We start from the raw sequence: 57,671 nt of genomic DNA, 5'->3' as shown, positions 1-57,671 counted from the left end.
ACCCGGTGGTCGGGGTGCCGGAGACGACGCGCGGGGACGAGGGGTCGGCGGTGAAGGGCGCTGTGCCGGTCACGACGCGCGGTGCGGCCGCTGTGCCGAACGCCGGCGTTTCGGCAGAGGACGGGGCGAGGGTGCTGGTGCCGGCCGCCGTCTCGGTCCCCTGCGCGGCCTGGTCTTGCGGCGGCTGCCCTTGCGGCGTCTGGCCGTCTGCGCCTCGGCCGACGGTGCCCTGTCCGACCGTGCCCTGCGCCTCTGCGCGCCGGGCTTGCGGGGCCTGACCGGCCGGAGGCGCGCCGACGTCTGAACCAGCTTGGCGGCCGGACGCGGTGGTCTGCGCCGCAGCGGTATCGACGGCGCGCGGTGCGGCCCCGTCGCCGGAGGTGCCGGCCGCAGGACGCGGAGCGTTGCCGCCGCCAGGGACGCGCTGTCCCTGTGCTGTCTGTCCCTGCGCCGCCTGGCTCTGTGCGGCCTGACCTGACCCGGCCTGACCGGGCGCGCGCTCGGCGGAGGCGGTCTGGCCCGGTTCGGATTGATCCGGTGCCGTCCCCCCAGGGGCGGCCGCGGCGGTCTGAGCAGTGCGGGTGAGCGGGTCGCTAGCGGACGGGGTGGGCGCATCGGCCACGCGTTCGGGCGCTGCGCGCGGGACGGGCGGCACTTCGCCGGGGGCGAAGAGGCCGGTATTGGTCTCCGTGTCAGCACCGGGAAGGCCGGCGGCGAACGATCCGTTGCCGCCGTTCAGCCGTTCGCGCATCCTCTCGGCGAAGGAGCCCGGCGCGTCGGGAGTGGCGGCGCCGGGGCGACGCAGGTCCAGCGGTGCGGCCGGGGTGGCCTGTGAGACCACCGTTTCCGGCTGGACGATGACCCAGGCCCGCCCGTCGGCCAGACGGCAGCGGTAACCGTCGACGGCGGCGCGGCCGGCGATGGCGTCCACGTCGATCCGGTAGCCGCGGCACAGCCGTCCGTCCGGCCCGCGCACGATGCGGTAGGGCCGGATGGCCGCCTGTCCGCCGCCGGGCAGATCCATGCGCGCCATTTCGTTCTCGCGCGCATAGTCGAGAATGGTGGAGAGACGCGCCTCCAAAGCGCGCCGCTCGTCCGTGTTCAACGGCAGCGCCGAGGGGTAGGTTTGGGCCAGCGCGGCGCCGGACGCGGCAACGCCGGCGGCGGCCGCCAGGACGGTGAGGGCGAGACAGGCATGGCGCATCGCAGAGGCTCCCCGGAGCGCTCGCCGGCCGTGAGCCGCCGGCGCCCCTTCATTCATTTCGAGCGGATCGCCGCAGCGTCCTAACGCGTTGGGCGCCGGGCGCAACCCCGCCGCACGCAATGAGGCCACAACCCTGAGCGGAGCCTGAACAGCATAGAACGCCGGAAACGCCCTGACGAGCCGCCCGGGCGACATCGAACGCTGGGCACCGCGCTGCCGCAAGCGCGCCGTGGCCGCGCAGTCCGCGAGGCACGGCCATGACGCGCCGTGCATCGGGCGCGCATCCCGCGGTGCATGGCCATGACGGGCAGCGCGCCGGGGCTGCGCAGCCCGCGGTGTATGCCCTGAGGCGCCGCGCTGGGACTGTGCAGCCCGCGATGCACTCCCACGGCGCGCAGCGCCTGGGGCCGCATACACCGCAGGGCAATCCGCGCCGGGGAGATGGGGCGGGCCGTGGCCGCGCAGACGTGTGGCCCGCCGATACGCCTGCGGCGGCGACGCGCCCCGCGCCGCCAGCCTCAGGCCGCGGGGCGCACCTTCATGGAGAGGCCGCGCGGCAGGTAGCCGCCGTCGCCCTTCGCGCCGACGAGCTCGCGGTCGCGGATCATCACCTTGCCGCGCAGGATCACCGTCATCGGCAGACCCTTCACGGCGAGGCCCTCGTAAGGCGAATAGTCCGACCCGTCGTGAAGGTCGGCATGGCGGATCACCGTCTCGGCCTCCGGATCCCACAGGGTGATGTCGGCGTCCGAGCCCACGGCGATGGTGCCCTTATTCGGGTAGAGGCCGTAGGTCTTGGCGTGGTTGGTGGCGGTCAGCGCCACGAAGCGGGTGATGTCGATCCGCCCCTGGTTCACCCCCTCGGAGAACAGGATCGGCATGCGCGTCTCCACCCCCGGAATGCCGTTCGGGATGTGGCGGAAGTCCGTCCGGCCCTTGGGGTTCAGCTTGCCGCGCTCGTCGTCATAGCGGAACGGGCAGTGGTCGGACGAAAACACGTCGAACACACCGTTCTGGATGCCGCGCCAGATGTTGTCCCACTCCGCGCGGGTCCGCGGGGGCGGCGAGCACACCTGCTTGGCGCCCTCCCAGTTCATCCCCTCCAGATCCTGCTCGGTCAGGCGGATATATTGCGGGCACGTCTCGCCGGTGACGTTGAGGCCGCGGGCGCGCGCGCGCTCGATCTCTTCCATCGCCGCGCCGTTGGACACGTGGACGATGACGACCGGGACATCCACCACCTCGGCCAGCGATATGGCGCGGTGCGTCGCCTCGCGCTCCACGGCGAGAGGCCGGGTGGAGGCGTGGGAGGGCGGCCCGAGCTTGCCCTCGGCGACGTGCTTGTCGATGAGGAAGCGGATGGCGTCCTCGTTTTCGCAGTGCACCATTGCGAGCGCGCCGGTGCGCCGCGCGGTGTCCATCACCTGCAGGATCTCGGCGTCGTTCAGGCGCAGGTCCTGGTAGGTCATGAACACCTTGAACGAGGTGTAGCCGTCCGCCACCGCGGCCGGAAGCTCCTGCCCCAGCACAGATTCGGACGGGTCCGAGATGACGAGATGGAAGGAGACGTCGGTGTAGCAGTTGCCGTCCGCCTTGGCGTGGTAGGCGGTGAGCGCCTCGCGCAGGCTCTTGCCCTTCTCCTGGATGCAGAAGGGAAGCAGCGTCGTGTTGCCGCCGAAGAGGCCGGACAGGGTGCCGGACTCGAAGTCGTCCGCCATCACGATGCCCTCGCCGGAGGGCTGGGCGATGTGGACGTGGCTGTCGATGCCGCCGGGCAGGACATATTTGCCCGTGGCGTCGATCGTCTCGGCGCCCGTCAGGCCGAGGCCGAGCGCGGTGATGATGCCGTCTTTGATGCCGACGTCGGCCTTGAAGACGTCCGACGCGGTTGCGACCGTGCCGCCTTTGATGACGAGATCGAAGGACATGGGGTGCGCTCCTAGTAGCCGCGGACGGGGTCGACGAGGCCGGCCACGGGGTCACCGCGCTCGAACGCGGTCATGCGGCTGGTGATGCTGGTGACGGTGGCGGCGGGGTCGGGCACCGCGGCCACGTGAGGCGTGATGATGAGGTTCGGCGCATCCCAGAGCGGGCTGTCGGCGGGAAGCGGCTCGGTCTCGAACACGTCCAGGCTGGCGCCTTTCAAGGCACCGGATTGCAATGCCGCGAGGATCTCGTCCGACTTCTGCAGTCCCCCGCGCCCGGCATTGATCAGCACCGGGCCGACCGGGCTCGCCGTGGAGAGCTGTGCGATGAGGTCGGCGTTCAGGATGCCGCGCGTGTCCTCGGTCATCGGCAGCAGGCACACGAGGATGTCCGTGCGGGCGAGGAATTCCGGCAGTCCGTCGCGCCCATGGTACAAGGTGATGTCCGACGGCTTCTTCGACCGGGACCAGCCGATGACGTTGAAGCCGAGCGCCAGAAGAATGGGCGCACAGTGCTGGGCGAGGACGCCATAGCCCATGAGGCCGACGCGGGCGGAGGGTGCGCTCGGCTGGTCGTGGGGCGTCCACTCGCGCCGGGCCTGCTGCGCGGCGTAGGCGGGCGCCTGGCGGAAGTGGGACAGCACCTGCAGCACCACGTATTCGCTCATGCGCACGGCCAGGTCGTTGTCGACCAGGCGCACGATGGGCACGGGCGGACGGTCGGGGTCGGCCACCACGGCGTCGACCCCGGCGCCCATGTTGAAGATCGCCTTCAGATTGGGCAGCGTCTGCATCACCCCGGAAGGTGGACGCCAGGTCAGCGCATAGTCGATGCGCGCCGGGTCGTAATCGTCTTGGCCGTGGACGAGGATGGGGCGGTCCGGCGCCGTTTCGCGCCAGGCGGCGATCCAGTCGTCGAGGTTGCGGTCGGCAGATAGGAACAGTGTGGTCATGGATCTCGGGTCTCTTCGGACTTGAGCCTAGGCAAGTGACGGGCCGTTTGACAATTCACCCCGCTGTTGAGAATTGACCCGGACGTTGCGGCGGCATATTTGCCCGCCATGGCGAAACGTCCGATCCTGATTCTGCCCGACCCGGTGCTGCGCCGGGTGGCCGAGCCCATCAACGCGGTTGACGCGCGCATCCGTACTCTGGCCGAGGATATGCTGGAGACGATGTATGACGCGCCCGGCATCGGCCTCGCCGCACCGCAGATCGGCGTTCTGGAACGTCTCATCGTGCTCGACGTCGCGACCGACGAGGAGAAGACGCCCGCGCCCATGGTCTTCGTCAATCCCGAAATCATCGCCCGCTCGGACGAGATGTCGGTCTACGAAGAGGGCTGCCTGTCGATCCCTGAGTTCACGTCCGACGTGGAGCGTCCGGCGCGGGTGACGGTGCGCTCGCTGGACAAGGACGGGGCGGAACAGATCGTCGAGGCGGAAGGGCTTCTCGCCACCTGCCTGCAGCACGAGATCGACCACCTGAACGGCGTTCTCTTCATCGACCATCTGTCGCGGCTGAAGCGGGAACGTGTGGTCAAGAAATTCACCAAACAGGCCAAGCTCGGCGCCGCGTGAGTGAGCGGCACGAGGGAAGAGGACAGGCGATGAACGGCACCCCCCGGCCAAACCGAACGCGGGGGCTGCCGCGATGATGCGCGTCGTCTTCATGGGCACGCCCGCCTTTTCGGTGCCCACCTTGATGGAGATCGTCGGCCAGGGGCACGAGGTGGTGGCGGTCTATACCCAGCCGCCGCGTCCCGCGGGCCGGGGGATGGCCGAGCGCAAGTCCGCCGTGCAGGAGGCGGCCGAGGCGTTCGGGATCGAGGTGCGGCACCCGGTGTCGCTGAGGGATCCGGCGGAGGCTGCGGCGATCGCGGCGCTTGAGGCGGACGTTCTGGTGGTGGTCGCCTACGGGCTGATCCTGCCGGTGCCGGTGCTGGAGGCGGCGCCGCTGGGCGCCTACAACGTCCACGCCTCGCTGCTGCCACGCTGGCGGGGGGCGGCGCCGGTCGCGCGCGCCATCATGGCAGGCGACGCGGTGACGGGCGTTGCCGTCATGCGCATGGAGAAGGGGCTGGACACCGGCCCCGTGGCGATGGTCGAGCACACGCCGATCGGCCCGGACGACACGGCCGCGGACCTGACGGACCGTCTGGCCCGGCTCGGCGCGGACCTGATGGTGCGGGCGATGGCGGGGCTGGAGCGTGATGCGCTGACCCTGACGCCGCAGCCGGACCAGGGCGTGACCTACGCGCACAAGATCGACAAGGCCGAAGCGCCGATCGACTTCACCCAGCCGGCCGAGGCGGTGCGCAACCACATCCACGGCCTGAACCCGATGCCGGGGGCGCATGCGACATTCACCATCGCCGGCAAGGCTGAGCGGCTGAAGGTGCTGCGCGCCGTGGTGGCGGACGGTGCGGGCGAGCCCGGCACTGTGCTGGACGACCGGCTGACGGTCGCCTGCGGCACCGGCGCGGTGCGTCTGACGCGGGTGCAGCGCGCCGGCAAGTCGCCCGTCGACGCTGACGCCTTCCTGCGCGGCGCGCGCATCGGCCCCGGCGACCGCTTCGAGGTGGCCGCGCCCGCGGATCTCTGACGGGTGCCGCGCTACAAGCTCACCATCGAATATGACGGTACGCCCTTCGTCGGCTGGCAGCGGCAGGACAATGGCCGCGCCGTGCAGCAGGCGCTGGAGGAGGCGGCGGAGAGGCTGTGCGGTGTGCCAACGCGCGTCAGCGGGGCCGGGCGGACCGATACCGGCGTCCACGCGACGGGGCAGGTGGCGCATTTGGATTTCGCCAAGCCCTTCCGCGCCGACACCGTGCGCGATGCGATGAACGCCCACATGCGGCCGGAGCCCGTCGCCATCGTCGCCGCGGAAGAGGTGGGGGACGACTTCGACGCCCGCCATTCGGCCCGCGCGCGGCATTATCTCTACCGCATCGTCAACCGCCGGCCGCCGTTGGCGCTGGACCGGGTGGCGTGGCGCGTGGCCCAGCCGCTCGACGAGGCGGCGATGCAGGCGGGGGCGGACCGGCTCATCGGCCGGCACGACTTCACCACCTTTCGCGCCGCGCAGTGTCAGGCGAAGAGCCCGGTGCGCACGTTGGACCGGCTCGACGTGACGCGGACGGGCGAGCTGGTCGAGATCAGGGCGAGCGCGCGCTCTTTCCTTCACAATCAGGTTCGGTCCATGGTCGGCACCTTGGCGGAGGTGGGGCTGGGGCGCTGGCGGCCGGACGACGTGACGGCGGCGCTCGATGCGCGGTCGCGTCCGGCGTGCGGCCCGGTGGCGCCCGCCTGCGGCCTCATCCTGGCGCAAGTGGACTATGTGACGGACGACGAGGACACCTGATGGACGTGACGCTCGGCATCATCGGCGGCTCGGGGCTTTATGATCTCCCCGGCCTCGAGGGCACCTGGGAGACGATCGAAAGCCCCTGGGGCGAACCCTCCGACCAGGTGCTGCGCGGCACGCTGGCGGGCACCAAGGTCGTGTTCCTGCCGCGGCACGGGCGCGGCCACCGCATCGGCCCTTCGCAGATCGACTACCGCGCCAACATCGATGTGATGAAGCGCGCCGGGGTGACCGACCTCGTGTCGCTGTCGGCCTGCGGATCGCTGCGGGAGGACCTGCCGCCGGGCACCTTCGTCATCGTCGACCAGTTCATCGACCGCACCTTTGCGCGGGAGAAGTCGTTCTTCGGCACCGGCTGCGTGGCGCACGTGTCGATGGCGCATCCCGTCAGCCGTGACCTCGGCGACAGGATCGAGGCGGCGGCGAAGGCGGTGGGCGTCAGCCACCACCGCGGCGGTACGTATCTTGCGATGGAGGGGCCGCAATTCTCCTCGCTCGCCGAATCGCACCTCTACCGCCAATGGGGGGCGGACGTGATCGGCATGACCAACATGCCGGAGGCCAAACTCGCCCGCGAGGCGGAGATGTCCTATGCCACGGTGGGCATGGTGACGGACTTCGATTCCTGGCACCCGGACCACGGCGAGGTGGATATTCAGCAGATCATCGCCACGATGGCCGCCAACGGCGACGCGGCGCGGGCGCTGGTGGCGGCGCTGGCCGAGGCGATGCCGGACACGCGCGCGCCCTGCTCGGCGGGGTCCGATACGGCGCTGGAATTTGCAATCATCACCGCGCCGGCCGCCCGCGATCCGGCATTGATCGCCAAGCTGGACGCGGTGGCGGGCCGCGTTCTCGGGAAGGGCGAATGAGCCGCATGCTGGGAGAGACGAGAATGAGCGCGCCGATGGACCTGCGCGATATGGTGCGCGCGATCCCCGACTATCCCAAAGCGGGCATCATCTTCCGCGACGTGACCACGCTGTTCGGCCACCCGGAAGGCCTGTCGCGCACGGTGCAGGCGATCGCTGACCATGTGGCGGGCCTCAACGTGGACCTCGTGGCGGGGATCGACGCGCGCGGCTTCATCCTGGGCGGGGCGCTGGCGATGCGCATGGGGAAGGGGTTCGTGCCCATCCGCAAGCGCGGCAAGCTTCCGGCGGACGTGTACCGCGAGGAGTATGCGCTGGAATATGGCAGCGACGAGGTGGAGATCCACAAGGACGCGATGCCGCGCGAGGGGGCGACGGTGCTGCTGGTGGACGATCTCATCGCCACCGGCGGGACGGCGGTGGCCGCAGCGCGGCTGATCCACCGCGCGGGCGGCACGGTGCCGATCGCCGCCTTCGCCATCGACCTGCCGGAACTGGGCGGGGCGCAACGGCTGGCGGAAATCGGTGTTTCCACATTCGCGGTGATGGCGTTCGAGGGGCACTGACACCACGGCACGGCGCGAGGATGAAACGCTGCGGATCGCATGATTCGCAGCGTTTTTATTTTGCCTAACCTTACGAGAGCAGCGCTGATCGGACGGTGGGGCGCCGGTGGAGTTTGGTGAAAGGCAAACAGGTATTCCGGCACACCTCATTCTGCCGGGCGCGCCTAAAGGTTAGCCTCCACACCACGTCAATAAACTTTGGTGCAGAGCAATGTCCGTCAGCTACGAACTCCGCAACTACTGGTGCGCGAGCCGGATGGTGTGCCGCCTGTCGCCGCGCGTGGCCGCACGCTATCTGGCGCCGCGCATCGTCTGGGCCGTCAGCGACCGCGAGCGGCGCCTCATGGAGCGCCTGCGCGACAACGTGTTGAAGGCCGATCCGGCCGGGGGGACCGGCGCGGCCGTGCTCCCGCTGTCCCGCTCGATGGTGCAGGACACCGCCGGCGTGCGGCAGGACGCGACGATGATGCGGCAGGACCCGAACTCCGCCGCGTGACAGTCGGTCGGGCCCCGTTGCGCCCGGCCCGGTCATCTCCGCGTGAGATCCGAACAGCGATCTTGCCCGGCTGCCGAACACCGGACCCGGACACGGGGCGGGGCGTCCATCACCTGCCATTGGAGCCCCTTCCGAGGCCGGTGCCGGACCCTTCGGACCATGCCTGCTTCGGCTTGCGCGAGGCTGTGGCGGCCGGCCGATCAGATACCGTGCTGAAGCGCATGCGCGTGCAGCGCGATCCCCGCGGTAGTCGCCACGTTGAGGCTGTCGACGCCGGGTGCCATGGCGATGGCAAGCGGCGTTGCGGCGGCGATCAGCGCCTCCGGCAGGCCCGGCCCCTCGGTGCCGAGGAGGAAGGCCGCGCGTGGCGCGAGCGGCGCGTGGCCGAGCACCCTGTCGGTGTGCGGCGTCAGCGCGTAGGGCGTGATGCCCGCGGCCGCGAGGTCGGCGATGAGGTCCGGCCCGGCGGCATAGCTCGGCACGGTGAGAGGGGCGCCGCCGCCGACGCGGATCGCCTTGCGGTAGAAGGGATGGGCGGTGGTGGAGTCGACCGCGACGCCCGCCGCGCCGAACGCCGCCGCGTTGCGGAAGACGCCGCCCACATTGTCGTGGTTGGCGAGGTTGACGCAGACCGGCAGGCGCAGCGGCCCGGCGGGCAGCGCCGACAAGGCACGCGGCTCCGGCACGCGGCCCGCCGCCAGGATGCCGCGGTGGAGGTGGAACCCGGCGATCGTGTCCAGCACCGCCTGCGGCGCCACGTAGAGCGGCGCGGTCCCGCGCAAGGCGAGGGCGGCGATGCGGTCCACCCGCGCCTCGTCCACCAGGATGGCCAGCGTCTCGATCGGCGAACGGGTGAGGAGCACGGTCAGCACCGTCTCCCCTTCGGCGATGAAGATGCCCTGGCGGCCGATCCGGTCCCGCTCGCGGATGTCGCGGAAGAGGGCGATGGCGGGGTCGTCCGCGTCGGTGATGCGGATGGGCGGGGCGGGTGCCTGGTCCAGCGGCGCGCCCGTCACGCCTCCAGCTCTTCGCGCTTCATCTCCAGCTCCAGCCAGCGCTCCTCGGCGGCGTCCTTCTCGGCCTGCGTGGCGGAAAGGTCGGCGGTGAGCTTGTCGAACCGCTTGGGGTCCTTGGCGTAGAGGTTCGGGTCGGCGATCGCGGCGGAGAGCTTGGCGATCTCGCCCTCCAGCGCCTCCAATTTTGCGGGCAGCGTCTCGAGGTCGTGCTTCTCGCGGAAAGAGAGCTTGGCCTTCTTCGGCGCGGCGGCGGCGGGGGCGGGCTTGTCGGCCTTCGCCTTCTTCGGCGCGGGCTCCGGGCCGCCGAGGCTGCGCACGGGGGCCGACCCGCGCTGCACCAGCATGTCAGAATAGCCGCCCGGATACTCGCTCCACGTTCCGTCGCCCTCGGCCACCAGCGTGGTGGTCACGGTGCGGTCCAGGAAGTCACGGTCGTGGCTGACGAGGAGCAGCGTGCCGTCATAGTCGGAGATGACTTCGGCCAAGAGGTCGAGGGTTTCGAGGTCGAGGTCGTTGGTCGGCTCGTCCAGCACCAGGATGTTGGAGGGCATCGCGAAGGCGCGCCCCAGGAGCACACGCGCCCGCTCGCCGCCCGACAGAGCGCCGACGGGGGTGTTGAACTGCTCGGGCGTAAACAGGAAGTCCTTCAGATAGCCGGCGACGTGCTTGGTGGTGGAGCCCACCGTGATCTGGTCCGAGCCGGAGGGGCTGATCGCATGGCGCAGGCTCATCGTCGGATCCAGCGCCTCGCGCCGCTGGTCGAGCAGGTTCACCTTGAGGTCGGTGCCATAGGTGACGGTGCCTTCGTCCGGGGCGAGGCGGCCGAGCAGCATGTTGATGAGCGTCGTCTTGCCGACGCCGTTGGGGCCGACGAGGCCGAGCCGGTCGCCGCGCATGATGGTGGTCGAAAAGCCGTCCACCACGGTGCGGTCGCCGAAGCGTTTGGTCAGCCCCTCGGCGACGATCATGCGCTTGCCGGAGCGGTCGGCCGAGGCGAGCTGCATGTCGGCGAGGCCGGTGACCTTGCGCAGCTCGCGCTTCTCGGTGCGCAGGGCTTGCAGCTTCCTGAGCCGCCCCATGTTGCGCTTGCGCCGGGCGGTGACGCCGTAGCGCACCCACTCCTGCTCCTGCTCGATCTTCTTGTCGAGCCGCCGCCGCTCGTCCTCCTCGGCGGAGAGGATGCCGTCGCGCCAGTCCTCGAACTCGGCGAAGCCGCGGTCCATGCGGTGGGTGCGGCCGCGGTCGAGCCAGACGACGGCGGTGGAGAGTTCCTCCAGGAAGCGGCGGTCGTGGCTGATGAGGACAAGCGACTTGCGGCGCGCCTTCAGGTGCTCTTCCAGCCAGGCGATGGCGGCGATGTCGAGGTGGTTGGTGGGCTCGTCCAGAAGCAGGACGTCGGGATCGGGGGCGAGGGCGTGGGCCAGCGCCGCGCGGCGGATCTCGCCGCCCGACATCGGTCCCGGCGCGGCGTCCGGATCGACGGCGAGGGCCTCCAGCGTGGCCCGGGCGGCGTGCGCGTCGTCACCTTCGGCGAGGCCCGACAGGACGTAGTCGAGTACGGTCGGGTAGGCGGAAAGGTCCGGCTCCTGGGCGAGGTAGCGCACCGTGGCGCCCGGCTGGACGAAGCGCTGCCCCGAATCGGCGGCGACGAGGCCGGCGACGATCTTCAGGAGGGTGGACTTGCCCGAGCCGTTGCGGCCGACGAGCGCGATGCGCTCGCCCGGGGCGAGTTGCAGCGACGCCGCTTCGAGAAGCGGGGTGCCACCGAAGGTGAGCGCGATGTCGGCGAGGGACAAAAGGGGAGGGCGTGCCATGGGAAGGCTGATAATAGCGCCGGGGCCGCCCCACAAGGGGCCGCGCTCGGGGTGGCGCCGCGGCCACTTTTCCCCAGGCTCGAGAGGGGTGCGAAGAGGAAGGTTAATGGCCGTTAGCGGGTCATTAACCAATCGAGCTCACGTTCGGATAACCAAGAACGGAGCGTTAGGCAGATGGCTATCCATTCGGTGTTCGTGTCCCCCCGCAATCGTGACGGTGCTGGTGTCGATCTGCGCCTGCGCGTCCTGTTCAACGACGTCTACCGGGTGGGCTCCGAATTTTGGCTGATCGACTCGGCGCGCGATGCGGAGACGGTCACCCGTCTGATCCGCACGATTCTGTCTCCGGGTGACAAGACCTTCGTGGCGGTGCTGAGCCGTGACGTCTGTTCTGGCCTGTCGGCGAACGCCCATGCGTGGCTGAACGCGCCGGACCGCAATTGGGGCCGCAGCGCCGGGCGGGGCATGGGCGAGATGGCGCCGGACGAGGCGCGGATGACGGCGAGCCATCAGCACGCCTTCGCCGCGTGAGGCTGCTGTTCGGGGCCGAGCTGCCATTTCTCTGACATTACAGCTTTCTACGCGCGGATCTTAACAACAGCACCGCACGGAATGCCTTGACATCGGGGGTCCTTCCCCGGCCATGGTGGGCCAAGAAAAGTCCGCGCTGATCCCCACGGCGCGGAAGGGGAGGATCATATGAAGACTTCGTGGATCGCCGGCGCGCTCGCCGGCGCGGCGCTCGTCGGCCTGTCGCTGCCGGCCATGGCCGAAACGACGATGCGCATCACCCTGCAGCTTCCGCTGAAATCGCACCTCGGCCAGAACCTCGTTCTCTTCAAGAACGAGGTCGAGAAGATTTCGGGCGGCGAAGTGAAGGTCGAGATCTACGACTCGGCGCAGCTCTACAAGGACAACGAAGTGCCCGAGGCCGTCGGCTCGGGGCAGATCGAGGCCGGTGTCGCCTCTCTGACGCGCTTCGTGGGCGAGATCCCGGCGGTCGACGTCTTCTACATGCCGTTCCTGCTGAACACCGAAGAGAAGGTGCGCGCGGCGGTGGCACCGGGCTCGCCCGTGCGCACGGCGATCGACGATGCGATCGCCGAGACGGGCGCCAGCGTCCTGTGGTGGCAGGCCTATGGCGGCGTGGTGCTCCTCTCCAATGGCGGGCCGATCGCCAACCCCGAGGACATCAAAGGCAAGAAGGTCCGCGTGTTCGGCAAATGGCTGGGCGAGTGGATCGACACCGTGGGCGGCGCACCGACGCTGATCTCGGGCTCCGAGCAGTTCCTCGCCTACCAGCGCGGCACGGTGGACGTCGGCATGACCGGCGTGTCGGGCGTCTCCGCGCGCTCGCTGTGGGACGTGATGGACACGATCACCCGCGTCAACGTCGCCGACATCGAGTTCATGGTGATCGTCAACCAGGATTGGTGGGACGGTCTGTCGGACGACGAGCGCGGCTGGATCAGCCAAGCCGCGGCCACGGCCGAGACCTCGGTGCGTGACGACATGGCCGGCATCGAGGCGGACGCCTACGCCAAGGCCGAAGAGCACGGCATGACGATCTACGACCCGACCGAGGCGGAGATCGAGGCCTGGCGCACCGCGTCCCAGCCGGTGATCGACAAGTGGCTCGAAGAATCGGGCGACCTCGGCCAGACCGTCTACGACGCGGCCAAGAACCTCTAAAGGCGCTGATGATGCGGCGTGTGGCTCAGGCGACGTCCATTGCGGCGTCGCTCCTCCTCTTCGCGATCGGCGTGATGCTGACCTACGAGGTCGTCGCGCGCTACTTCTTCAACGCGCCGACGATCTGGGCGGAGGAATTGTCGCGCTTGGCGATGATCTGGGCCGTGTTCCTTGGGAGCGCCGCTCTGCTGCGCTCCGGCGAGCACATCCGCGTGACCGTCATCATCGACCGCCTCGGCACCAAGGGGCGGGCGGTGATGGACGTCGTGGCGCTGGTCTTCGTCGCCGTCATATCGGGCTATGTCGCCTGGTACGGGGCGCCGATCGCGTGGAACTCGTTCGAGCGCGGGCGGACGGTCGGGTCGATGCTGGATCTTCCGTCATGGGTCAGCCAGGTGTCGGTGCCGCTCGGCTTCGCGCTCGTCGCGGTGCAGGCGGTGGCGCTCATCATCGCGCGTCCCTCGCAGCCGCCCGCCGCCGCCACGCACGACCACATCGAGCTCTAGGCCGGCCGGCGCGCTTTCGTCCGGCCTCTCGAGGCGCCCCTTCGTGCGGCGCCTCGTTCTCTAACCCGTCTTCCGGCGCTATGCGCGCCGTCCTCCCATTCTCCCGGCGCCGCCGCGCCGTCACGGCACCTCGGAGAGGGTCGCAATGATCACGGTTGCAATTCTGGCGGCGCTGTTCGCGCTCCTTCTCATCGGCATCCCCGTGGCCTTCGTGCTGGGCGGTCTCGGTCTCATTCTGCTCATTCTGGGCGGCTTCTCGCCGATGATGGCGCCCGCCGGGCTGCTCTCGGCGATGGACTCCTTCGTCCTCGTCGCCGTGCCCCTGTTCCTCCTGATGGCCAACGTGATGCTGAAGGGGGGCGTCGGGCGCGATCTCTTCGCCGCGCTTCAGGCGTGGGTCGGGCATCTGCCGGGCGGGCTCGCGGTCGCCACCATCCTGTCCTGCGGCGTGTTCGCGGCGATCTCCGGCTCGTCGGTGGCGACGGCGGCGACCATCGGCACCGTGGCGATCCCGGAGATGACGCAGCGCGGCTACCCGCGGCACTTCACCTTCGGCGTGCTCGCGGCGGGGGGGACGCTCGGCATCCTCATCCCGCCCTCGCTCATCATGATCATCTACGGTGTGATCACCGAAGAATCGGTGCTGGCGCTGTTCCTGGCGGGTGTCGGGCCGGGGCTGTTGATGATCGTCCTCTTCATCATCTACTCGATCCTCTATGCCCGCACGCAGCCGGATCTCCAGCGTGTGGCCAAGGCGTCGTGGGCCGAGCGCCGCCAGTCCGGCATCCGCGCCTTCCCGACGATGCTGCTCGCCGGCCTCGTCATCACCGGCATTTACCAGGGCTGGTATACGCCGACGGAGGCGGCGGCGATCGGCTTTGCGGGTGCGCTCTTCGTCACCGGCGTGGTGCTGCGCAGCCTCACCCTCAAGGGGCTGTGGGAGGCGACGGTGATGTCGATGCGCACCACGGTGGCGATCCTCCTCATCGTCGCCGGTGCGAAGGTTTTCGGCAAAGCGATCGCGCTCTACCGCATCCCGCAGGACGTCTCGACCTTCATCATCGACAATATCGGCTCGCCCAGCCTCTTCATCGTCGCGGTGGCGGTGGTGCTCCTCATCATGGGGCTGGTGATGGAGAGCCTTTCGTTGCTGCTCATCATGGTGCCGGTGCTGATGGGCGCGCTCATCCCGCTCGGCATCGACCCGATCTGGTTCGGCGTCTTCTTCGTCATCATGGTGGAGTGTGCGCTGATCACGCCGCCGGTGGGGCTGAACCTCTACGTCATCCAGGCGGTTGGCAACGGTACTTTGACCGAGGTCTCGCGCGGGATCCTGCCGTTCCTCGGGCTGATGCTGTTGACCGTCGTCCTGGTGACGCTGGTGCCGCAGATCGCCCTGTGGCTACCGTTCAATTTATGATGCACTGTGTCACATAGTACGTTGGCGCATCACTGATTTCACGGGTGATGACGCGCTTGGCCGCACGCTTGCATCATGCATGAAGCGAAGGCGCCATTTGCGAACGTCTACAAACACGGTATATGCAGCATCCGCGCTGCCATGCCGCGTCAGCGCGCACCGAGCCTCCGACAATCAGGACGGGTGCTCGAGCCGTTCGTCCTGAGGGAGACGAGCGACCCGATCAAGAGGCGTGCCCGCTCGCGGGCTGTTAGGAGAATGACGATGACCCAGTTGCCCACCATCGCACGCTCTGACGCGCACACCACCATTCGCACCGCTCCGACCGACGGCCTCTACCGTGCCGACAAGGAGCATGATGCCTGCGGTGTCGGTTTCATCGCCGACATCAACAACGTGGCGCGCCATGAGATCGTCAAGCAGTCGCTGGAGATCCTCGTCAATCTGACCCACCGCGGCGCGTCCGGGGCGGATCCGGAGATGGGCGACGGCGCCGGCGTTCTGACCCAGATGCCCGACGCCCTGTTCCGCGCCGAGGCGGAGACGCTGGGCTTCTCGCTGCCGCCGCAGGGCGAATATGCGGTCGGCATGTTGTTCCTGCCGCCGGAACATGTGGACAAGACCGCCATCGTCGAGCAGGTGATCGCCGACGAGGGGCAGGTTCTGCTCGGCTGGCGCGATGTGCCGGTGAACTCCGATACGCTGTCGGCGTCCGTGCGCGCGTCCGAGCCGGTGGTGAAGCAGTTCTTCATCGGCCGGGGCGAGGGGATCGCCGACGAGACCGCCTTCGAGCGGCGCCTCTTCATCCTGCGCAAGGTGATCTCCAACACCGTCTATGGCGGGCGTTCGCCGGCGGAGTTCGGCTTCGTCATCTGCTCGCTGTCGTGCCGCACGATCGTCTACAAGGGCATGTTCCTGGCGCATCAGCTCGGCGGTTATTATCGCGATCTGACCGACGAGCGATTCGCCTCGGCGATGGCGATCGTCCACCAGCGCTTCTCGACCAACACCTTCCCGTCCTGGGGGCTCGCGCACCCGTTCCGCATGGTCGCCCACAACGGCGAGATCAACACGCTGCGGGGCAACAAGAACTGGATGGCCGCGCGTCAGGCGACGGCCTCGTCCTCGCTGTTCGGGGACGAGATCACCAAGCTGTGGCCGATCTCCTACGAGTACCAGTCCGACACGGCCTGCTTCGACAACGCGCTGGAATTCCTCGTCCAGGGTGGGCATTCGCTCGCCCATGCGATGGCGATGCTGGTGCCCGAGGCCTGGGCCGGCAACCCGTTGATGGACGAAGAGCGCCGCGCCTTCTACGAGTATCACGCCGCGCTGATGGAGCCGTGGGACGGCCCCGCCGCCATCGTCTTCACCGACGGCCGCCAGATCGGCGCCACGCTCGACCGCAACGGGCTTCGTCCGGCGCGCTACTGCGTGACCCATGACGGTCTGGTCGTGCTCGGCTCCGAGGCCGGTGTCCTCGCGATCCCGGAAGAGCGGATCAAGACCAAGTGGCGCCTGCAGCCGGGCAAGATGCTGCTTCTCGACCTCGAAGAGCACCGCATCATTTCCGACGAGGAAGTGAAGGCGCAGCTCGCCGCCGAGAAGCCCTATGCGCAGTGGCTGAAGAAGACGCAGATCGTCTTGGAGGACCAGCGTCAGGTTCGCTCGCGTGCGCCGCGCACCAACGAGTCGCTGCTCGACCGCCAGCAGGCCTTCGGCTACACGCAGGAAGACCTGAAGCTGCTGTTGTCGCCGATGGCGATCACCGGCCAAGAGGCGCTCGGCTCCATGGGAACCGACACCCCGCTGTCGGTGCTGTCGGACAAGTCGAAGCTCCTCTACACCTACTTCAAGCAGAACTTCGCCCAGGTGACGAACCCGCCGATCGACCCGATCCGCGAAGAGCTCGTCATGAGCCTGGTCTCGTTCATCGGCCCGCGCCCCAACCTCTTCGACCTCGACGGGTCGACGAAGCGCAAGCGGCTTGAGGTGCGCCAGCCGATCCTGACCAACGACGACCTGGAGAAGATCCGCGAGATCGGCGACATCGCCGACGATCAGTTCCACACCAAGACGCTGGACATCACCTATCCCGCCGAGCAGGGCGCGGAGGGGATGGCCGACATGGTGGAGCGGCTGTGCGACCGTGCCGAGAAGGCGGTGCGCGACGGCTACAACATCATCGTCCTGTCCGACCGTCTGGTGTCGCGCTCGCGCATCGCCATTCCGGCGCTGCTGGCGACGGCGGGTGTCCACCATCACCTGATCCGCAAGGGGCTGCGCACGTCGGTCGGCCTGGTGGTCGAATCGGGTGAACCGCGCGAGGTGCATCACTTCGCGGTCCTGGCCGGCTACGGCGCCGAGGCGATCAACCCCTACCTCGCGTTCGAGACGCTGACGGACCTCCACAAGGGCTTCCCGGACGAGGTCGACGACATGGAAGTCGTCGAACGCTACATCAAGTCGATCGACAAGGGCCTTCTGAAGGTGATGTCCAAGATGGGCATCTCCACCTACCAGTCCTATTGCGGCGCGCAGATCTTCGACGCGGTCGGCCTCAGCCAGTCCTTCGTCGACCAATTCTTCTTCGGCACCGCCACGACCATCGAGGGCGTGGGGCTGGCCGAGGTCGCCGAGGAGACCGTGCGGCGTCACCGCATCGCCTTCTCGGACGACGTTCTGATGGCCCGTCACCTCGAGGTGGGCGGCGAGTATGCCTTCCGCACGCGCGGCGAGAATCACATCTGGCTGGCCGACACGGTGGCCAACCTGCAGCACGCCGTGCGCGGCAACGCGCTCGACCGCTACCAGGACTATGCCCGCCTCGTGAACGAGGAGACGGGGCGCTTCACCGTGCGCGGCCTCTTCCGCATCAAGGACGCGGACGAGACCGGGCGCACGGCCGTGCCGCTCGACGAGGTGGAGCCCGCCGCCGACATCGTGAAGCGGTTCGTGACCGGCGCCATGTCGCTGGGTGCGATCTCCAAGGAGGCGCACGAGACGCTGGCGCTGGCGATGAACCAGATCGGCGGCCGCTCGAACACCGGCGAGGGCGGCGAGGATCCGGACCGCTTCCGCCCGCTGCCGTCCGGCGCCTCCAAGCGCTCGGCGATCAAGCAGGTGGCGTCCGGCCGGTTCGGCGTGACGACCGAATATCTCGTCAACGCCGACCAGATTCAGATCAAGATGGCGCAGGGTGCCAAGCCCGGCGAAGGCGGCCAGCTGCCCGGCCACAAGGTCGACGCGGTGATCGCCAAGCTGCGGCACTCGACGCAGGGCGTGGGCCTCATCTCCCCGCCGCCGCACCACGACATCTACTCGATCGAGGATCTGGCCCAGCTCATCTTCGACCTGAAGAACGTGAACCCTGCGGCGGACATTTCGGTGAAGCTCGTCTCCGAGGTCGGTGTCGGCACGGTGGCGGCCGGTGTCGCCAAGGCGCGGGCGGACCACATCACCATCGCGGGCTATGACGGCGGTACCGGCGCTTCGCCGCTGACGTCGATCAAGCACGCCGGCTCACCGTGGGAGATGGGCCTTGCCGAGGCGCACCAGACGCTGGTCGCCAACGGCCTGCGCTCGCGCATCCGCCTGCAGGTCGACGGCGGCCTGAAGACGGGCCGCGACGTCTTCATCGGCGCGCTGCTGGGCGCCGACGAGTTCGGCTTCTCGACCGCGCCCTTGATTGCGGCCGGCTGCATCATGATGAGGAAGTGCCACCTCAACACCTGCCCGGTCGGCGTCGCGACGCAGGATCCGGTGCTGCGCCGCCGCTTCAAGGGCACGCCGGAGCACGTGATCAACTTCATGTTCTTCGTCGCCGAGGAGACCCGGCAATACCTCGCCGCGGCCGGCTTCCGGACGATGGACGAGGCGATCGGCATGGTCGACGCGCTCGACCAGAACCGGCTGATCGACCACTACAAGGCCAAGCACCTCGATTTCCGTAAGGTCTTCGTGAAGATGCCGCAGGCGATGGAGGAGCAGCGCAACACCACCCGTCAGCTCCACCCGATCGAGACGGTGCTGGACCGCAAGCTGATCGCCGAGGCGCGGAACGCCATCGACACCGAAGAGAAGGTGGTGATCGAGACGGAGGTGAACTCCATCGACCGCACCGTTGGCGCGATGCTGTCGGGCGAAATCGCCAAGGCGCACGGCATGGAGGGCCTGCCGGACGGCACCGTGGTTGTGAAGCTGACGGGCACCGCCGGCCAGTCCTTCGGCGCGTGGCTTGCCGCGGGTGTCACGCTGGAGCTGACGGGCGACGCCAACGACTATGTCGGCAAGGGGCTGTGCGGCGGGCGCATCATCGTCAAGCCGCGGGCCGATTCGCCGATCGTGCCGACGGAGTCGATCATCGTCGGCAACACGGTGCTGTACGGCGCCATCGGCGGCTCGGCCTACTTCTCGGGCGTGGCCGGTGAGCGGTTCGCGGTGCGCAACTCCGGCGCGGTCGCGGTGGTGGAAGGCTGCGGCGACCACGGCTGCGAGTACATGACCGGCGGCGCGGTTGCGGTGCTCGGCTACACGGGGCGCAACTTCGCGGCCGGCATGTCCGGCGGTGTCGCCTACGTGCTGGACGAGGAAGGCAACTTCAAGGACCGCTGCAACCTTGCCATGGTCGACCTGGAGCCGGTGCCGGAGGAGGACGACCTCATCGAGCGTCTCCACCACCACGGCGGCGACCTCGAAACCAAGGGCCGTGTCGACGTGTCGGTGAACATGACGCACCACGACGAGGAGCGTCTGCTGACCATGATCCAGAACCACGTGAAGTATACCGGTTCGACGCGCGGTCAGGCGATCCTGGACAACTGGGAGAGTTACCGTCCGAAGTTCGTGAAGGTGATGCCGGTCGATTATCGCCGCGCGATGGAAGAAATGGAAAGTGCGCGCCTGGGTGTCGCGGCCGAATAGGCCGCGTCATCTGACGCGGGCCGGTGCTTGACCCTGGCCCGCGTTAACCATGGCGCACGAAAGACTGGCCGGCGTGCCCCTTGATCCGGGGCGCGCCGGCCTTTTGATTTGACAACATTGTGCCGCTTTTCCGTAGATTGACGCGAGGCGCGATGGATCGCGCATCCGGCGGGCGCGGCGTCTGCCGGGCCGCCCGGTTTCGCGCCGGCTGACGCGGGCGGCGATCGCGGACACGTCCGGCGCTGAAGGTGCGGCCATGGCCAATCGGATCAAAGGCACCAGCGGCAACGACGTCCTTCAAGGCACGGGCGCGCGGGACCGCGTCTTCGCCCTCGGCGGCAACGATCAGGTCTGGACCTATGGCGAGCTCGACACCGTTTATGGCGGGTCCGGCCACGACACGATCGAAGGCGGCAAACGTGCCGACTATCTGGTGGGCGGGCCGGGCTTCGACGTGATGTATGGCCAGTTCGGCCTCGACACCCTGCGCGCCGGTGACGGCGACGATCTCCTCTCCGCCGGCAAGCATGACGACGCGGCCTATGGCGGCGCGGGCGACGATACGATCCGCGGCGGCACGGGCGCCGATTCGCTCTATGGCGGCAAGGGCGAGGACACGCTGAACGGCGACGGCGGCGACGATGTGCTGTACGGCAACAAAGGCGCCGACCTGATGCGCGGTGCGGCGGGGTTCGACTCGCTGGACGGCGGGAACGGGCGCGACACCATCGTCGGCGGTTCGGGTGACGACGTGATGCGCGGCGGTCACGGGGCGGACGTGTTCGCCTTCACCGCCGGTGACGGCAACGACGTGGTGGAGGATTTCGAGCTCGGCATCGACCACATCCGCGTGCGCGACACGTTCATCCAGAGCGTTTCGGTGGACGATGCCGCGCGTGAGATCTACGTCCACTTCGCCAGCGGCGAGACGATGCGGCTCGACGATATCGACGGGCGGCACGTCACCGTGGACGACCTGATCGCCTGAGCAGCGCGGCGCCTGTCGCCAGATGGCGTGATCGTTTAAGCATGGATGACGGTCGCGCTGCGGTGCGCGGCGCTTCGGAAGGTGGCCCATGCTGGAGAATTTCGCACGCATCGTGGTGATCGGCGTCGGCGCGACGGCGCTGTTCGACGTCTACCTTGCGCTCGTCGCGCGGGCCGGGCTGCCGGGGGCCAACTGGACCATGGGCGGGCGCTGGTTCGCGCACATGCCGCGCGGCCGTTTCGTCCACGCCGCGATCGCCGAGGCGCCGTCCATCGCCGGGGAGACCGCGGTCGGCTGGGCGATGCACTATCTCATCGGCATTCTCTACGCCTTCGTCTTGGTCGCCGTGGCCGGGACCGGCTGGCTTGTCGCGCCGACCTTGCTGCCGGCGCTCGTCGTCGGCTGGGTGACGGTGCTGGCGGGCTGGCTCGTCATGGCCCCGGCGATGGGGGCGGGCTTCGCCGCACAGCGCCGGCCGAACCGCTGGACGGTGCGGGCGGTGAATCTGTCGGCCCATACCGTGTTCGGGTTCGGCCTTTGGCTGACGGCGTGGGCATTGGCATGATGTGCGCGAATCGGCGGGGAGGGCGCGGCATGAAGACGAAGACGGCGATCGCAGTGGCGCTCGGCGCATGGGGGCTTGCGGGGGCAATGGTGGCGGTGGCAGAGCCGCTGGACGACACGCCGCGCGTCGCCGTCATGTCCGCCTTCGCGCCCGAGTGGGGCGTGCTGCAGGACAAGCTTCAGGACCGCGCCGACCATGTGGAGAACGGCGTGCGCTTCGTCACCGGCACCATCGCCGGGACGCCGGTGGTGCTGCTTCTGTCCGGCGTCGGCATGGTGAACGCGGCGATGTCGGCGCAGATGGTGATCGACCGCTACGATGTCGAGGCGATCGCCTTCTCCGGCATCGCGGGCGGGATCGACCCGTCGCTCTCGCTGGGAGACGTGGTGGTGCCGGAGCAATGGGGGTCGTATCTCAACGTCGTCCTGGCGCGCGAGACGGCGGACGGCTACGAGGTGCCGCCGTTCATGCACCGCGATTTTCCGGGCTTCGGGATGATTTTCCCGCAGCCCGAGATGGTGCGGCGCGAGGGGGTGGAGGAGCCGGAGGACCGCTTTTGGTTCCAGACCGATCCGGCGTTGATGGCGCTCGCCCGCGAGGCGGCGGCCGCGGTGACGCTTCAGCACTGCACCGCGCCGGACGCCTGCCTGACCGATGCGCCGGTGGTGACCGTCGGCGGCAACGGGGTCTCGGGCTCGGCCTTCGTCGATAATGCGGCGATGCGGGACTACATCTTCGCGACCTTCGAGGCGGGGGTTGTCGACATGGAGAGCGCCTCGGTCGCCCATGTCGCGGCGACCAACGGTGTGCCCTTCATCGCCTTCCGCTCGCTGTCCGACCTGGCCGGCGGCAGCGGGGCGGCGAACGAGCTGGAAGTCTTCATGGGCCTCGCCGCGCAGAACTCGGCCGATGTGGTCGAGGCTTTTCTGGGCGCATGGGCATCGCGGCCGGCCGGGGCGCAGTAGTCCGCTGAATTATCGTCACGCCTTCCACGCCGGCAACCATGCCGACGTCTTCAAGCATGCCGTGCTGACGCGGGTGCTGACCTACCTGATGAAGAAGGACAAGCCGCTGAGGGTGGTCGACACCCACGCGGGCATCGGCCTCTACGACCTCGGTGCCGAGGAGGCGGTCCGGTCGCCCGAATGGCGGGACGGCATCGGCCGGCTCGCCGCGGCGCGCCTGTCGGACGAGGCGGAGGCGCTGCTGGCGCCCTACCGCGCGGCGGTGGCGGCGGTGAATGACGGGCCGCTCCTGCACTATCCCGGCTCACCGTTGATCGCCCAGGCGATGCTGCGCGAGGGTGACGCGCTGGAGGCGGTGGAGCTTCACCCGGTCGACCATGGCCTTCTCACCGATGCGCTGGGGCGGGACAAACGCGCCAAGGTGCTGAAGCTCGACGGGTGGATGGCGCTCGGCGGGCATCTGCCGCCGAAGGAGCGGCGCGGCGTCGTGCTGGTGGATCCGCCGTTCGAGGAGGCTGCCGACTGGGGCCGCATGGTGGAAGGGCTGAAGGCCGCACACCGGCGCTTCGCGGGCGGGGTCTATCTGTTTTGGTATCCGCTGACGGCGGCGGCGCCGGTGGCGAAATTTCACCGCGATCTGGCCGCGCTCGGCGTGCCGAAGATCCTCGCCGCCGAGCTTTCCGTGCGAGATCCCGCCGGGCCGGGGCTGACAGGCTCGGGGCTCGTCGTGGTCAATCCGCCGTTCACGCTGGAGGCCGAGCTCGCCGTGCTGCTGCCGGAGCTCGTTCGGCTCCTCGGGCAGGGCGAGGGCGCGGCGAGCCGGGTTGCTTGGCTGCGAGGCGAAGGCTAGTTTCCGGCCGAGCGAGATGGACCCGGTCGCCATGCTGTGGCGAACCGGTGTCGCTGCGCGTGCAAACCGACTGGAATGCGTCAAGACAATTGACCCAAACCGTCATCCGTTGCAGTCATCGGCGACGTTTCATGAAGGAGTGACGATGGGGAAGGTCACGGGATTTTTGGAGATCGACCGGCAGGAGCTGAAGTATCAGCCTGCGGCGGATCGGATCCGGCATTTCAAGGAGTTCACCCTTCCGCTGAGTGAACCCGAGGTGGAACGGCAGGCGGCGCGCTGCATGGATTGCGGCATTCCCTTCTGCCAATCCGATGCCGGTTGCCCGGTCGACAATCAGATTCCGGACTGGAACGACCTCGTCTACACGGGCGAGTGGGAGGAGGCCGCGCGCAATCTCCATTCGACCAACAATTTCCCCGAGTTCACCGGCCGCGTGTGCCCCGCCCCGTGCGAAGAGGCGTGCACGCTGAACATCGAGAACACGCCGGTCGCGATCAAGTGCGTGGAGCAGGCGATCGCCGACAAGGCATGGGACAACGGTTGGGTGACGCCGCAGCCGCCGTCCCGCCTGACGGGCAAGAAGGTGGCGGTGATCGGCGCCGGGTCGGCCGGCATGGCGGCGGCGCAGCAGCTTGCGCGCGTCGGCCACGAGGTGCACGTCTTCGAACGTTACGCCAAGTCCGGCGGCCTGCTGCGCTACGGCATTCCCGACTTCAAGATGGAGAAGGGCATCATCGACCGCCGCCAGGGCCAGATGGAGGCCGAGGGCGTGATCTTCCACTTCGGCGCCGACATCGACGGCGAGAAGCTGAAGGCGCTGACGGCCGAGTATGACGCGGTGCTTCTGACGACGGGCGCCGAGCGGCCGCGCGATCCGGGCCTTCCCGGCATCGAGCTGGCGGGCGTTCACTATGCCATGCCGTTCCTGACCCAGCAGAACCGCCGCGTCGGTCGCGAGCCGTTCGACGAGACGCCGATCATGGCGTCCGGCAAGCATGTCGTCGTGATCGGCGGCGGCGACACGGCGTCGGACTGCATCGGCACGTCGATTCGCCAGGGCGCGTTGCAGGTGACGCAGCTCGACATCCGGCCGATGCCGCCGGTGCGCGAGAACAAGGACGTCGTGTGGCCCTATTGGCCGACGAAGTTCCGCACCTCGTCTTCCCAGGCGGAGGGGGCGGACCGCGAGTTCGCCGTCGCCACGCTGGAGGTGGTGGGCAAGAAGGGCAAGGCGACGCATGTGCGCTGCGCCCGTGTCGACCCCAAGCGCAAGCCGATTCCGGGCACCGAGTTCGACATTCGCGCCGATCTGGTGCTGATCGCCATCGGTTTCTCGGGGCCGCGGATGGGCACCTACCTGGAAGGTGGCGACTTCGCGCTCGATCCGCGGACCAACGTTGCGGCCAATACCACGGACTATCGCACCTCTGTTTCTAAGGTGTATGCTGCAGGAGACGTGCGGCGAGGGCAGAGCCTCGTGGTCTGGGCGATCCGTGAAGGTCGTCAGGCTGCGCGCGCCATTGACCTCGACCTGATGGGGGCGACGACGCTCCCGCGCTAAGGGGGCCTCTTGCCGTCGGACCTCACACAATCGCATGGCGCGCCGCCCGCTGAGGCGGCGCAGTCATTTTCTGCGGGCTGGATCGTGCCGTCGCTGCTTGCCGTATTGATCGGCGGGGGCGGGGCGCTTCTGTTCCATTTTCTCGGCATGCCGGCCGCGTTCCTGACGGGCTCGGCCACGGCCGTAGTGATCGCGCTGGCCTTGCGCGTTCCGGTCAACCTTCCGGGGCCGGTGCGGGCGGGCGCGTTCTCGGTTCTCGGCACCGTGATGGGCGCGTCGATCAGCGCCGAGGCGCTGCGCCAGTTGGCGACGGCGCCGTTCGCTCTGATCGGCCTCGTCCTGTGCATCATCGGCACCACGACGGCGAGCGCCGTGGTGCTGGCCCTCGTCGGCCGATGGGACAGGCTGTCGGCCCTGTGCGGGTCGATACCGGGCAACCTTCCGCTGGTTCTGGCGGTCTCCATGCAGGGCGGGGCGCGGATGGACCGGGTCGTGATGGCCCAGTCGACGCGCCTCTTCATTCTCGTCGCGCTCATTCCCTTCGCGTTCGGGGGGAGCGAATCGGGGGCGCTCTCCATGGGGCCGGCGGAGTTCGGCGTGATGGACGTCCTCGTCACCGTGGCGCTGACGGTGGCGTCGGTCGGCGTCGCCTATGCCGCCCGCATTCCCGCGCCGACGTTGATGGGACCGTTGATCGCCGGGGCCACCGTATCGCTGACGGGGGTGGCCACCGTGGCGATCCCCGAGTGGCTGGCGGCCTTCTCACTGGTGATGCTGGGGACGTCGGTCGCGCTGCGGTTCCGCGGTGTGAAGCGGGCCGGGTTGATCCGCATGTTCCTCGCCTCGCTGGCCGCGTTCGTCGCGGCGGGGGCGGTCGCCTTGGCCTTGGCGGCGTTGTTCGCGCTGATCCTGGGCCGGCCGATGGCGTCGGTCTTCCTCGCCTATGCGCCCGGCGGGCTCGATACGATGATTGCGCTTTCCTTCCTCCTCAATTTCGATGTGGCCTTCGTCGCGCTGATCCACACGGCACGTATGATCATTTTGTCTCTGACGTTGCCGGCGATCGTGGCGCTTTTGGCCCGGCGGTGGCGAAACAGCGGTTCGACCTGCGACTGACGCGGGGCTGCCATGTCTGGCGCCGCCCGAGAAATGGGTTAGGTGTCGCTGCACATAAACCGAGAAAGAAGTCTCATGAGCGATCAATCACACGGGCTTGGCCGGCGCGAGCCGATCGCTGAGTTTGTGGGCATGATGGCGATGTCGATGGCCATTACCGCGTTGTCCGTCGATATCATGCTTGTCGCCTTGCCGGATATTGCTGCCACCTTCGCCTTGCACGACGCGAACACCCAGCAGTTCGTGGTGACGGTCTACATGGCGGCGTTCGCGACCGGTCACCTGGTGGTGGGGCCGTTGTCGGACCGGATCGGCCGCAAGCCGGTGCTGATCGGCGGCTTCCTCGTCTATGCGGCAGGGACGGTGGTGGCCATCGTGGCCGACAGCTTCACGATGCTGTTGTTGGCGCGCGTCATTCAAGGGCTCGGCGCTTCGGGTCCGCGCGTCGTCGCGGTGGCGGTGGTGCGCGACCGCTATGTGGGCCGGGCGATGAGCCAGATCATGAGCATCGTCATGATGGTGTTCATCGTTCTTCCGGTGATCGCGCCGTCGCTGGGAAGTCTCCTCGTGATGCTGGGCTCGTGGCGGCCCATCTTCATGTTCCTGCTGGCCTTTTCGCTCCTGGTTATGGCCTGGATCGGGCTTCGTCTTCCCGAGACCAACCCGCGGACCGGCGCCGGCGTGACGCCGGTTCCGCTGGGGCTCGCGGTGATGACGATCCTGCGCAGCCGCGAGACGATCGGCTATACCTTGAGTCTCGGCTTCATCTTCGGGTGCCTTCTCACCTATATCGCCAGCGCGCAGCAGATCTTCCAAGACATCTACGGCATCGTGACGTGGTTTCCGGCGATCTTCGCCAGTGTCGCAGGGACGATGGTGCTCGCCAGCTTGACCAATTCGCTTCTTGTGGAGCGCGTGGGGATGCGGCGTCTATCGCATGGAGCGTTGATTTCGCTGGTCGGGACGATTTTGATCATCAACGTCGTGCACGCGCTGGTGGGTGTTGTGCCGGTGGCGCTGTTCGTCGCCTTTTTGGCCGTGTGCTTCTACCTCGTCGGCATCATGCTGCCGAACTTCAACTCCATGGCGATGGAGCCTCTGGGGCGGATCGCCGGGACGGGATCCTCGTTCGTGGGATTTGCGATGACGGGGATCGGGGCCCTTCTGGGCGGAATCGTCGGCCAGCTCTACGATGGGACGGCGCACCCTCTCTTTATTGGCTACGCGGTTTACTCCGTTGTTTCATTGCTGATCGTTTGGGTGACGGAGCGCGGAAAGTTGATGCATGCGACGCCCCAGCATAATCCGACAACCGCGTAACAATTTTCGCGCTTAGGCTGTAGATATCGCGGCGTCCTGTGCTATTCTCTTTCCCAGCTAAGCACGGAGGGGCTGATGTCCACTGACGCACGCAAGGCTGCGCTCGAGCGCAGACACGCCGCGATCGAAGCTGAGCTGCATAACCTAAACCTTCATCCGAGCGCCGACCAGCTTGCCCAGTCGCAGCTGAAGCGCGAGAAACTCCGTCTCAAGGATGAGATTTCCCGCATACGAGCCTAACTGTCCTCCCGTTTGCGCGGCCGTCAGGTTATAGCATCGTCCAGCGATGCTTCCTGGAATGAAGCGCGAATGGGGAGGGGGACATGTCGAACGCCTATCAGGCCACCGTCGATTCTTGGCGCAGTGATCCGCACGCCTTCTGGTTGAGGGCGGCGGAGGCTGTGGACTGGATCGAGCCTCCGCGGACCGCCTTCGACGAGAGCGCGGGACTGTACGGGCGGTGGTTTCCTGGCAGCGTGATGAACATGTGCTGGAATGCGTTGGACCGGCATCTGCCGGACCGTGCCGATCAGCCTGCGATCATCTACGACTCCCCCGTCACGGGCACCAAATCCGTCTGGACCTATGGCGAGCTCACCGCCCGTGTGAAGGCGATGGCCGCGGTCCTGAAGGATTTCGGTCTCGGCAAGGGCGACCGGGCCATCATCTACATGCCGATGATCCCCGAATCGCTGGTGGCCATGCTGGCGTGCGCACGCCTCGGAGCCATCCATTCGGTCGTGTTCGGCGGGTTCGCCGCGAAGGAACTCGCCGCACGGCTCGACGATGCCGAGCCGACCCTCATCATTGCCGCGTCCTGCGGCATCGAGGCGACGCGTCTCGTCCCTTACGAGCCGCAGATTTCTCAAGCACGCCAACTCGCCAAGGCGGCGCCGCCGGTGCTCTATCTGCAGCGTGAGCAATGCCCGGCGGACCTCTCGGGCGAGGGCAACCACGACCTCGGCGCTTTATATGCAGCGGCGCTCGAGGCCGGACGCGACGTGCCGTGCGAACCCGTTGCGGGCACGGACCCGCTCTACATCCTCTACACGTCCGGCACCACCGGGCGTCCCAAAGGGGTGGTGCGCGATACCGCTGGCTATGCGGTCGCGCTCACCTGGTCGATGAAACATCTCTACGGCATCCAGCCGGGGGAGGTGTGGTGGACCGCCAGCGATGTCGGCTGGGTCGTCGGCCACTCCTATATCGTCTACGGCCCGCTGCTGATCGGGGCGACGACCATCGTCTATGAAGGCAAACCCGTCGGAACGCCCGACGCCGGGGCCTTCTGGCGGGTCATCTCCGAGCACAAGGCGGCGGCCCTCTTCACGGCGCCGACCGCGATCCGCGCCGTGAAGAAAGAGGACCCGGACGGCAAGCTGCCGGCCGACTACGACCTGTCCTCCTTCCGCACGCTCTTCCTCGCGGGAGAGCGCGCGGATCCGGCGTCGATCGACTGGGCCGAGAGGGCGCTGAACGTTCCTGTGATCGACCACTGGTGGCAGACCGAGACCGGCTGGGCGATCGCCGCCAATCCGGTCGGCATCGAGCTTCTGCCCGTCAAACCCGGCTCGCCGACGAAGCCGATGCCGGGCTACGACGTCGTCATCCTCGACGATGAGGGGCACGAGGTGCCGCGCGGCGAAATGGGCAACATCGCCATCCGTCTGCCGCTGCCGCCGTCCTGCCTGCCGACGCTGTGGAACGACGACGACCGCTTCCGCTCCGCCTATCTCGACGCTTTTCCCGGCTACTACAATACGTCCGACGCCGGCCTGATCGACGATGACGGCTACGTTTTCATCATGGCTCGCACCGACGACGTCATCAACGTCGCCGGCCACCGCCTGTCGACGGGGGTGATGGAGGACGTTCTCACCTCGCACCCGGCGGTGGTGGAATGCGCGGTGATCGGCGCCGAGGATCAGATCAAGGGCCAAGCGCCGATCGGCTTCGTCGTCTTGCGGCCCGACGCCTCGTTCGACGGGCTGGAGGCCGAGCTTGTGGCAAAGGTGCGTCAGGAGGTCGGTCCCGTGGCCGCATTCAAGAAGGTGATCGCCGTTCCGCGCTTGCCCAAGACGCGATCCGGCAAGACGCTCCGCGCCACCATCAAGAAGATCGCCGACGGAGAGAGCTACGTGATGCCCGCCACCATCGAAGACCCCGCCGCGCTGGACGACATCGAGAACGCGGTGCGCCATCCGGGTGCCGCCGCGTGAGCGGTGAAGTCGTCTGACGTGGCGCGTCGCATGAAAAGACGCACCGCGTGAAGGGGCTCGCCGACAAGGTGGCGATCGTTACCGGTGCGGCGCGCGGCATCGGCCGTGCGGTCGCCGAGCGGCTGGTGGAAGAGGGCATGCGTGTCATGCTGGCCGATGTCGCCGTGGGCGACGGGGAGCGCCTCGCCAAGCTGCTCGGCCCGGAGCACCGGGTTCAGTTCACCGAATGCGACGTGGCCGAGCGGCTCGACGTGCGCAACCTCATCGCCGCCACCGTCGATGCCTTCGGTCCGGTGGACGTTCTCGTCAACAATGCCGGGATCGACGGTGGCGCCGAGTTTCTGAGCCTCACCGAGGAGGATTTCGACAGGGTCCTGCGCGTCAACCTCAAGGGCGCCTTCCTTGTGTCGCAAGGTGTCGGCAAGCACATGGCGGAGCGCGTGAAAGAGGGCGGGCCGGCCGGATCCATCGTTCACATGAGCTCGATCAATGCGGTGGTGGCGCACCCGGCCCATGTGCCCTTCTCGGTGTCGAAGGGGGCGATGTCGCAGCTCACCAAGGTCAGCGCGCTGGCGTTGGCGCCGTGGGGCATCCGCGTCAACGCCGTGGGGCCGGGCACCGTCGAAACCGACGTGACGCCGCAGATGACCCGCGACGCCAAGGCGATGAAGGCGCTGATGTCGCGCACGCCGATGGGCCGCGTCGGCCGCCCGCACGAGATCGCGTCGATCGTCGCCTTCCTTGCGTCCCCCGATTCCAGCTACGTCACCGGCCAGACGATCTATGCCGACGGCGGCCGCCTTCCGCTCAGCACCACCGTGCCGACGGACTGAGCCGGGGCCGCCTCACGCCGGTCGCGATGCCCGCCTGAGAACGTCTGACGATTTTGGCTGACGAGCGGGCTTTGACCTGTCAAAGTTGCGCACCAATGGTTATGTGACATGGCAAGCGAGGGGGCGCCGCCGCAGGTGCACGCCCTCCGACAACACGCGGGACGGCGAGACCCGCGACAGGAAGGAGGATCCAATGACCGCAGCGATGGTGGGCTGGGCCCATACCCCGTTCGGCAAACTGAGCGACGAGACCGTCGAGTCCCTCGTCGCGCGCGTCGCCACCGACGCGATGGCCGACGCCGGTGTCGGCCCCGACGATATCGACGAGATCGTTCTCGGCCACTTCAACGGCGGCTTCTCCAAGCAGGATTTCACCGCCTCCTTGGTGCTGCAGGCCGACGACCGGCTGCGTTTCAAGCCCGCCACCCGCGTCGAGAATGCCTGCGCCACCGGCTCGGGCGCCATCCGCCAGGGGCTGAAGTCGATCGCCGCGAAGGAGGCCAAGATGGTCCTCGTCGTCGGCGTGGAGCAGATGACGACGACGCCCGGCCCGCAGATCGCCGAGAACCTGTTGCGTGCCGCCTATCTGAAGGAAGAGGGCGATATTCCGGCCGGCTTCGCGGGCGTGTTCGGCAAGATCGCCGGCAACTATTTCCAGCGCTACGGCGACCAATCCGACGCGCTGGCGAAGATCGCCGCGAAGAACCACAAGAACGGCGTGAAGAACCCGTTCGCGCAGATGCGCAAGGACCTCGGCTTCGACTTCTGCCGCACCGAGTCGGAGAAGAACCCGGTCGTCGCCGGGCCGCTGAAGCGGACGGACTGCTCGCTCGTCTCCGACGGTGCGGCGGCCATCGTGCTCGCCGACATCCCGACCGCGATGGCGATGAAGAAGGCGGTCGCCTTCCGCACCATGCAGCACGTGCAGGACTTCCTGCCGATGTCCAAGCGCGACATCATCCAGTTCGAGGGCTGCCGCGAGGCTTGGTCCCGTGCGTTGGGCGCCGCCAAGCTGACCTTGGACGATCTCTCCTTCGTGGAAACGCACGACTGCTTCACCATCGCCGAACTCATCGAATATGAGGCGATGGGGCTGACGAAGCCGGGCGAAGGGTACCGCGCGATCCACGAAGGGTGGACCGATGCGGACGGCAAGCTTCCGGTCAACGTTTCGGGCGGGCTGAAGGCGAAGGGTCATCCGGTCGGCGCCACGGGCGTCTCCATGCACGTCGTCTCGGCGATGCAGCTCGCCGGCGAGGCGGGCGACATGCAGTTGAAGAACGCCGATATCGGCGGTGTCTTCAACATGGGCGGCGCCGCGGTCGCCAACTACGTGTCGATCCTTCAGCCGCTGCGCTGAAGGGTTGGCGCCCGGCCCGTCCGGGCGCGGACGACGGCCCGTTCAACTCGCGTTCACGGGGCCGGTGGCACGAGGATGCCGGGGCGCGCGCACACGCCGCGCCCCGGTCCGCGTTCCGTGAGGGGCGCGATCTGGTATATGGAGTGGGCGCGCGTTGCCGCGCCGTTGCGGCAGGAGGTGACCCATGCGCTCCCCCGCGTTGACCGCCGCGACACGCTTCGGGCTGGGGCCCGAGCCGGGCGGCGGACCGAGCCGTGAGGATCTCGCGGCAGAGCTCGACCACAAGGAGGCCGCCATCGTCCGCGGCCCGGACCTTGCCACCCTGCGCGAGGCCTACGTGTCGGCCGACCGCACCTTGCGCACGGCGGCCCGCGCCTTCCGCCAGGGTGGGCGCAGCGAGGCCGCCGAAATGGCGCGCGACGACGCCCGCCAGGCACGCAACCAGATCATGCGCGAGGCGGAGGCGGACGAGATCGCCGCCCGCTATGCCCACGGCGTCACTACGCGGCATCCCTTCCTGGAACGGCTGGTCCTCTTCTGGTCCAATCACTTCGCGGTGGAGGCGCAGAAGGTGCCGGTGCGCGTCGTCGCCGGCAACTACGAGCGCGAGGCGATCCGCGCCCATGTGACCGGCCGCTTTGGCGACATGCTGGCCGCGGCGATCACCCATCCGGCGATGCTTCTCTACCTCGACAACGCGCGCTCCTTCGGCCCGAACAGTCCGATCGGCCGGCGCCGCGGCAAGAGCGCCGTCAACGAAAACCTGGCGCGTGAGCTTCTGGAGCTGCACACGCTGGGCGTCGGCGGTGGCTATGAGCAGGCCGACATCAACGAGCTTGCCCTGGTGCTGACCGGCTGGAGCGGCGGCATGGAGCCGCGCGCCCGCAGCCCCGTGTTCGACCGGCGGTGGCACGAGCCCGGCACCCGCACGATCCTCGGAACGCGCTACCCGCAGAAGGGTGAGGACCAGCTCCGCGCCGTCCTGGACGATCTGGCCGCCCATCCCTCCACCGCCGCCCACATCGCCGGCAAGTTCGCGCGCCAATTCGTCGGCGACGACGCGCCGGACGATCTCGTCGAGGCCCTGCGCCGCAGTTTCGTGGACACCGGCGGCGACCTTGCCGAGCTCGCCTTCACCCTGATCGCCCATCCGGCGGCGTGGGTTGACGAGCCCGCCAAGGTGGTGCCGCCCTACGACTTCCTCGTCGCCACCGGGCGCGCGCTGAAGGCGGCGGACGTCGACCAGCGCTTCATCCGCCGGGCCGCGGAGACGATGGGCCAACCGATGTGGAAGCCGCCGTCACCCGCCGGCTGGGCCTACAAGGACACCGACTTCCTGGGCGGCGACAGCGTGCTTGAGCGGGTGGACTTCGCCGGCATCATGGTCCGCCGCTATGGCAAGGGCGTCGACGCGCGGCGGCTCGCGCGGTCGCTGATGGGCGACGATCTGGACCCCTTCGTGGCCGAGACCGTTGACCGCGCGGAAGACCGACATCAGGCAACGGTGCTCCTTTTGATGAGCCCGCCGTTTCAACGGAGGTAGCGATGCTGCATCCCTCTCGCCGGTCCGTCCTCGTCGGCGGTGCCGCCTTCACCGCGTGGACCGCCATCCCGACGATCGTCCGCGCCGCGGGCCCGCGTGATCCGCGCTTCGTATCGATCATCCTGCGCGGCGGGCTCGATGGTCTCGCCCTCGTCGCCCCGGTCGGTGATCCGGCTTACGAGTCGGTGCGGGACGAGTTCTCGATGCCGCTGGAGGGGCCGGACGCTGCGATCGCGCTGGACGGTTTCTTCGCGCTCAACCCGCGCATGCCGCGTCTGGCGGAGCTTTATCGTAAGGGTGAGGCGCTGTTCGTCCACGCCGCCCACACCGCCTATCGCGAGCGCTCGCACTTCGATGCGCAGGACGTGCTGGAGAACGGCACCGGATCGGCAGGCCATTATCAGGACGGCTGGCTCGGCCGCATCCTGCGCACGCTTCCCGTCGACGAGAGGATGGCGACGAGCGGGGCCTTCGCCGCCGCCACCACCACGCCGCTCACCTTGCGCGGCGCCGACCACGTCGTCACCTGGCTGCCGCCCGGATTCGCCGAGGCGTCCGACGATACGCGGGCGCGGCTGATGATGATGTACGAGCACACCGACCCCGTGCTCGCCAAGGCGATGGCGGAGGGGATCGCGCTTTCAGGCGTCACCGGCAGCGAGGCGGAATCGGGTGCGGCGGTCGACGCGATGCTCCAGGGCATGGACGCGAAGGGTTTTCAGCGCGAGGTCGTCTCGGCGGCGACGGCGGCGGGCCGGGCGATGGCGGGTGACGACGGTCCGCGCGTCGGCTTCCTCGACATGTCGGGCTTCGACACCCACCTGCGCCAGAGCGTGACCGAAGGGCGGATCGGCCGGGCCTTGTCGGCGCTGGACCTCGCCATCGGCGCGCTGCGTGATTCGATGGGGCCGGTGTGGGGCAACACCGTGGTGGCCGTGATGACCGAATTCGGCCGCACTGTGCGCATGAACGGCAGCGACGGGACCGATCACGGCACCGCGACCGTCGCGATGCTTCTGGGCGGCGCGGTGAAGGGCGGTCGCGTTGTGGCCGACTGGCCGGGCCTTGCGCCGAACGCGCTCTACGAGGGCCGCGACCTTGCGCCGACGACCGATTTGCGGGCGGTGCTGAAGGGCGTTGCGCGGGACCATCTCGGCCTGTCGCCGCGCGTTCTGGGCGTCGACGTCTTCCCCGGAACCCAGACACTGGCCCCGCTGGACGGCCTCGTTCGCCGCGTCTGATCCGCCGTCGCCCGCTCCTGCGGCGTCGCTGCCACCGGCGATTGTCTCTGGCGCGGGCGGCAATCAGCGTTACGCCATCGTCTATTGTGGGCAACTTAGACCTTTGCTAAGGGCGCTGAGCCTATCAAAGCGCCGCAGCGGGCCGCCTGTTCGCGTCGGTGCATCCTCATGTTGAAGCAAGCGAGATCCACCGAATGGCGCCAACGGCACTTATCACCGGCATTACCGGACAGGACGGAGCCTACCTGGCGCAGATGCTCCTCGGCAAAGGCTACAACGTCTACGGTGTGGTGCGCCGTTCGAGCCATTTCGGGATCGCCGACCATCGCCTGCGCTGGCTGAAGATCGAAAAGGACGTCAAGTTCCTCGACGCGAACCTGACCGACCTGTCGAGCCTCATCCGCTGCGTGGAAACCGCCAAGCCGGACGAGGTCTATAACCTCGCCGCTCAGAGCTTCGTCGCCTCCTCCTGGCAGCAGCCGATTCTGACCGGCAACGTCACCGGCGTGGGTGCGGCCAACGTCATGGAGGCGGTGCGCATCGCCCAGCCGACGGCGCATTTCTACCAGGCGTCTTCGTCGGAGATGTTCGGCCTCATCCAGGAAGCGCACCAGAACGAGCGCACGCCCTTCTACCCGCGCTCGCCCTATGGCGCGGCCAAGCTCTACGCCCACTGGATGACGGTGAACTATCGCGAGAGCTTCGGCATGCACGCGTCCTCGGGCATCCTCTTCAACCACGAATCGCCGCTGCGCGGGATCGAGTTCGTGACGCGCAAGGTCACCGACGCGGTGGCGCGCATCAAGCTCGGCAAGCTGAACGAGCTGCGGCTCGGCAACATCGACGCCAAGCGCGATTGGGGCCATGCGCGCGACTATGTCGAGGCGATGTGGCTGATGCTGCAGCAGGAGAAGCCGGACGATTACGTCGTGGCGACCGGCCGCACGGTGTCGGTCCGCGACATGGTGGAGATCGCCTTCGGTCACGTCGGCCTGAAGCCGGCGGACTACCTCGTCATCGACCCGGAGCTGTTCCGCCCGGCGGAGGTGGACATTCTGCTCGGCGATCCGACCAAGGCCAAGCAGGCGCTGGGCTGGCAGCCGAAGACCACGCTCGAAGAGATGATCTGCGAGATGGTCGACGCGGACATCGTCCGCCACAGCTAAAGCGCCGCCGCGCGCAGGAGGCGAGGCCGGCAAGACTGGCCTTGCCGCAGGCGCGGCAGTCTGCGAACACGGGGGCCTGTTTCAAGGGCGGCAGAATCGCCCGCTGACGATGAGGCCCGTTTGTGAGTGAGACGTCCACCTACGCCCTGAACATCGACGTCTTTTCCGCCAACGAGGTCTCGGGCTGGGTCACCGACAAGACCGATCCGTTGCACGCCCCGTTGACGCTGCAATTCGTCGTCGACGGCATTCCGAGCGCCATCATCCGGGCCGACGTGGTGCGCAAGGATGTCGAGGCGGCGGGTCTCGCCCCGCGCCGCTGCGGATTTTATTGGCGCATGCCGGAGGGGTTCAAGGAATCCCTCGCCGAGCGTGATCTTCCGTTCGAATTCTTCGTGCGGCGCGGTGACGGCTCCTATGAGAGCCTGACGCGGCGCATGCTGCAGAACCGCAAGGGGATCACGGACGAGATCCGCCGCGCGGTGGCGCCGGCGCTGGAGAGCGCCATCGCGATGGTGGCGAAGTCGAGCCGGGACAGTCACGCCCTGCGGCTGCGCACCGAGCCGCAGCGCTATCCCCTGCAGGAGAAGCTGTTCGCCTTCCACGGCACGCAGACGAGCCAGGTTCGCCAGTCCCTCTCGCCCTACCTGAAATTTCAGCACACCCGGCTGAAGCTCGACCAAGGCATCCCGCTCGACGGGTCGGAGGCGACGCGCAACGACCTATTGCGCTGGTATCTCGACAACTACATCCACATGCGCAAGGACCGCCGCATCCCGCTGGGGGCGGACGAGATCGCCTATCTCAACGCCACCGTGCCGCTGGTCGGCAACCGCTACAAGCTGTCCCGCGCGGCGCTGTCCTATGCGCTGACGACGCACGGCGCGGCCGACGTCTTCCCGCTGACCGACCTTGCACAGTACGAGAAGTTCGTCCGCTGGTGGTGCCTGGAGCGCGCGGTCGACCTGAAGGTCGAGGACTGTCTGATCCCCGACTATTATGTCGACGTGCTGCGCCGGGTGCCGAACTACTTCCTCGGCCAGGAGTGGGCGCTATCCCGCTTCATCGAGGAGGAGCACAAGACCAATCCGGGCTACAGCGTGCTCGACCTGTCGCTGGCCGACCACCGGCGGCTTGTCCATGTGTGGGTGCTGCTGCAGGCGACGATGCGGCCGAGCACCATCCGCTTCCTGCCGACCAAGAACCTGACCGCACTGTTCGACGGCGGGCCTGGTGAAACGCTGTTCGACCAGACCTTGCAGGAGCTTCACCCGTCCGGTGAGGCGATCACCGAAGTCTTCAACGCCGAGCGCTATACCGACTTCCTGCTGAAGCGCGGCTTCGACCTGAAGCGGCTGCGCTACACGACGTTCGACGTCCACGGCAACCGCTTCGAGGCGGCGCGTTATCCTGCGGCGACGGCGCCGAAGGCCGAGCGGGTGAAGATCCAGGTGATCGGCCCGCTGGCGAAGTCGTCCGGTCTCGGTCAGGCCGCGCGGCTGTCGGTCGAGACGCTGAAGGCCGCTGGCTATGAGCCGAGCGTTCTGGATTTCGATCTCGACAATCCGGCCCCGGTCGGCATGAACACCAAGGACCTGGCGTTCGACGTGCCGCAGCCGGCCCAGGTGAACCTCATCCACCTCAACGGTGAGACGCTGCCGATGGCGCTCGCCTACATGCCGGACGTGTTCAACGGCGCCTACAATATCGGCTATTATTTCTGGGAGCTGTCCCGTCCGGCGGAGGCGCAGAACCTGTCCTTCGACATCTGCGACGAGATCTGGGTCGCCACCGAGTACGGCGTCGAGATCTACAAGCCGGTGATGAAGGGCAAGCCCGTCACCAACGTCGGCATGGCGGTGGAGGAGGTGCCGGACCCGGGCCGCGAGGCGTCGCGCGCATGGGTGGAGGCGCGGCTGCCGATCGGACCGAAGACCTTCGTCTTCATGGCCGCCTTCGACTCGTTCTCCTTCGTGGAGCGCAAGAACCCGCACGCCACAGTGGCCGCCTTCAAGGCCGCGTTCGGCGAGGATGACGACGTTCATCTCGTCCTCAAGACCCATAACCGCGACTTCGTGGACGATCCGCACCAGACGCGCCGGTGGGATCGCCTGGTGGAGATCGCCGCGGCCGACCCGCGCATCACCATCCTCAACGAAACGCTGCGTTATTCCGACCTGATGCGCCTGAAGCGCGGCTGCGACTGCTACGTGTCGCTGCACCGCTCGGAGGGCTGGGGCTTCGGGCTCATCGAGGCGATGTCGATCGGCGTTCCCATCCTGTGCACCGGCTATTCGGGCAATGTCGACTTCACGCGGCCCGAGCATTCGTGGCTGGTCGATTATGATCTCGTCGAGCCGAAGGCGGGCGAGTATATCTTCGTCGACGGTGACCAGGTGTGGGCGAACCCGAAAGAAGAGAGCGCTGTGGAGATGATGCGGGCGGTGCGGGCCAACCCGGCAGAGCGCGAGCGGCGGGCCGAGCGGGCGAAGGCCTTCGTGGCGAAGAACTACACCATCGCGGCCGAGGCGAAGAAATACGCCAAGCGGCTGGATGAGATCTTTGCCAAGCTCAAATAGGCGCGCGGCGCTGGCCCTGGTGCTGGGGGCGCTCGTCGCCGGCGCCGGAGCGGTGCAAGCGCAGGAGCGCACCGGCGACGTCATCAACGCGCTGCAGGCCGCGACGGGTCTGTCCGGTGACGATCCGAGCGCGGTCGAAGGACCCAACACCCCGTCGATCGCCGATATTTCGCGCCAGCTCGTGATGCCGCGCTTCGGCGCCTTCGCGCGGGCGGCGGCGCGGCTGCAGAACATCGTGCTGCGCCGCTGCTCCATCGACGGCCATTCCAGCGACGACCTGGAGGCGGCCTTCGTCGACACGATGTTTGCCGGTAGCGCCGCCGTGTCCCTGGCCTTCGGCAGCGAGTTCAACCGCACCGCCGCCACCAGCGTGATGAGCCCGTTCGGCGACGAGGGGCTGGGACGCACCCAATTCGCGGTGCTGATGGGCAGTGCGCCGGACGGTCCGGCGACCTTGACCGCGCTGCGCAGCCTGGAGCCGAGCTATGTGGGGCTGCCCGCGCTGGGATACGCCCTGTTCGACATGTCGGACGCAGACGGGAGCTGCGACCTCGCGATGACGCTGGCCGCCAACGTCGCCACCGTCGCACGCACGATGGAACGGCGCTGGGAGGCGGGGCTCGTCGAGGCGCAGTGGACCGATCCCACGATGCCGGCCGGATCGCGCCGCCGCCTGTTCGACATGCTGGTCGGCCTGCTGCGGACGCTGTCACGCACCGAGGACGTGTTGTCGCCGCGCCCGCGCGGTCCGCTCGGCCGTGTGAGCGGCAACGGACAGGCCAACGCCGCCTTCGTGCAGGGGCGCTTCGCGGCGATGCTGGACATCGCCTCGACCGTGAACGCCTACGCCGTGCCGGGGAGTGCCGCGGACCAGCGCACGCAGGACCTGATGCGCAATCTGCGGGATCTCAGCATCGAGGCGCGGGCGCTGACCGGCTCACCCAGCCGGGCGACCGCCGCGACGATGGCGACCCAGGTCGGCGCCATGCGGCCCTTCGTGCAGAACGACGTCGCCGCCGCCTTCGGCTTCGCGCCCGAGGCGCTGGTGCCGCTGCTGGACGGCCCGGCCCCCGCCGCGGCGCCGCGCTGAGCCGTCGCGTCAACCGGAGCGCAGCCGCTCGATCACCCGGCGCCTCTCGTAGAGGGTGAGGAGGGCGCGCAGGGGACGGCCCCGCTCGCCGGTCAGGTCGCGGTCGGTGGCGACCACCAGCCGCGCATCGTCGCTCGCCATCTGCAGAAGGTCACCGTCGCGGTCGAGGTCGGCGACGTGGAACTGCGGCGCGCCGGATTGGCGGGTGCCCAGAAGCTCGCCCTCGCCGCGCAGTTTGAGGTCGTCCTCGGCGATGCGGAAGCCGTCATTGGTGGCGCGCATGGTGTCGAGCCGCTGCCGCGCCACCGCGCCCAGCGGTGAGCGGTAGAGGAGGAGGCAGGTGGACGGCTTGGAGCCGCGCCCGACCCGCCCGCGCAACTGGTGAAGCTGCGACAGGCCGAACCGCTCGGCGTTCTCGATCACCATGATCGTCGCGTCCGGAACGTCGACGCCGACTTCCACCACCGTGGTCGCCACTAGAACCGAGACGTCGCCGTCCTTGAAGGCCGCCATCACGTCCTCGCGCTCGCCGAGCGGCGTCTTGCCGTGGACGAGGCCGACGACGGGGCCGAGCCGCTCGGTCAGCACCTTGTGGCGGCTGACGGCGGCGGTGAGCTCGCTCTCTTCGCCCGGCTCCACCAGCGGGCACACCCAGTACGCCTTCTCGCCCCGGCCGATGGCCGCGCGCAAACGCTCGATGATGTCGCCGAGGCGCGTGTCGGACACCACGCGCGTCTCGATCGGCTGGCGGCCGGCGGGCTTGTCGGTGAGGCGGGAGACGTCCATGTCGCCGTAGCTGGCGAGGACGAGGGTGCGGGGGATGGGCGTCGCGGTCATCACCAGGAGGTCGCTGGTGGGGCCTTTCTGCGTCAGCGCCATGCGCTGGGAGACGCCGAAGCGGTGCTGCTCGTCCACCACCACGAGGGCAAGGTCGGCGAACTCCACCGCGCCCTGAAACAGCGCGTGGGTGCCGACGGCGACCTTGGCGGCGCCGTCCGCGAGGTCGGCCATGGCGCGGGCGCGCTCCGCGTCGGAGATGCGGCCGGTCAAGAGCCGCACCGGGACGCCCTGCGGCTCCAGGAAACGGGCGAGCGTCTCGTAATGCTGGCGGGCGACGAGGTCGGTGGGGGCCATGATGGCCGTTTGGCCGCCGTCGCCCGCCGCCATCGCCGCCGCCACCATCGCCACCATCGTCTTGCCGGAGCCGACGTCGCCCTGAACGAGGCGTGTCATGCGGTGCTCGGCGGCGAGGTCCGCCGACACCTCGGCGATGGCGAGGCGCTGCGACGGGGTGAGCGCGAAGGGCAATGATGCCTCCAGCGCGTCGATGGCGGCAGGGTCCCAGCGCCGCGCCTTGCCGCGCCGGGTGCGTTCACGGTCGCGCACGATGGCGAGCGCGAGCTGGCTCGCCAGCAGCTCGTCATAGGCGAGGCGGCGGCGGGCGGGGGAGGTGGGCAGGATGTCGCCCACCTCTTCGGGCCGGTGAACGGTGCGGTAGGCGTCGGCGAAACCGGGCCAGGATTCGCGCGTCATCAGCGCGCCGTCCAGCCACTCGGGAATGTCGGCGAGCATCTCCAGCGCGGCGCCGATGGCCCCGGCGAGGACGCCGGGTGTCAGCCCCTGCGTCATCGGGTACGTCGGCTCGAGGCCGAAACCGGGGCCGATCGGCGCGTCGGGACCGTCGACGATGGCGGTCGCATCGGGGTGGATGACCTGTGGCCGTCCGTCGCGCCACGTGGTGTCGCCGGACACGCGCACCCATTCGCCCACCGGGAGTGCGCCGACGATCCACTTGTAACCGCCGCGGAAGAAGACGATCGCGAGCTTGCCCGTCTCGTCCTCGCCGAACGCGCGCACGGGCCCCTTCGGTGTGCGCGAGGCTTCGTGGCCGGTGATCCTGACCGTGTAGGTTGCGGTGCCGCGCTCGGGCGCGTCGGCCACCTTCACAAGGGTGCGCCGGTCGGAAATGCCGGAGGGGAGGTGGTTGAGGAGGTCGAAGATTCGCGTCTCGGCGGCGCTCTCGCGGCCGAGGAGATGGGCCAATCTGTCCGCCCGGCCGGGGCCGACACCTGCGAGACGATTGACGGGGGCGATCAGGCGCCCGATATCGACGTTGCCTGTCATACCGGCGTCCTTCCGGGGCGCCGGCCATCCTGCGTTGTAGAGCGCCGCCTTTCACCGATACTGAAAGCGTGGGCGGAAAGAAGTTTATGTCTGGAACGACCCGCAGCTCCGCCGGCCTCGACCCGCGTAAGAAGCGTCTTCTCTTTCACACCTGGCACCGTGGTACGCGCGAAATGGACCTGCTTCTGGGCCGGTTCGCCGACGCCACGATCGACCAGTGGAGCGATGCGGACGTGGCCGACATGGAAGCTCTCATGAGCGTTCCCGACCCTGAACTTTATGCCTGGATCACAGAGCAAGCGGACGTTCCCGAGAATCATCAGAGCGCGGTTTTGGAACGCGTCATCCAGTTTCACAAGGCAGGTTGATGGCCAAGAAGGCGCAGGCGCTCTCGATCGCCGAGATCAAGGAACTTTCAAAGCCCAGTCTGCGCCGGCTCGCCGAGCCGGATCTGCCGCGTGACCTGACCGTCACCCAGATCCCCGACGGCATGGAGGGCGAGGTGCTGGCCGCGCTGGCCGCCGCTTCAGGGGCGCCGGTGGTGTTTGTCGCGCGCGACGGGGCGCGGCTGAAGGCGGCCGAGCAGTCGCTCGCCTTCTTCGACCCCGCTTTGCCGGTGATCCGCCTGCCGGGCTGGGACTGCATGCCCTATGACCGCGCCTCGCCGTCTACCCTGGTTCAGGCGCGCCGGGCGGGGGCGCTGGCCCAGCTCGCAGCGCGCGGCCCCAAGGACGGGCCGGTGGCCGTGCTCACCACCGCCAACGCCATCCTGCAGCGCGTCCCGAAACCCGACGTGATCCGCAGGGCGACGATGCGCCACAAGGCGGGGTCGGACGTCGCCATGAACGACGTCCTCGCCTGGCTGGAGGACAACGCCTTCCTTCGCACCCCCACCGTGCGCGAGGCGGGGGAATATGCCGTGCGCGGCGGCATCGTCGACCTTTATGCGCCGGGCACCGAGCAGCCCGTCCGCCTCGACTTCTTCGGCGACACGCTGGAGACCATCCGCCCGTTCGACGCGGAGACCCAGCGCACCACCGGCCAATGGCCCGAGATCGAGCTCATCCCGATGAGCGAGGTCATCCTGAACGACGAGACGATCAGCCGGTTTCGCGAGGGCTATCTGCGCCGTTTCGGCGCCGCGTCGAAGGACGACATTCTCTACCACTCCGTCTCCGAGGGCGTGCGTGCGTCGGGGGTCGAGCACTGGATGCCGCTGTTCCACGACGGCCTCGCCACCGTGTTCGACTATCTGCCGGACGTGCGCTGCGTCATCGACCACCTCGCCGAGGACGCGATCGCCAAGCGCGTGGCCGAGATCGAGGACCACTACGCCGCCCGCACCGCCACCATCAGCGAGGCGCTGAAGACCGCGCCCTACAACCCGCTGCCGACCGGTGAGCTCTACCTTACCGGGATGACGATCGACGACATCTTCGCCGGAAGCCGCATCGTGCGCCTGTCGCCCTTCGACGAGCCGGACAAGGCCGGTGCGCTGACCGTCCCCGCGGGCGGCAAGGTGGGCCGCTCCTTCGCGGCCGAGCGCGCGGCGGGCAACGTCAACATCTTCGTGTCGCTGGTCGACCACGCCAACGCCATCCGCAAGGAGGGGCGGCGGCCCATCGTGGCGTCATGGTCGGACGGCTCGCGCAGCCGCATGGCGCAGGTGCTGAAGGACCACGGCATCGGCGAGATGGCCGAGGTCGCCTCCATGGACGAGGCGAAGGCGCTCCCCAAGGGCACCGCCGCGCTCACCGTGCTGGAGCTTGAAACCGGCTTCGAGACGCCCGATTACGTCATCGTCGCCGAGCAGGACGTCCTGGGCGACCGGCTCGTCTCCAGCAGCCGCAAGAGGAAGCGCGACGCCAACTTCCTCACCGAGGTCGCCTCGCTGGCGCCGGGCGACCTCGTCGTGCACGTCGACCACGGCATCGGCCGCTTCATCGGCCTCAAGACGCTGGAGGCGGCGGGGGCGCCGCACGACTGCGTCGAGATCGCCTACCTGAAGGACGACAAGCTCTACCTGCCGGTGGAGAACATCGACCTTCTGTCCCGCTACGGCGCGTCCGACACCGAGGGCGTGGTGCTGGACAAGCTGGGCGGCGCCGGCTGGCAGGCCCGCAAGGCGAAGATGAAGGAGCGCGTGCGCGAGATCGCGGACGGGCTCATCAAGACCGCCGCCCAGCGCCTCCTGAAGAAGGCCCCCGTCATCATGCCGCCCCACGGCGTCTACGACGAGTTCGTGGCGAAATTCCCCTACAACGAGACCGACGATCAGCTCGCCGCCATCGAGGCCACCGCCGAGGATCTCGCCAAGGGGATGCCGATGGACCGCCTGGTGTGCGGCGACGTCGGCTTCGGCAAAACGGAGGTGGCGATCCGCGCCGCCTTCCTCGCCGCCATGGACGGAAAGCAGGTGGCGCTGGTGGTGCCCACGACGCTGCTCGCCCGCCAGCACTTCAAGACCTTCAAGGAGCGCTTCGCCGGGCTTCCGCTGCGTGTCGAGCAAGCCTCGCGCCTCGTCTCTGCGAAGGACATGCGCGAGATGAAGGCGGGGCTGGCGTCGGGCGATGTCGACATCGTCGTCGGCACCCACGCGCTGCTCGCCAAGGGGATCGAGTTCCGCGATCTCGGCCTCTTGATCGTCGACGAGGAGCAGAAATTCGGCGTGAAGCACAAGGAGAAGCTGAAGGAGCTGAAGTCGGACGTGCACGTCCTGACCCTCTCCGCGACGCCGATCCCGCGCACCATGCAACTGGCGCTGACTGGCGTGCGCGAACTCTCCCTCATCGCGACGCCGCCCGTCGACCGGCTCACGGTGCGCACCTTCGTCACGCCCTTCGACCCGCTCACCATCCGCGAGGCGCTGCTCCGCGAGCGCTACCGCGGCGGGCAGTCCTTCTACGTCTGCCCGCGCGTGTCCGACCTTGCGGGTCAGAAGGAGTTTCTGGAGCAGCACGTGCCGGAGGTGAAGGTCGCCATCGCCCACGGCCAGATGTCGGCCACCGACCTCGACGAGGTGATGAACGCCTTCTACGACGGCCAGTATGACGTTCTTCTGGCGACCACCATCGTGGAAGCGGGACTCGACATTCCGACCGCCAACACGCTGATCGTCCACCGGGCGGACATGTTCGGCCTGGCGCAGCTCTACCAGATCCGCGGCCGCGTCGGCCGGTCCAAGACCCGCGCCTACGCGCTGCTGACGACGCCGGTGGACAAGACGCTGACCGGCCCCGCCCAGCGCCGGCTCAAGGTGCTGTCCTCGCTCGACAATCTTGGCGCCGGCTTCCAGCTCGCGTCGCACGATCTCGACATTCGCGGCGCCGGCAACCTCCTCGGCGAGGAGCAGTCCGGCCACATCAAGGAGGTCGGCTTCGAGCTCTACCAGTCGATGCTGGAGGAGGCCGTCGCCACCCTCAAGGCAGGGTCCGACGACGAGGCGCCTGACCACTGGTCGCCGCACATCTCCATCGGCATCCCGGTGCTGATCCCGGAGGACTATATCCCGGACCTGCAGCTTCGCATGTCGCTCTATCGGCGCCTGGCAGACCTTTCCTCCGCGCGCGAGATCGACGCCTTCGGGGCCGAGATGACGGACCGCTTCGGCAAGATTCCCGACGAGGTCGAGTGGCTTCTGAAGATCGTCTACATCAAGGCGCTGTGCCGCCGGGCGAACGTGGAGAAGATCGACGCCGGGCCGAAGGGCTGCGTGATCACCTTCCGCAACAACGAGTTCGACAATGCGCAGGGGCTGGTGCAGATGATCGCCGGCGAAGGCTCACTCGCCAAGATGCGGCCGGACCAGAAGATCGTCTTCATCCGCGACTGGCCGGACGCCGACAAACGCACCAAGGGCGTCGCCGTACTCCTCACCAAGCTCGCCAAGCTGGCGGACGGCGACACGAAGGTCGCGGCCTGAGGGGCCGCCCGTCGGCCCCGCGCGTCGTCAACGTCCCGAAAAATCCTGGAAGACGAACCACGCTCCGCCGGCGATCAGGGTGAAGCCGACCGCGTGGTTCCACTTGACCGGCTCGCCCAGGTAGAAGGCGGAGAAGATCATGAAGACCGAGAGGGTGATCACCTCTTGGATGGTTTTGAGCTGCGCGGCGTTGAAGTATCCGTAGCCGATCCTGTTCGCCGGCACCTGCAGCAGATACTCGAAGAACGCGATGCCCCAGCTCGCCAGGATGGCGATGAGGAGAGACGCCGTCTTGAACTTTAGGTGACCGTACCACGCGAAGGTCATGAAGACGTTGGAGGCGATCAGGAGGCCGATCGTGGCGACCGGCACGGGGATGACGGACAACGGCGTGTCTCGGGGGCGCGGGGCGGAGGGAACGGCGGGCGAGGGCTGCGGCGCGGCGGCCCATCCCGCGCGGGGCCCAACGAAAAACGGCACGGGGAGCGCCCGTGCCGAATCATCGTAATTTATAGGGCGGGCGAGGTGCCCGCCGGTCGTTCGCGCCGCCTCAGGCGAGCGTCTTGGCCAGGCGGTCGGAGACCGAATTGAGGAACCCGGTGGTCGATTCCCAGCTCTGATCGGCGCCGACGAGGAGGGCGAGGTCCTTCGTCATGTGGCCGTCCTCGATGCAGCCGACGGTGGCCTTCTCGAGCTGGTCGGCGAAGGTCTTCAGATCGTCGTTGTCGTCGAGCTTGGCCCGGTGGGCGAGGCCGCGGGACCAGGCGAAGATCGACGCGGTGGAGTTGGTCGACGTCGCCTGCCCCTTCTGGTGCTGGCGGTAGTGGCGCGTCACGGTGCCGTGGGCGGCTTCCGCTTCCACCGTCTGACCGTCCGGCGTCATCAGCACGGAGGTCATCAGGCCGAGCGAACCGAAGCCCTGGGCCACGGTGTCGGACTGGACGTCGCCGTCGTAGTTCTTGCAGGCCCAGACGTAGCCGCCGGACCACTTCATGGCGGAGGCCACCATGTCGTCGATCAGGCGGTGCTCGTAGGTGATGCCGGCGGCCTTGAACTGGTCCGCGAATTCGGCGTCGAAGATCGCCTGGAAGATGTCTTTGAAGCGCCCGTCATAGGCCTTCATGATGGTGTTCTTGGTCGACAGGTAGACCGGAACCTTGCGCATCAGGCCATAGTTCATGGAGGCGCGGGCGAAGTCTTTGATCGACTCGTCGAGGTTGTACATCGCCATCGCGACGCCGCCGCCCGGGAAGTCGAACACGTTGAATTCCTTGACCTCGCCGCCGTCCTCGGGCGTGAAGGTCAGGGTCAGCTTGCCCTTGCCGGGGACCACGAAGTCGGTCGCGCGGTACTGGTCGCCGAAGGCGTGGCGGCCGATGATGATCGGCTGCGTCCACCCCGGCACCAGGCGGGGCACGTTGCGGCAGATGATCGGCTCGCGGAAGATGACGCCGCCGAGGATGTTGCGGATGGTGCCGTTCGGGGAACGGTACATCTTCTTGAGATTAAACTCTTCCACCCGCGCCTCGTCCGGCGTAATCGTCGCGCACTTGACGCCGACACCGTGACGCTTGATGGCGTTGGCGGCGTCCACGGTGACCTGGTCGTCCGTGGCGTCGCGATGCTCCATCCCGAGATCGTAATATTCGAGGTCGATGTCCAGGTAGGGATGGATCAGCTTGTCTTTGATGTACTGCCAGATGATGCGGGTCATCTCGTCCCCGTCCAATTCAACGACGGGGTTCGCCACCTTGATCTTCGCCATACCGGGACCTTGTGTTCTTGAAGGGTCGTGCCGCGACACTCTCGCGGAGCCGTGGCGGGGCTTAGCATGATGAAGGCCATGACGGAAGTTCAGCCCGATACTATAGTCTCACCCCCTGCCATCATTCTGGTCGAGCCGCAGCTCGGCGAGAACATCGGCACCGCCGCGCGTGCCATGGCCAACTTCGGCGTGACGGACCTGCGCCTCGTCGCTCCGCGTGACGGCTGGCCGAACGAGCGCGCCCGCGCCGCATCGTCCGGCGCGTCCCATGTGATCGACAACGCCACCGTCTACGACACCTTGGACGAGGCGATCGCGGACCTCTCCTTCGTGATCGCCACCACGCGGCGCCCGCGCGACATGACGAAGCGCGTCGAGGGGCCGGAGGACGGCCTTGCCGAGCTTGTGCGCGAAAGTGCCGCCGGACGCACGGGGATCATGTTCGGGCGCGAGCGGTGGGGTCTGCAGAACGAGGAGGTGGCCGCGGCGACGATCATCGTGACGTTCCCGGTGGATCCCGAGTTCGCCTCGCTCAACATCGCCCAGTCGGTGCTGCTCATGTCCTACGAGTGGCGCCGCGTTGCGTGTTCGGCCCCCGCCGCGCCGGAGCCCGCCCAGCCGCCCGCCACGCGCGAGGAGATCGCCGGGCTGTGGCAGCATCTGACCGGTCTGTTGAAGCCGTCCGGCTATTTTCGACCGGAGGGGATGGCGGAGCGGATGGAGCGCAACCTCCTCAACATCCTGTCCGATGCCAGGTGGGACCGGCAGCAGGTGCGTACCCTGCGCGGCGTCCTCAACCACCTCGCCCCCGGCTCGAAGCGCGGCGGGGACGACGCGGCGTGAGTGCGCCGGCCCCAGCGCGCCCGCTGCGCCATGCGGCGGCCCCCGGCGCGCTGGCGGCCAACGAGGCGCACCAGTTCGCAGCCCGCTACGCGCTGATGGTGGCGCCGTCCCGCGCCGTCTACTCGTTCATCCCCAAGAACGGCTGCTCGACGCTGCGCCTGTCGCTCGCCATCGCCAACGGGGCGATCGCGGGGCCCGAGGCGCACACCTGGATCCACCTCAACAACCGCACATTCCAGGCGAGTTTCGAGTGGCTGCTCACCGCGGACTACGCCTTTGCCGTCCTGCGCTGTCCCTTCCGGCGGCTGGCGAGCTGCTATCTCGACAAGATCGTCGGCCGCTACCCGCCGCTGTGGCGCCTCTATGAAGCGATGGGGCGCACGGTCGAGCCGGAGGAGATGACCTTTCGCGCCTTCGTGGAGGCGCTCGCCGCACCGAAGATGCGCGAGGCGGACGAGCATTGGCGCCCGCAGACAGACTTTCTCGTCTATGGCGCCTATGACGACCTCTTCGACCTCGCCGATTTCGCCGCCGCCCGCGCCCGGTTGAAGGCGCGAATCGGCCTCGACGTGGTGGACGCGCGGGACCTGACGCGCCACGGCACGGCCCATCTGACGAAGAGCGACGCCTACGGGCCGGACACGCCGCCGCTGACGCTGCTGAATGCCCGCGCGGCGGGGGAGATCGCCGATCCCGCGACCCTCTACGACGCCGCCCTGTGGCGCACCGTGGCGGACCTCTACGCGGGTGACGTGGCGCTGATGGCCGAGACCTTCGGCGCGGCGAGCATCATGGCCGCGCCGAAGCCGTCGGCCAGGCGCACAGGGCGGAAGGCGGCGCCCGAAAGGAAGGCGCCCAATAGAAAAGGGGCGCCGGAGCGCCCCGCGTAGGTTGCGGGTGCGGGGCCGGTCAGGCGCCGCGTAGAGCCGGGAACTCGCACGACACCGTGCCGAAACCCTCGAAGCTGGCGACGACGCTGCCGGGGCCGGTGCGGGTCGGCTTGGTGTGGGTGCCGGTGGTGATCACCGCGCCCGCCTTCAGCGGCAGACCGCGCCGGGCGCAGAACTCCGACAGGAAGGCCACCACCTGGAAGGGGTCCGGCCGCCAGTCGGCGCCGAGCGGCTCCAGGATCGTCCCGTCGCCGAGCTTCAGTGACAGCTTGCCCGTCGCCACCTCAGGCACCTCGGCCACCGGGCGCAATTCGCCGATGACGAGCGCGTTGGACGAGTTCATGTCCGCGATCACCGCCTTGGCGCCCATGGACGGCTTGTCCGCATAGCGGCTGTCGGCCATCTCGATGGCGAGGCGGTAGCCGGCGCAGGCGGCGCGCACCTCGTCGGCCGTGGCAGGGCCGGGAAGGTCGGCGGAAAGCTCCAGCACCACTTCGGCCTCGGCCTCCGGCGACAGGAAGCGGTCCGGCCCGAACACGGTGCCGTCCGGGAAGATCATCCCGTCCATCAGCGGCGACACGGTCGGCTCGGTGAGCCCGGCGGCCTTCATCGCCGGCGGCATCGTCTGCGCCAGCTTCCAGCCGACGATCGGCTTGCCGAGCTTTTCGCGCATCGCATCCTGGATGGCGTAGGCGGCGTCGGTGTCGGCGGGCGGGTTGTCGAGCGCGGTGAGGGGGCCGCCGCTCACAAAGGCGGCGGCGAGGCGTTCAGCATCGGTCATCGGGTCAGGCCATCGTGTAGGCGGTTTTGACGGTGGTGTAGAACTCGGCGGCGTAGCGGCCCTGCTCGCGCGGCCCGTAGGACGAGCCCTTGCGCCCGCCGAACGGGACGTGCGGGTCCACACCGGCGGTCGGCAGGTTCACCATCACCATGCCCGCCTGGCTGTTGGCCTTGAAGTGCGAGGCATATTTCAGCGACGTGGTGCAAATGCCCGCCGACAGGCCGAAGGCGGTGTCGTTGGCGACGCTGAGCGCCTCGTCATAGTCCTTCACGCGGATCACCGACGCGACGGGACCGAAGATCTCCTCGCGGTTGATGCGCATGTCGTTGGTGGTCTCGGTGAAGAGGGCGGGCTGCAGGTAGAAGCCGGGCGTTCCGCGGTTGAGGCGCTCACCGCCCCAGGCGAGCTTCGCCCCGTCCTCGCCGCGGCCGATCTCGATGTATTTCATGTCCGTGTCGAGCTGCTTCTGGTCGACCACGGGGCCGATGTGGGTGCCGTCCTTGCGGGCGTCGTCCACGGTGGTGGCCTTCAGCTTCTCGATCATCGCGGCCACGAACTTGTCGTGGATGCCTTCCGTCACGATGAGGCGGGAGGAGGCGGTGCAGCGCTGGCCGGTGGAGAAGAAGGCCGAGTTGAGGCACGCCCCGACGGCGACGTCGAGGTCGGCGTCGTCCAGCACAATGGCGGGGTTCTTGCCGCCCATCTCGAGCTGGAACTTCTTCATCGTCTCGGTGCACTTCATGGCGACGTGCTTGCCGGTGCCGACCGAGCCGGTGAAGGAGACGGCCGCCACGTCCGGCGAGGAGAGGATCGCCTCACCCACAACCGAGCCCTTGCCCATGACGAGGTTGAAGACGCCGTCCGGCAGACCAGCACGCTTCAGGATGTCGGCGAGCGCCCAGGCGCAGCCCGGCGTCAGCTCGGCGGGCTTCATGACGACGGTGTTGCCGTAGCAAAGCGCCGGGGCGAGCTTCCACGCGGGGATCGCGATGGGGAAGTTCCACGGCGTGATCATGCCCACCACGCCCATCGGCTCGCGGGTGATCTCGATGTCGACGCCGGGGCGGATGGAGGGGAGCTTCTCGCCCGCGAGACGCAGGCACTCACCGGCGAAGAACTCGAAGATCTGACCGGCGCGCCCGGCTTCGCCGATGCCTTCGGCCAGCGTCTTGCCCTCTTCGCGCGCGAGGAGGTCACCCAGCTCCTTGGAGCGGGCGAAGATCTCGGCGGCGGCGGCCTTCAGGATGTTGTGGCGCGCCATCACGTTGGTGCGCGACCAGGCCGGGAAGGCGGTCTTGGCGGCGGCGATGGCGGCTTCGGCGTCGGCGGCGCTGCCACGGGCATAGGTGCCGATCACGTCGTCGGTGTTGGACGGGTTGATGTTCTCGGTGACGTCGGACGAAGGCGTCCACTCGCCGCCGATCAGGTTGCTGAAGGTGTCCATGGTGATGCTGCCTCGCTCCGGTTCCCTGACGCGGGACCGACAAATGTATTAGTGTTCTGCTGTCGGCTCCTATCGAGGTAGCGGACGCAAAGATGTGATGCAAGGCGACGCGAATTTGCCGCCCGGTTCATCGCCTTGTGGTGCAGGGCCCGGCTCAGCGCGGGTTGATCGTGATCGACGTCGTCTGCCGGTAAGGGCGATCCGGCGTCGCGATGATGTTCGGGAAGGTGTCGTGGTTCACCGCGTCCGGCCAATCCTGCGCCTCCAGGGCGACGGCGTGGAAAGGACCGTACATCGCGCCGCCGAGCCCCGGCACCGGGATCTGCGGCAGCGTGACGGAGTTGTAGGCCTGCAGCCCCGGACGATCGGTGGATAGGACCAGCGTCATGTCCCGCCCGGAGAGGGTCGCTGCCGGCGCGCGCTCGGCGAGGCAGAAGTTCGCGTCGAGCTCCATGTCGCCGATCGGGCGGGGGGTGAGGAAGTCGTACTCGGTCCCCGCGACCGGGGCGAGCTCGCCGGTCGATACATTGGCGGCGTCCGTCACGGTGATGTCTTGCGCGAGGATGTGGAGGACGTGTTCCGCCGCCGGGCCGCCGAGATTGTAGTAGGAGTGTTGGGCGAGCGCGATCGGCGTCGGCCGGTCCGGAACGCCGGTCATCTCGAACGTCAGCGTCGGCCCGTCGAGCACCACGTCCACGGTGAAGTGCACGGTGCCCGGATAGCCCATGTGGCCGTCCGGGCTGGTGTAGGTGAGACGCGCGGCGCGGCCGTCCGATTCAAGGCTCCAGAGGCGGTTGCCGAGGCCCTCGCTGCCGCCGTGCAGGTGGTTGCGCCCCTCGTTCTGGTCGAGCTGGTAGGCGACGCCGTCGAGGTGGAAGCGTCCGTCGCGCACGCGGTTGGCGATCCGGCCGGCGATGACGCCGAAGGAGCGCGACCATTCGGGATAGGGCGCGAAGGTGTCGAAGCCGAGGGTGGCCTGCATCGGCCCGTTCGGCCCGTGGACGAGCCAGCTCTGCACCGCCGCGCCATAGGAGATGAGGGACACCGTGGCCGCGTCCGAGACGAGTGTGGCTCGCAGGACCGGGGTGCCGTTGTGGTGTCCGAACACGTCGATGGTCATGGCGCTACCTTTGGGTTGCGGCGAGAAGGCCGGCGGCGCTCAGCATCATGCCGCCGGTGATGCGATTGGCGATACGGCGCCGTGCCGCCGTCATGGCGAAGCGGCGCAGGAGGGTCCCCGCGGCGGCATAAAGGGCAGCGAACGAGAACTCGAAGACGAGGTAGAACGCGCTCAAGACGGCGAAGGACAGCGTCGCGTTCCCCGCGCCGGGGCTGACGAACTGCGGCACGAAGGCGGTGAAGATGAGGATGGACTTGGGGTTCATCATCGCCACCCAGAAGGCACTGCGGGCGAGCTGCCATGGCGGGACCATGGCGGCCGCGCGCGCCTCCTCGGGCGTCGCCTCCTCGACCGGCGCGCGCCACATGGTAAGGCCGATCCACACGAGATAGGCCACGCCCGCCCACTTGAGGGCGACGAAGGCGGTGTGGGAGGTGGCGATCAGCGCGCCGAAGCCGAGCGCCACCAGGGCGATGAGGATGGAGAAGGCCGCCATGCGTCCGGCGAGGCTGACCACGGTGGACACGAACCCGGCCTGCATGCCGTAGCTGAGCGCCAGCAGGTTGTTGGCGCCCGGCGTCGACGCGACGAGGGCCGCGGCGGGGACGAACACGGCGAGGGTCGCGACATCGGGCGCTGCGGCGGCGAGGCTGGACGAGAGGCTCATCGGGTCCGTGTCATCGTGTGAGGGGCGCCGGGGTGAGCGCGGGCGGCGGCCGACCGGCGCACGTCGGCCCACCGGCGGGCCGGTCCGCCCCGCCCGCGCGCAGGGCTGGTCAAGGGCGCGGCAGCCTGGCGTTCAGGCTGCGGGTCACGTCGCCGGAAAAGTCCGCCGCGCAGAAGGTGCCGCCCTGAAAGAGGTCGCCGACGGCGTTCGGTCCCAGCTTCGCCTGCTCGGCCATCGCGTGGTCCACGTGATCCTCGGCGCTGTGCTCCGGCCGGTAGCCGAGCGCGAGTGCGGCTCCGTTGTCCCACCACGCCCGCTCGTTGTGGGACGCGCCGTAGACGATGGCGTGGTGGATGTCCGGATGCTCGAGGCCGATGGTGATGAGCTGGGCGAGGTCGTCCGGGTGCTGCCAGATGGCGAGGCGGCGTTTGTCGGCCGGGCGCTCGGCGATGTTGCCGATGCGGATCGACATGCAGCGCATCGCGAACTTGTCGGCATAGAAGGAGCACAGCGCTTCGCCGAACGCCTTGGAGACGCCGTAGAAGGAGTCCGGCCGCACCGCCTCGTCGGTGCCGATGCGCCGGGTGCGCGGGTAGAAGCCGACCGCGTGGTTGGACGAGGCGAAGATCACCCGCTCGGTGCCGGCGTCCCGCGCCGCCGCCATGATGTTCTGAAGGCCGATGATGTTGGGCGCGGCGACGGTGTCCCAGTCCGCCTCGATCGAATAGCCGCCGAGGTGGATGAGACCGTCGGCGCCCGCCATCAGCGGAGCGAGGCTGGCGGGGTCGGTGAGGTCGGCGGTGACCCAGCGCTCAGTGGGGCGCAGATCGTCCGGGGCGGGGCCGCGGTCGGACAGGACGAGGTTGTAGCGGCCGGCGAGGCGAGGGCGCAGCAGTGTACCGACACCGCCCGCGGCCCCGGTCATGACGATCGTCTTCTGGGTCATGTGCAACCTCTTCTATGTTTATTCGTTTGACCTACGCCGGCCAAGGACGCGGTGCAATCCGGCCCGTCTTGGCGTGACTATCGTCTCGGCAGGAACATGGAGGGACTTATGGACGTCAACGGCGTCGGGATCTTGACCGCGATCATCGTCGGCGGCCTCGCCGGCTGGATCGCAGAGAAGTTCATGAAGAGCGATATGGGCATCGTCATGAACATCATCCTCGGGATCGCCGGTGCGGTCGTGCTGAACGCCATTTTGGCGGCGCTGGACACCGGGTTCGGCTCGGGCGTGTTCGCCTATCTGGTGACGGCGGTGATCGGGGCGTGCCTGCTGATCGCCGGGGCCCGCCTGGTGCGCGGCCGCTAAACCCGGCGGCGGCAAGACGATCGGCAACCAAAGACGATCGAGAACCAAGAGGGCGGCCCCGGCGACGGCATGGGCCGCCCCTTTGCGTTGCTCCTCGGACGGCGCAACGGCGCACTGAAGATGTCCAATCCCTCACTTTGCCGCGGCTCTTGCGCGCGGTAAGCGTGTCGTCCGGTGGCCCGATGCGGGCGTTTCCGGAGGGCCCTTCATGTTCGGTTGCTTCTTCCCCCGCCCGCAGCTCTTCCTGGCGACGGCTGCGGCGTGGGCGCTCGCTTCGATCCTGTTCTGGTATCTCGTCGCCGCGGAATGGGGCGACCCGCTCGGGATCGCCGCCCACGTCGAATGGAGCGAGCGCGAGGTCTGGATTTACGAATATTCGGCGATCTGCTACCTGATCTTCGTGGCCTTCTGGCTGCTCTATAGTCCGCACAAATGGGCGCTGTGGTCGGTCGCCGGGTCGGCCGTCATCATCTTCGCCACCTGGTTCCAGGTGCAGCTCGACGTGATGATCAACGCCTGGTTCGGCAGCTTCTACGACCTGGTGCAGCAGGCTCTGGGCGAGCCGGGCGCGGTGACAGCCACCGCCTATTATGCCGAACTGTCGACCTTCCTCGGCATCGCCATGGTCTACATCATGACCGCGGTGCTGAGCGCCTTCATCACGTCCCACTACGTCTTCCGCTGGCGCACGGCGATGAACGACCGCTACGTGGCGCTGTGGGAGAGGGTGCGGCACATCGAGGGCGCCTCGCAGCGTGTGCAGGAAGACACGATGCGTTTTGCCAACATCATGGAAAGTCTCGGCACCCGGCTGATCGACGCCTTGATGACCTTGGTCGCCTTCCTGCCCATCCTGTGGGCCCTGTCGGCCAGCGTCAGCGAGATCCCGGTCCTGGGCGCGGTGCCTGGCGCGCTGGTGTGGGTGGCGATCATCTGGTCGATCTTCGGCACCGGCATCCTGGCGTTGACGGGGATCCGCCTGCCGGGGCTGGAATTCCGCAATCAGCGGGTCGAGGCGGCCTATCGTAAGGAGCTCGTCATCGGCGAGGACCATGCGGACAGGGCGCAGCCGCCGACCCTCGCGGAGCTCTTCCGCAATGTGCGCCGGAACTATTTCCGTCTCTACTTCAACTACCTGTACTTCAACGTGGTTCGTTATGGGTACCTGCAGGCGGGCGTTCTGGTGCCCTATGTGGCGCTGGGGCCGACGATCATCGCGGCCGGCTTCACCCTGGGTGTGATGCAGCAGGTGGTGCGCGCCTTCGGCCGGGTGGAGAACTCGTTCCAGTTCCTGGTCAACTCCTGGACGACGATCGTCGAGCTGATGTCCATCTACAAACGCCTGAGGGCGTTCGAGGCGGCGATCGCCGGTGAGACGCTGTCCTCGATCGAATACGACACGAAGGACTACGTGGAGCCGCGCCCGGCGTGATCGGAGGGCGGGCGGCCGCCGCGCCGCGCGCTGACCGGCGCGGCCCATCCCGGTCGCGGCTGCCGCAGCGACCACACCGGCGGCCTCCGGCAGGGGTGCACACCACGAAGCCTTCCGCTGCAACGGAAAAACGCCCGCATCCGAACCGGATGCGGGCGTTTCTCTTTCTTCATAGCGGTTCCCGACGGCCGATGGCTCCGGGGCCGACCCTCGCCCCCCGCGTTGGGGTCGCGTCAGGCGGCGGCGAGTTTGCCGTTCTGCTTGGCGACGTGGGTGGCGATGGCGTCCATCAGCGGCGGCGACAGGCAGTCATAGGGCGTCAGCGAGAGTTCCGTGAGGCGGCCGCGCACATCGCCCATCTTCGACGGCGGATAACCCGACTCGATGATCGACGACACGAAGGCGGCGAACTCGGGCGGGGACCAGCCGCTCTCGTTCGACAGCTCGGTATGGACGAAGTCGAGGCCGAAGAAGGGGTGGCCCGTATTCTCGATCCGCCCGTACATGTGGACGCCGCAGCCGGTGCAGGCGTGGCGCACGATGGCGGCGCTGGGGTCGACGGGCTTCAGCTTCTCGGCATGGGCGGTGACGGACAGGTGGTCACGCGGGACGACGGCGACCATGGAGAAGGTCGCGCCGGCCGGCTTCCAGCACTTGGTGCAGCCGCAGACGTGGTTGTGGGCGGTCTGCGAGGTCAGCGTCACCTCCACCTTGTCGGTGGCGCACTTGCAATGGAGCTTGCCGCCCGAGAAGCCGGCGGAGCCGCCCTTCACGCCATGATCGACGGACGGATGGATCGAGGCAGCCATATGTGAACGTCCTCCCGAATGCGCCGCGGGTTTGGGCGGCGTCGTTGTTGTTGTCGGCCCGCCGAAGAGGGCACGGAATAGGCGCATCATTGGCCGACTCCTTCAGTTTTACATAACGATCTTAGGGAGTGGCGGCGCGCGAAAGAAATTGGACGAAGGTCTTACGACCGCCGTCGATCATATGATTGGAACAATCCGAAGTGTTCGGCCGCTAAAACAATAGCGAAATCAACGCGCCGTTTTGTTGCGCGCTGAGTTCAACATCGCAATGCTTCACGCGGCCGGTTCGCCCTTCGCGTAGCGGCGCCAGGTGAAGGCGGGCGGAGTGTCGGCCGCGGTGGCCTCGGCCAGTGCGGCGTCGAGGGCGGCGCGGTGCGGGGAGAGGACGCACACCGGATCCGTGTTGGCGGCATCGCCGGTGACCATCATGGCCTGGCAGCGACAGCCGCCGAAGTCCTCGTCCTTGCGCGCGCAGGAGCGGCAGGGCTCCCTCATCCAGTCCGTCCCACGGAAGCGCTGGAACGCCTCCGACGCGCGCCAGATGTCGCCGAGCGGCGTGGTCTTCACGTTGTCGAAGGCCATGTTCGGGATGCTGGCGGCGGCGTGGCAGGGCATCACCGCCCCGGACGGGGTGATGGCGAGGAACTGCTGTCCCCAGCCGCCCATGCAGGGCTTGGGGTAACGCGCATAATAATCCGGCGCCACATAGTCGATGTTGAGCGTGCCGCGCAGCCGCTCGCGGGCGGCGTCGACGATTTCGCCGGCTTTCGCGACCTGCTCGGGACGGGGCATCAGCGCGGCGCGGTTGGCGAGCGCCCAGCCATAATATTGCGTGTTGGCGATCTCGAGCCGGTGGGCGCCGAGCTCCACCGCGATCGCGATCATGCGCTCCACATTGTCGAGGTTGTGGCGGTGCACGACGGCATTCAAGGTCAGCGGCAGGCCCCGCTCGGTGACGAGGGCGCAGGCGGCCCGCTTCTTCTCGAACGCGCCCTTCATGTTGGTGATGGCGCCGCATCCCTCGGACGTCGCGTCCTGCAAGGAGACCTGCACGTGGTCCACCCCGGCAGCGACGAGAGCGTCCGCCCGCTCGGGCGAAAGGTTCACGGCGGCGGTGATGAGGTTGATGTAAAGATCGGCCGCGCGGGCCTCGGCGACGATGTCGACGATGTCGCGCCGTGCCAGAGGTTCACCGCCGGACAGGTGGAGCTGCAAAGCGCCGAGCGCGGCCGCCTCGCGGAAGACGCGGCCCCATTCGGTGGCGGACAGCTCCGAGTTCGGCGCGTCGAGCGCGACCGGATTGGAGCAGTAGGGGCACTGAAGCGGGCAGCGGTGGGTGACCTCGGCGAGGAGGCCGAGAAGG

At 68.2% G+C, this 57,671-nt stretch carries 48 protein-coding genes (2 of these 48 cut by a window edge); 33 read left to right on the top strand and 15 right to left on the bottom strand.

All coding sequences use genetic code 11. The annotated features are described in order from the left end of the window. From BIX52_RS14680 to BIX52_RS14670, 3 genes are all read right to left on the bottom strand, one after another. Positions 1–1,204: the 5' portion of a hypothetical protein gene (locus BIX52_RS14680; RefSeq protein WP_075221825.1), read on the bottom strand. The gene continues 245 nt to the left of window position 1, outside the view; only the first 1,204 of its 1,449 coding nucleotides appear in the window; it begins with the start codon at positions 1,202–1,204; its stop codon lies off the left edge, out of view. Positions 1,205–1,722: 518 nt separating this feature from the next. Beyond that, entirely contained in the window at positions 1,723–3,132 is a 1,410-nt protein-coding gene (gene hydA, locus BIX52_RS14675; RefSeq protein ID WP_075221824.1) for a dihydropyrimidinase, read from the bottom strand. Between the two features lie 11 nt (positions 3,133–3,143). Continuing rightward, a complete protein-coding gene (locus BIX52_RS14670) occupies positions 3,144–4,082 on the bottom strand; it encodes a 2-hydroxyacid dehydrogenase (protein WP_075221823.1) in 939 nt (312 codons plus the stop codon). 108 nt (positions 4,083–4,190) lie between these two features. Here BIX52_RS14670 and def point away from each other — a divergent pair, with 108 nt between their 5' ends. The 6 genes from def (at position 4,191) to BIX52_RS14640 (ending at position 8,429) form a co-directional block, all read left to right on the top strand. Further along, the gene (gene def, locus BIX52_RS14665) at positions 4,191–4,709 is read left to right on the top strand and encodes a peptide deformylase (RefSeq protein ID WP_075221822.1); all 519 of its coding nucleotides are present in this window, start codon (positions 4,191–4,193) and stop codon (positions 4,707–4,709) included. Positions 4,710–4,785: 76 nt separating this feature from the next. After that, entirely contained in the window at positions 4,786–5,733 is a 948-nt protein-coding gene (gene fmt / locus BIX52_RS14660; protein WP_075221879.1) for a methionyl-tRNA formyltransferase, read from the top strand. A gap of 3 nt (positions 5,734–5,736) precedes the next feature. Further along, positions 5,737–6,492 carry a tRNA pseudouridine(38-40) synthase TruA gene (truA, locus tag BIX52_RS14655; RefSeq protein WP_075221821.1) on the top strand — a complete coding sequence of 252 codons (756 nt, stop codon included), beginning with the start codon at positions 5,737–5,739 and terminating at the stop codon, positions 6,490–6,492. After that, positions 6,492–7,367: an S-methyl-5'-thioadenosine phosphorylase gene (locus BIX52_RS14650; RefSeq protein WP_075221820.1), complete on the top strand. Its 876-nt coding sequence runs from the start codon at positions 6,492–6,494 to the stop codon at positions 7,365–7,367. Before truA ends, BIX52_RS14650 begins: the two co-directional genes overlap by 1 nt. A gap of 23 nt (positions 7,368–7,390) precedes the next feature. Next, positions 7,391–7,933: an adenine phosphoribosyltransferase gene (locus BIX52_RS14645; RefSeq protein ID WP_075221819.1), complete on the top strand. Its 543-nt coding sequence runs from the start codon at positions 7,391–7,393 to the stop codon at positions 7,931–7,933. 211 nt (positions 7,934–8,144) lie between these two features. Further along, entirely contained in the window at positions 8,145–8,429 is a 285-nt protein-coding gene (locus tag BIX52_RS14640) for a hypothetical protein (protein ID WP_075221818.1), read from the top strand. A gap of 200 nt (positions 8,430–8,629) precedes the next feature. On the opposite strand, the gene BIX52_RS14635 is transcribed toward BIX52_RS14640, so the two are convergent. Both BIX52_RS14635 and BIX52_RS14630 read right to left on the bottom strand, forming a co-directional pair. After that, a complete protein-coding gene (locus BIX52_RS14635; RefSeq protein ID WP_205647835.1) occupies positions 8,630–9,445 on the bottom strand; it encodes a TrmH family RNA methyltransferase in 816 nt (271 codons plus the stop codon). Further along, positions 9,442–11,259, bottom strand: coding sequence for an ABC-F family ATP-binding cassette domain-containing protein (locus tag BIX52_RS14630; RefSeq protein WP_075221817.1), 1,818 nt, complete (start codon positions 11,257–11,259; stop codon positions 9,442–9,444). The genes BIX52_RS14635 and BIX52_RS14630 overlap by 4 nt, the downstream gene beginning before the upstream one ends. 174 nt (positions 11,260–11,433) lie before the next feature. On the opposite strand from BIX52_RS14630, the gene BIX52_RS14625 reads away from it, so the two are divergent. The 21 genes from BIX52_RS14625 to BIX52_RS14525 all read left to right on the top strand — a co-directional run bounded on the left by BIX52_RS14625 (position 11,434) and on the right by BIX52_RS14525 (position 39,199). Continuing rightward, complete coding sequence (locus tag BIX52_RS14625) at positions 11,434–11,790, top strand: hypothetical protein (RefSeq protein ID WP_075221816.1); 357 nt, start codon at positions 11,434–11,436, stop codon at positions 11,788–11,790. A 168-nt stretch (positions 11,791–11,958) separates the two neighbouring features. Further along, positions 11,959–12,951, top strand: coding sequence for a TRAP transporter substrate-binding protein (locus BIX52_RS14620; protein WP_075221815.1), 993 nt, complete (start codon positions 11,959–11,961; stop codon positions 12,949–12,951). 20 nt (positions 12,952–12,971) lie between these two features. Continuing rightward, positions 12,972–13,457, top strand: coding sequence for a TRAP transporter small permease (locus BIX52_RS14615; RefSeq protein WP_208990381.1), 486 nt, complete (start codon positions 12,972–12,974; stop codon positions 13,455–13,457). A gap of 145 nt (positions 13,458–13,602) precedes the next feature. Further along, entirely contained in the window at positions 13,603–14,877 is a 1,275-nt protein-coding gene (locus tag BIX52_RS14610) for a TRAP transporter large permease (RefSeq protein WP_075221813.1), read from the top strand. Between the two features lie 264 nt (positions 14,878–15,141). Further along, on the top strand, positions 15,142–19,800 hold the full coding sequence (gene gltB / locus BIX52_RS14605) for a glutamate synthase large subunit (RefSeq protein WP_205647834.1): 4,659 nt from the start codon (positions 15,142–15,144) through the stop codon (positions 19,798–19,800). Between the two features lie 256 nt (positions 19,801–20,056). Then, positions 20,057–20,788, top strand: a complete 732-nt coding sequence (locus BIX52_RS14600; RefSeq protein WP_075221811.1) for a calcium-binding protein — start codon at positions 20,057–20,059, stop codon at positions 20,786–20,788. An 88-nt stretch (positions 20,789–20,876) separates the two neighbouring features. Further along, on the top strand, positions 20,877–21,353 hold the full coding sequence (locus BIX52_RS14595; protein WP_075221810.1) for a DUF2938 family protein: 477 nt from the start codon (positions 20,877–20,879) through the stop codon (positions 21,351–21,353). A gap of 29 nt (positions 21,354–21,382) precedes the next feature. After that, positions 21,383–22,318 (top strand): 5'-methylthioadenosine/S-adenosylhomocysteine nucleosidase, encoded by a 936-nt coding sequence (locus tag BIX52_RS14590; RefSeq protein ID WP_075221809.1) that lies wholly within the window; start codon positions 21,383–21,385, stop codon positions 22,316–22,318. A gap of 4 nt (positions 22,319–22,322) precedes the next feature. Beyond that, the gene (locus BIX52_RS14585) at positions 22,323–23,168 is read left to right on the top strand and encodes a 23S rRNA (adenine(2030)-N(6))-methyltransferase RlmJ (RefSeq protein ID WP_075221877.1); all 846 of its coding nucleotides are present in this window, start codon (positions 22,323–22,325) and stop codon (positions 23,166–23,168) included. Between the two features lie 145 nt (positions 23,169–23,313). Then, positions 23,314–24,732, top strand: a complete 1,419-nt coding sequence (locus BIX52_RS14580; RefSeq protein WP_075221808.1) for a glutamate synthase subunit beta — start codon at positions 23,314–23,316, stop codon at positions 24,730–24,732. 84 nt (positions 24,733–24,816) lie between these two features. Continuing rightward, the gene (locus BIX52_RS14575) at positions 24,817–25,848 is read left to right on the top strand and encodes an AbrB family transcriptional regulator (RefSeq protein ID WP_108676586.1); all 1,032 of its coding nucleotides are present in this window, start codon (positions 24,817–24,819) and stop codon (positions 25,846–25,848) included. Between the two features lie 75 nt (positions 25,849–25,923). Further along, positions 25,924–27,168 carry a multidrug effflux MFS transporter gene (locus BIX52_RS14570; RefSeq protein ID WP_075221806.1) on the top strand — a complete coding sequence of 415 codons (1,245 nt, stop codon included), beginning with the start codon at positions 25,924–25,926 and terminating at the stop codon, positions 27,166–27,168. A 75-nt stretch (positions 27,169–27,243) separates the two neighbouring features. Continuing rightward, the gene (locus tag BIX52_RS14565; protein ID WP_075221805.1) at positions 27,244–27,408 is read left to right on the top strand and encodes a YdcH family protein; all 165 of its coding nucleotides are present in this window, start codon (positions 27,244–27,246) and stop codon (positions 27,406–27,408) included. A gap of 83 nt (positions 27,409–27,491) precedes the next feature. Continuing rightward, a complete protein-coding gene (locus BIX52_RS14560) occupies positions 27,492–29,387 on the top strand; it encodes an AMP-binding protein (RefSeq protein WP_075221804.1) in 1,896 nt (631 codons plus the stop codon). A 47-nt stretch (positions 29,388–29,434) separates the two neighbouring features. Further along, positions 29,435–30,220 (top strand): SDR family NAD(P)-dependent oxidoreductase, encoded by a 786-nt coding sequence (locus tag BIX52_RS14555; protein WP_075221803.1) that lies wholly within the window; start codon positions 29,435–29,437, stop codon positions 30,218–30,220. Positions 30,221–30,413: 193 nt separating this feature from the next. Further along, positions 30,414–31,580, top strand: a complete 1,167-nt coding sequence (locus tag BIX52_RS14550; RefSeq protein ID WP_075221802.1) for an acetyl-CoA acetyltransferase — start codon at positions 30,414–30,416, stop codon at positions 31,578–31,580. 184 nt (positions 31,581–31,764) lie between these two features. Beyond that, positions 31,765–33,123 carry a DUF1800 domain-containing protein gene (locus tag BIX52_RS14545; protein WP_075221801.1) on the top strand — a complete coding sequence of 453 codons (1,359 nt, stop codon included), beginning with the start codon at positions 31,765–31,767 and terminating at the stop codon, positions 33,121–33,123. A 2-nt stretch (positions 33,124–33,125) separates the two neighbouring features. Beyond that, complete coding sequence (locus tag BIX52_RS14540; RefSeq protein WP_075221800.1) at positions 33,126–34,364, top strand: DUF1501 domain-containing protein; 1,239 nt, start codon at positions 33,126–33,128, stop codon at positions 34,362–34,364. A 194-nt stretch (positions 34,365–34,558) separates the two neighbouring features. Continuing rightward, positions 34,559–35,530, top strand: coding sequence for a GDP-mannose 4,6-dehydratase (gmd, locus tag BIX52_RS14535; RefSeq protein WP_075221799.1), 972 nt, complete (start codon positions 34,559–34,561; stop codon positions 35,528–35,530). Between the two features lie 122 nt (positions 35,531–35,652). Beyond that, positions 35,653–38,109: a glycosyltransferase gene (locus BIX52_RS14530; RefSeq protein ID WP_075221798.1), complete on the top strand. Its 2,457-nt coding sequence runs from the start codon at positions 35,653–35,655 to the stop codon at positions 38,107–38,109. Beyond that, positions 38,093–39,199 carry a hypothetical protein gene (locus tag BIX52_RS14525; RefSeq protein WP_139312777.1) on the top strand — a complete coding sequence of 369 codons (1,107 nt, stop codon included), beginning with the start codon at positions 38,093–38,095 and terminating at the stop codon, positions 39,197–39,199. Before BIX52_RS14530 ends, BIX52_RS14525 begins: the two co-directional genes overlap by 17 nt. A 9-nt stretch (positions 39,200–39,208) precedes the next feature. Here the strand turns inward: BIX52_RS14525 and recG are convergent, their stop codons facing one another. Continuing rightward, positions 39,209–41,323, bottom strand: a complete 2,115-nt coding sequence (gene recG, locus BIX52_RS14520) for an ATP-dependent DNA helicase RecG (protein ID WP_075221796.1) — start codon at positions 41,321–41,323, stop codon at positions 39,209–39,211. A gap of 86 nt (positions 41,324–41,409) precedes the next feature. Here recG and BIX52_RS14515 point away from each other — a divergent pair, with 86 nt between their 5' ends. Then, a complete protein-coding gene (locus BIX52_RS14515) occupies positions 41,410–41,691 on the top strand; it encodes an FAD assembly factor SdhE (protein ID WP_075221795.1) in 282 nt (93 codons plus the stop codon). Positions 41,692–41,726: 35 nt separating this feature from the next. After that, positions 41,727–45,245: a transcription-repair coupling factor gene (gene mfd, locus BIX52_RS14510; RefSeq protein ID WP_425426688.1), complete on the top strand. Its 3,519-nt coding sequence runs from the start codon at positions 41,727–41,729 to the stop codon at positions 45,243–45,245. A gap of 27 nt (positions 45,246–45,272) precedes the next feature. On the opposite strand, the gene BIX52_RS14505 is transcribed toward mfd, so the two are convergent. Together BIX52_RS14505 and BIX52_RS14500 are read right to left on the bottom strand one after the other, a co-directional pair. Continuing rightward, the gene (locus tag BIX52_RS14505) at positions 45,273–45,632 is read right to left on the bottom strand and encodes a DMT family protein (protein ID WP_075221794.1); all 360 of its coding nucleotides are present in this window, start codon (positions 45,630–45,632) and stop codon (positions 45,273–45,275) included. Between the two features lie 163 nt (positions 45,633–45,795). Next, a complete protein-coding gene (locus BIX52_RS14500; RefSeq protein WP_075221793.1) occupies positions 45,796–47,010 on the bottom strand; it encodes an NADP-dependent isocitrate dehydrogenase in 1,215 nt (404 codons plus the stop codon). Between the two features lie 78 nt (positions 47,011–47,088). Here BIX52_RS14500 and BIX52_RS14495 point away from each other — a divergent pair, with 78 nt between their 5' ends. After that, complete coding sequence (locus BIX52_RS14495; RefSeq protein ID WP_075221875.1) at positions 47,089–47,853, top strand: RNA methyltransferase; 765 nt, start codon at positions 47,089–47,091, stop codon at positions 47,851–47,853. Then, on the top strand, positions 47,850–48,743 hold the full coding sequence (locus BIX52_RS14490; RefSeq protein WP_075221792.1) for a sulfotransferase family 2 domain-containing protein: 894 nt from the start codon (positions 47,850–47,852) through the stop codon (positions 48,741–48,743). The genes BIX52_RS14495 and BIX52_RS14490 overlap by 4 nt, the downstream gene beginning before the upstream one ends. Before the next feature lie 19 nt (positions 48,744–48,762). Here BIX52_RS14490 and BIX52_RS14485 read toward each other — a convergent pair whose 3' ends face one another. The 5 genes from BIX52_RS14485 to BIX52_RS14465 form a co-directional block, all read right to left on the bottom strand. Continuing rightward, positions 48,763–49,524, bottom strand: a complete 762-nt coding sequence (locus BIX52_RS14485; protein ID WP_075221791.1) for a 2-keto-4-pentenoate hydratase — start codon at positions 49,522–49,524, stop codon at positions 48,763–48,765. A 4-nt stretch (positions 49,525–49,528) separates the two neighbouring features. After that, entirely contained in the window at positions 49,529–50,968 is a 1,440-nt protein-coding gene (locus BIX52_RS14480) for an aldehyde dehydrogenase family protein (RefSeq protein WP_075221790.1), read from the bottom strand. A 154-nt stretch (positions 50,969–51,122) separates the two neighbouring features. Further along, positions 51,123–52,088 (bottom strand): aldose epimerase family protein, encoded by a 966-nt coding sequence (locus tag BIX52_RS14475; RefSeq protein WP_075221789.1) that lies wholly within the window; start codon positions 52,086–52,088, stop codon positions 51,123–51,125. A gap of 4 nt (positions 52,089–52,092) precedes the next feature. Next, positions 52,093–52,755, bottom strand: a complete 663-nt coding sequence (locus BIX52_RS14470; RefSeq protein WP_075221788.1) for a LysE family translocator — start codon at positions 52,753–52,755, stop codon at positions 52,093–52,095. Positions 52,756–52,864: 109 nt separating this feature from the next. Beyond that, complete coding sequence (locus BIX52_RS14465; RefSeq protein ID WP_075221787.1) at positions 52,865–53,701, bottom strand: NAD-dependent epimerase/dehydratase family protein; 837 nt, start codon at positions 53,699–53,701, stop codon at positions 52,865–52,867. A 108-nt stretch (positions 53,702–53,809) separates the two neighbouring features. On the opposite strand from BIX52_RS14465, the gene BIX52_RS14460 reads away from it, so the two are divergent. Both BIX52_RS14460 and sbmA read left to right on the top strand, forming a co-directional pair. Continuing rightward, complete coding sequence (locus BIX52_RS14460; RefSeq protein WP_075221786.1) at positions 53,810–54,067, top strand: GlsB/YeaQ/YmgE family stress response membrane protein; 258 nt, start codon at positions 53,810–53,812, stop codon at positions 54,065–54,067. Between the two features lie 208 nt (positions 54,068–54,275). Continuing rightward, on the top strand, positions 54,276–55,499 hold the full coding sequence (gene sbmA, locus BIX52_RS14455) for a peptide antibiotic transporter SbmA (protein ID WP_075221785.1): 1,224 nt from the start codon (positions 54,276–54,278) through the stop codon (positions 55,497–55,499). Between the two features lie 233 nt (positions 55,500–55,732). Here sbmA and gfa read toward each other — a convergent pair whose 3' ends face one another. Continuing rightward, positions 55,733–56,308 carry an S-(hydroxymethyl)glutathione synthase gene (gene gfa, locus BIX52_RS14450; protein ID WP_075221784.1) on the bottom strand — a complete coding sequence of 192 codons (576 nt, stop codon included), beginning with the start codon at positions 56,306–56,308 and terminating at the stop codon, positions 55,733–55,735. 273 nt (positions 56,309–56,581) lie between these two features. Continuing rightward, positions 56,582–57,671: the 3' portion of a pyrroloquinoline quinone biosynthesis protein PqqE gene (gene pqqE / locus BIX52_RS14445; protein ID WP_075221783.1), read on the bottom strand. Its footprint extends 65 nt past the window's final position; the window shows 1,090 of its 1,155 coding nt (coding positions 66–1,155); the start codon falls outside the window, past its right edge; it ends in the stop codon at positions 56,582–56,584.

This window comes from Acuticoccus yangtzensis (assembly GCF_001927245.1).
GTDB lineage: Bacteria > Pseudomonadota > Alphaproteobacteria > Rhizobiales > Amorphaceae > Acuticoccus > Acuticoccus yangtzensis.
This window is presented reverse-complemented; position numbering and strand designations above follow the sequence as displayed.

Coding starts and splice junctions, on each gene's coding strand:
- hydA (WP_075221824.1), bottom strand. CDS start 3,132: ATGTCCTTCGATCTCGTCATCAAAGGCGGCACGGTCGCAACCGCGTCG.
- BIX52_RS14670 (WP_075221823.1), bottom strand. CDS start 4,082: ATGACCACACTGTTCCTATCTGCCGACCGCAACCTCGACGACTGGATC.
- def (WP_075221822.1), top strand. CDS start 4,191: ATGGCGAAACGTCCGATCCTGATTCTGCCCGACCCGGTGCTGCGCCGG.
- fmt (WP_075221879.1), top strand. CDS start 4,786: ATGCGCGTCGTCTTCATGGGCACGCCCGCCTTTTCGGTGCCCACCTTG.
- BIX52_RS14650 (WP_075221820.1), top strand. CDS start 6,492: ATGGACGTGACGCTCGGCATCATCGGCGGCTCGGGGCTTTATGATCTC.
- BIX52_RS14645 (WP_075221819.1), top strand. CDS start 7,391: ATGAGCGCGCCGATGGACCTGCGCGATATGGTGCGCGCGATCCCCGAC.
- BIX52_RS14640 (WP_075221818.1), top strand. CDS start 8,145: ATGTCCGTCAGCTACGAACTCCGCAACTACTGGTGCGCGAGCCGGATG.
- BIX52_RS14630 (WP_075221817.1), bottom strand. CDS start 11,259: ATGGCACGCCCTCCCCTTTTGTCCCTCGCCGACATCGCGCTCACCTTC.
- BIX52_RS14625 (WP_075221816.1), top strand. CDS start 11,434: ATGGCTATCCATTCGGTGTTCGTGTCCCCCCGCAATCGTGACGGTGCT.
- BIX52_RS14620 (WP_075221815.1), top strand. CDS start 11,959: ATGAAGACTTCGTGGATCGCCGGCGCGCTCGCCGGCGCGGCGCTCGTC.
- BIX52_RS14610 (WP_075221813.1), top strand. CDS start 13,603: ATGATCACGGTTGCAATTCTGGCGGCGCTGTTCGCGCTCCTTCTCATC.
- gltB (WP_205647834.1), top strand. CDS start 15,142: ATGACCCAGTTGCCCACCATCGCACGCTCTGACGCGCACACCACCATT.
- BIX52_RS14600 (WP_075221811.1), top strand. CDS start 20,057: ATGGCCAATCGGATCAAAGGCACCAGCGGCAACGACGTCCTTCAAGGC.
- BIX52_RS14595 (WP_075221810.1), top strand. CDS start 20,877: ATGCTGGAGAATTTCGCACGCATCGTGGTGATCGGCGTCGGCGCGACG.
- BIX52_RS14590 (WP_075221809.1), top strand. CDS start 21,383: ATGAAGACGAAGACGGCGATCGCAGTGGCGCTCGGCGCATGGGGGCTT.
- BIX52_RS14580 (WP_075221808.1), top strand. CDS start 23,314: ATGGGGAAGGTCACGGGATTTTTGGAGATCGACCGGCAGGAGCTGAAG.
- BIX52_RS14570 (WP_075221806.1), top strand. CDS start 25,924: ATGAGCGATCAATCACACGGGCTTGGCCGGCGCGAGCCGATCGCTGAG.
- BIX52_RS14565 (WP_075221805.1), top strand. CDS start 27,244: ATGTCCACTGACGCACGCAAGGCTGCGCTCGAGCGCAGACACGCCGCG.
- BIX52_RS14560 (WP_075221804.1), top strand. CDS start 27,492: ATGTCGAACGCCTATCAGGCCACCGTCGATTCTTGGCGCAGTGATCCG.
- BIX52_RS14550 (WP_075221802.1), top strand. CDS start 30,414: ATGACCGCAGCGATGGTGGGCTGGGCCCATACCCCGTTCGGCAAACTG.
- BIX52_RS14545 (WP_075221801.1), top strand. CDS start 31,765: ATGCGCTCCCCCGCGTTGACCGCCGCGACACGCTTCGGGCTGGGGCCC.
- BIX52_RS14540 (WP_075221800.1), top strand. CDS start 33,126: ATGCTGCATCCCTCTCGCCGGTCCGTCCTCGTCGGCGGTGCCGCCTTC.
- gmd (WP_075221799.1), top strand. CDS start 34,559: ATGGCGCCAACGGCACTTATCACCGGCATTACCGGACAGGACGGAGCC.
- recG (WP_075221796.1), bottom strand. CDS start 41,323: ATGACAGGCAACGTCGATATCGGGCGCCTGATCGCCCCCGTCAATCGT.
- BIX52_RS14515 (WP_075221795.1), top strand. CDS start 41,410: ATGTCTGGAACGACCCGCAGCTCCGCCGGCCTCGACCCGCGTAAGAAG.
- BIX52_RS14500 (WP_075221793.1), bottom strand. CDS start 47,010: ATGGCGAAGATCAAGGTGGCGAACCCCGTCGTTGAATTGGACGGGGAC.
- BIX52_RS14495 (WP_075221875.1), top strand. CDS start 47,089: ATGACGGAAGTTCAGCCCGATACTATAGTCTCACCCCCTGCCATCATT.
- BIX52_RS14485 (WP_075221791.1), bottom strand. CDS start 49,524: ATGACCGATGCTGAACGCCTCGCCGCCGCCTTTGTGAGCGGCGGCCCC.
- BIX52_RS14480 (WP_075221790.1), bottom strand. CDS start 50,968: ATGGACACCTTCAGCAACCTGATCGGCGGCGAGTGGACGCCTTCGTCC.
- BIX52_RS14475 (WP_075221789.1), bottom strand. CDS start 52,088: ATGACCATCGACGTGTTCGGACACCACAACGGCACCCCGGTCCTGCGA.
- BIX52_RS14470 (WP_075221788.1), bottom strand. CDS start 52,755: ATGAGCCTCTCGTCCAGCCTCGCCGCCGCAGCGCCCGATGTCGCGACC.
- BIX52_RS14465 (WP_075221787.1), bottom strand. CDS start 53,701: ATGACCCAGAAGACGATCGTCATGACCGGGGCCGCGGGCGGTGTCGGT.
- BIX52_RS14460 (WP_075221786.1), top strand. CDS start 53,810: ATGGACGTCAACGGCGTCGGGATCTTGACCGCGATCATCGTCGGCGGC.
- sbmA (WP_075221785.1), top strand. CDS start 54,276: ATGTTCGGTTGCTTCTTCCCCCGCCCGCAGCTCTTCCTGGCGACGGCT.
- gfa (WP_075221784.1), bottom strand. CDS start 56,308: ATGGCTGCCTCGATCCATCCGTCCGTCGATCATGGCGTGAAGGGCGGC.